Here is a 57,671-nt window from a genome sequence, read left to right on the forward strand (position 1 = left end):
TTGAAACGAATAAATCAGCCTGCATTTTACGTGCTTTCGCCACTCGGACTTTTAACGGAATAAAGACATCTTCATTACGAGTCATATAGGAACGCATTTTAGGGTCTTTATCTATCAAAGCTTTTAAGCGCCGTGCGATCTGTAAAACCACATCTTTTTCACGTGTCTTATATTTGCCTATCGCACCAGGGTCTTCACCACCATGCCCTGGGTCGATCATAATAATAATGGGGCGATCCGTTCCTGCTTTTCCAGGCTTCTTCGCTTGAGCAGGCATGCTTTCCTCAAGATCACCTTTATTATAATCCTCAAGTAATGCCAATAGAGGATCATCATTGGTGTCAACACCTTTACCTGGATAAAAATCAAGAACTAAGCGGTGCTTAAATTCCGCAACAGGGGCCATCGAGAAGAATTGAGGACTAACTTTATTTTTAACTTCAAATACCAAGCGAACCGTTTTCGGATCAAATTGCCCAACTCTAACCAGTTTAAGGTAAGGATCACGTGTTTGAATTTGGGTTCCCATATCCTTTAATACATTATTTAACTGCACCCCTTCAAGATCGACCACAATACGCTCAGGGTTATTAAGCACAAACTGGCGGTACTTCAATGGAGTACTAGATTCCAATGTTACCCGGGTATAGCTGGATGCAGGCCAAATGCGCACAGCCACCACGCTGCTACTCGCAGAAAAACCGAATGGGCTAATGCTCAGTAACATAACTGCAGCTGCGCCCTGAATAAAACGACGCTTCGATGGGTTGTGATCTTGGTGACTCATCAATAATTCCGAACCTAGAACTGAAAAATAAAGTGATTTTAGGATAATTGCTAATAATTAGACTTGAAATACGCACTCTAACTAATCATTTGCACTCTGTCATTAAGAATATATCAAAGCATCTATAGAGTTACATTAATGAGTATAACCTAATCATACCGAGAGAAAATATTTGTGAGTGACTTTCTGTGTCAATTTTATGCAATTTAATTTTCGTAGAGTATATCTAGTTAAATTTAGAGATATGTAAACGATAAAAATAAAAATGTTACTTTTTTTATCCCATCTTTTACTTGATATTTCCCAACAAAAAGAATAAAAATACATTATTAACGAATAAAAATTCAATTAAGAGGGTTGTTATGAAAGAGCGCAGCACCGAGTTGGTTGATGAGTTTCGCCATTCGGTCCCTTATATAAACGCCCACCGCGGCAAAACATTCATTATTATGCTTGGTGGTGAAGCGATTGCGCATGAAAATTTTCCTAGCATTGTCAATGACATAGGATTATTGCATAGTTTAGGCATCCGAATTATTGTCGTTTATGGTGCTAGGCCTCAAATTGAGGATATCTTAGCTGAACACAAATATGATGCGGTTTATCATAAACATACTCGTGTAACAGATGCGAATACACTTGAATATGTAAAACAAGCTTCTGGAGCTTTACAATTAGATATCACGGCTCGGTTATCTATGAGCTTAGGTAATACCCCGCTTCAAGGCGCACATATTAATGTGGTTAGTGGTAATTTCGTTATTGCTCAACCTCTAGGGGTTGATGATGGCATTGATTATTGCCACAGCGGAAGAATCCGCCGTATTAATGAAGAAGCCATTAATAATCAGTTAGATAATGGTTCCATTGTGTTGATTGGGCCGGTTGCAGTCTCTGTCACAGGAGAAAGTTTTAATCTGACCTCTGAAGAAATTGCAACTCAATTAGCAGTAAAAATGAAAGCGGAAAAACTGATCGGTTTTTGCTCCTCACAAGGTGTAGTAGATAAAGAAGGCAATATTTTGTCTGAATTATTCCCAAATGAAGCAGAAAACCGTATTCAAGAGCTGGAATCTGAGGGCGATTACTACTCAGGAACCGTGCGTTTTCTACGTGGAGCCGCAAAAGCTTGTCGCCGGGGTGTCCGCCGTAGCCACCTATTGAGCTACCAAGAAAATGGTTCTTTAATTCAAGAATTATTCTCTCGCGATGGTATTGGTACCCAAATAGTCATGGAAAGCGCGGAACAAATCCGCCGTGCAAACATTAATGATATAGGTGGAATATTAGAACTTATTCGCCCATTAGAGCAGCAAGGGATTTTAGTTAGACGTTCACGTGAGCAATTAGAAATGGAAATTGATAAATTTACCATTATTGAACGTGATAACTTAGTCATCGCTTGCGCGGCGCTTTACCCTTACCCAGAAGAAAAATTAGGTGAAATGGCATGTGTCGCTGTTCATCCTGATTACCGTAGTTCATCTAGGGGAGAGGAGTTACTGCACCGTATTGCCGTACAAGCAAAACAATTTGGTTTAGACAAGCTATTTGTACTAACAACTCGTAGCATCCATTGGTTTCAAGAGCGTGGTTTTACCCCCGCGGAGATTGAGATGTTACCAATGAAAAAACAGGCTTTATATAACTACCAGCGCCGCTCTAAGATATTGATTTTAGATTTAAAAAACCAAGCTGATAAGTAAATATTAGAATATTCAAAATGATTGCTATTTAGTCAATTACTTTAACCCCAAACTATACAAGGATGCATAGTTTGGGCTATGGCTTTAACACAAATGAATAGCCACTAAGCTATCTGAATAACCCTTGCTTTCTCACACAAAGGAATGGAGTCTAAATGCGGTTGTATTGCAGCTTTCATCTCAGCGAAAGAAGTACCATAAAAATAAAATGCCGTTTCTGTCGGGCCATCCCAGACCCCATGAATACTCCCAATATCTTCCACTGCTTCATCTAGAGTATCGAATACTTCATTGATATCCCCATTTTCATAAACGTCATCAGCGAGCTCTGTCCCGTTGAAATAAATAGCCATACCTTCATCTGAGCCAAAATCGATTCGAACATCTTCGCCATGAATGAATAAACGAGAGCCCTTTGGAGCTAACATTGAAGAAAAAAGTTGAATAATTAAACTGATATTTTCGTCACTAGCTTCTTCAAGTGCTATTTCTATATCGCATTCTTGCGCTTCGCCATTATCACTTAATAATGTTCCACCACCTGTAACATGGATATTTTTACCCATGCTTTTCATGACTTCATTAAATGCATCTTCTAAATCACCACGCCTAATCGGTTCAAGTCTTGCATTTAATGTTACTGTAATTGCCGTCATTGCTTGCTGGTTATCCATCTCATTACCTTTACTTTTGGGTTAAATATTCACGTAACTTACATATAAACTAGTCACATTAATTGGGTCGCTAAACCACTTCGCCGCTTGGTTGGTGTTTCAACTGCTCGACGTAATACCTTTGGGCTGCCATAAAGAGATAGCTCTTTTTTAGCTCGAGTTATCGCCGTATACACAAGCTCACGGGTCATTACGGGAGAATATACATTTGGTAAAACTAATGCGGTATGAGCAAACTCCGAACCTTGTGATTTATGAACGGTCATTGCATAAGCTGTTTCATGTTGTGGAAGTCGGTTAGGTTGTACCCCACGAATAGTCCCATCTGGAAATTGAAAATAGGCTCTCAGTGTATTTTCTTCATCCGGTAAAATGATGCCTATATCCCCATTAAAGAGTCCTAATGGGCTGTCATTACGGCTAATCATAATTGGCCGGCCTGCATAGTGTTTATTCAATAAATTATATGGACGGTTTATTATCCCTTGCCTATGAAATAATTTTTCCAATTTATCGTTAAGGCCAATGACGCCAAAAGGGCCTTCTCGCAGAGCTGTTAGTACCCGATATTGGTTAAATTTTTTCAAAACTTGCTCAGGATCTTCTTTATTTTTAACCGCTAGTAGATATTCCTTATAATTTTCAGCGGCATCTAATAAAATTTTCGCGTAATCATCTGCGGTTTCTTGAATATAACTATGTACATCTGGCCGCTGCTGATTTAGTAACTGTTGAACTCTAGAAACATTACCTTCATTTACAGCAAAAGCGAGTTGGCCAATCCCTGAATCTGCCGAAAAACGGTAGCTTTTACGTAGCAGACATAGGCTATCACGAATAATTGGGCCGCTTGGTGATGCATAAGATTCAACTGAATGCCCTGTTAACTCCGAAAGTTGGGACGCTCTTTCTGCACTATAACCGTTATCAGCAAACTGACAGATATCCCCTAATACTGCCCCTGCCTCGACTGAGGCTAATTGGTCTTTATCACCTAGAAATATTAACTTTGCATTTTCAGGTAATGACTCAAGTAATTTGCTCATCATGGGTAAATCTACCATTGAGGCTTCATCAATAATCAATACATCAAGAGATAAACGATTATCTCGGTTATAGCGAAACTGCTGGCTCTCAGGTTGAGCCCCTAGTAAACGGTGCAATGTTTTTGCATGATTAGGCAAAACAGCACGTTCTTCATCGGTTAAAGGCATTTTTTTCATCGCCTCTCCGAGGGACTCCGTCAACCTAGCTGCAGCCTTACCGGTTGGAGCCGCCAACTCTATTCTAATTTTATGGTGATACTTAGTTTCAAGTTTAATTAATGCAGCAAGGATACGTGCAACTGTTGTGGTTTTTCCTGTTCCTGGCCCCCCTGATATAATTGACACCTTACTCGTTACAGCAACTGCTGCTGCAACTTTTTGCCAATCTATATCATCAGTAATGGGAAATAAGCTGTCTAGTACATTCTTAATTTGAACATTATTTTGCTTATCTATTAATGTATTAGAGAAAAATTTCGCAACATACTGCTCATATTGCCACATCCGTTGAAAATATAAGTATTCCCCTGAAAGCACCAAAGGAGAGATTTTGTTTTCTGTTGATAATGACACTGCATTTGCTTGTCTGAGCGTTTGATAGAGCTCTTGCTCACTCGGCTCTCCCATTTTTTGCCAAAACGCAGTTGCTAACTCTGGGTGCCTTCCCGCAAACAATTTGTCGGGGTCAACATCCGCCAGTGCTAGGCAAACGTGCCCAGCCATAGTTTCTGCGCTAAGGAGTGCTGCAATCATAAGTACTATAGGATACTTATCATCAGAAATGCTGTAAGCAAATTGCACATCTAGAGGTGTAAAGATATGCTTCTCAATAGCTTGATTAAATAGGGATTTCATTAAGTTGCTTCCCCTTGCTGAACATTTTTAAATAAGCTATCTAACGCTTCAATAAAAGGCTCTATAGGGCGATAAAAGAAAATGCCGTTACTTGAGTGAATATTATCTATGCCTCGTAAAAATAAATAATAAACGCCACCAAAATGAGTTTCATAATCATAATTAGGCATTCTTTGCTTGAGGTAACGATGTAACGCTAACGAATATAGTTGATATTGCAAATCATAGCGGTGGTCTATCATCGCTTCAGCCATGGCTTCTTGGGTATAAAAACTGGCATCTTTCCCTAAATAATTTGATTTATAATCAAGAAGATAAAATTTGCCTTTCCAGTAAAAGGTGAGGTCAATAAACCCCTTTAAAATACCTTGAACTCTCTCAAAATTTAGCGGAGGACAACGTTGTGATAATGGGTCATATTGGTGCGTTATCTTATCTAAATGACTGGCACTCAATAGGGAATCAATAGGGAGATAAAACTGCATTTCATCCAATTGGTCTTGAGCCTGTAATGCAGATAAACATAACCCGTCTTCTGATAGTGGTGCCTGTACAATTGCATTCAGCCATTCTTGCAGCATCGGTGCCCACTGTATGTCAAACCCTGAGGATTCAAGTTTTTCAGACAACCATTCTTGAGAAATATGCCCACTAAAATCAATCTCCTCCATCAAGTTATGCAAAAATGTTCCCGGTGATGCACCTTTAGGAAATTGATGAGGAGTTAGGATAAGAGGCTCGTCTTCCTGTTGCTCCACATCAACACTAGCCTCAATATCCATATTAGGGGCTAATGAATTAGCAAATTGCAATGCTGAAACTGATTCTTCTGCTTCAGTATGGCTTGAACCATAACTTAACCCCGAATAGCTGGTAACACGCCAGTGGTCATTAAAATGACGAATCACTGCTCTTGCCGATAAGTTTACGCTATCATTTTGTTCTAATAGCACGCGTTCCGACTTAGGTTGATTAATCACTGCAACATCAATAACGTCATTGCTAATTTCAGCTAGCATGTCGTTCAATAGTAGGCTATCTCCTGCTTGCCCTTTTTGGATGACGTAACCCAGCGCAGATAAGTGTAAATCGGTTTCACCACTTTTTTTTCTGTTACCTTTAATTAATGGTGCAATACCGACACTACAGTGATAGATAGCCCTTGTGAGTGCTACATATAATAAGCGTAGGTCTTCTGCTAGACGCTCTTCATCAGCTAGAGCAACATTTTCTTCACTATCGTTTAAATCTAGCCGTACTGCATAATCCGTTCTATCGTGATATAAACCTTTAGATTGGGGTAGAAAATTGCTCGCAAAAGGCAACCAAACAATCTTATATTCAAGGCCCTTAGATTTATGTATGGTACTGATCTGCACCAAATGTTTATCACTTTCAAGACGCATTTGTTGTACGTCAGATTGATGATCAGGATGGGCAATTTGTTGCGCTAGCCAACGTGTTAGTGTGTGCTCACCTTCAAGCTGTAATGACATTTCTTGTAACAGCTCACCAATATGCATCACATCCATTAAGCGACGCTCTCCATCAGCACCTGATAACAACGTTTCTGCAATTTGCCTCTGCGCCATGACCATTCTAAGCATGGGGAGCACGCCTCGTTTTTGCCACACCATGCCATAACGAGCAAATTCATCTACAATTTTTTCCCACGATTTTTCATCATGGTTTAGGTCATCAATTTGTTTAGCGGTTAAACCCAATATTCCTGTCGCCAATGCACTGCGCAAAACACGTTCTTTTTCCGGTGTTAAAACTGCCTGTAGTAACCACAGTAAATCTCTCGCTTCCGGTGTTGAAAATACACTTTCCCGATTAGATTGAAACACAGAAGGGATATTTAACCGATTTAAAGCATCACGAATCAATACAGCTTCACGTCGGCTACGAACCAACACAGTAATATCAGAAGCTTCTACAGGAGTATGTGCTCCTTTATTGTCAAAATAGCTACTACCCTGAAACCCGCCTTGTAAATATTGTGCGATTTGCGCTGCACATTGTGAAGCTGTTGCTTGTTCATATTCAGCAACTGAGACACCTTCTGCTTCCACTTGCCAAAATGTAAGTGCTTTGACCACTTCGCCATCATGAATAAGTTTTTTACCGCTATTTTGCTTAGCGAAATTAACGGGTTGAAAAGGAATTTGCTCAAAAATAAATGGTGACTGACAGCGGCCAAATAAGTGATTAATAGCTTCAACCATATTTTGCGATGAACGATAGTTAGTCTCTAATGTGTAGTGAGCACTAACTTCATTTTTTGCTTCGATATAGGTGAAAATATCTGCGCCCCGAAAAGCATATATAGCTTGTTTAGGGTCGCCGATGAAAAGTAATGCGCTGTCATTAACTTCCCGATAAATTCTTTGAAAAATACGGTATTGCTGTGCATCTGTATCTTGAAACTCATCTATCATCGCAACAGGAAAGCGTTGACTAATAGCTTGAGCTAAAAATTTCCCACTTTCTTGAGCAAGAGCACCGTCTAAACGGGTCAATAAATCATCAAACCCCATTTCACCACGATTATGTTTTTCATTAGTAATCGCTCCCCTCACCTCTGAAATGGCCAGTGGAATAACCAGATCTTTTAGAGTTAATGATTGAGAAAGTAGCTCATCTATACTTTGGAAAACAATATGTTCTGGCCCTAAGCCACTTTTTGATTTTTTATGTAATACCGTTTGTGAGAAACGTTCAAGATCTTTAGGAAGCTGATAATCTTCTGTTTTTTCTTGAGCCCATTCGCCTATTTTTATCAGCCATGTAGGTAGAAAACGAGTACTATAACTTCGTTTATCCACATCTGAATCAGCGATAAGCTTCTCAAAATCCGCTGAGTTTTCTAACCAGGCCGTTTTAACTGACTCAATTAACAAGATTAGCCGCTGATGCCGTTCTTCTAGAGTTTCTACTTGTTTCGGTTGGTTAATAATTAAAGGAATGTCACCCTGCAAGAAAGGTTTAATCTCCGAAAGTAATGCTTCAGGACTAGTCCACAGTGACTGAATGACTTTCGTCATGGAGTAATTCAGAGGATAAAAATGGCGGCGCCAAAAGTCTGCACAAGCTTGTTTTTGAATCGGAAATTCATCTTGAATCATTGTTTGTTCGAACAATACTCCCGACTCAAATGCATTATGAACTAGCATTCTTTGGCAAAAACCATGGATAGTATATATCGCGGCTTCATCCATTTGCCTTTCCGCTGCCTGCAACCATTGCGCAGCGAATTTTCTTTGGGATTCCCCCGAAAGCTCAGCTAATAATTCAAGATACTCAGGCTGCGACTCGAAACCAACGCCATTTCTTAAGCAAACTAAGCGCATATCATGAATACGTTGACGAATACGTCCCCGTAACTCATTCGTCGCAGCCTCAGTAAATGTTACAACTAAAATTTCTTCAACACTTAACGGCCTAGGAAACGCATTAACGCCTCCCAGACCTAATAAAAGCCGCAGATAAAGTATACCAATTGTATATGTTTTACCCGTTCCTGCAGATGCTTCAATTAACCGCTGCCCACGCAGAGGTAAGGAAAAAACATTCAGTAATTGGGACTCTACCTGCACTTTATTCACTCAGCATCTTCCTTTATTGGTAAAATCTTTTGCAACTGAGAAGCTGTTGGGTAAAGCACCCAATCTTTCAGATGAGCATACCCCACTTTAGTATCAACTCCTTGGCCTATAACTTGGGAGCTAACTGCTAACCCCTTATGCTTTATAACTGCATTTTCATAATACTCAATGACTTGTTCTTTCGTTGCTGTCCCTAAAGTTGCAATAACTTTTTCACGAGTATCAAAACTGAAAATATTTCTCGAAAAATCAGATGAATAACGGCCTACTTCCTCATAGAACGTTTGAGGTGGTTGATTCATCTCCGTGATAATGGATTGTTTATATTGATTAAATTCATCTATCGGCAGCTTTTTCAGTTTCTCTAATGCTTGAAGATAGAATTGTTGGTAACGAGTATTCAAGTAACTCGGTGTTTTGGCATTACTTTGAATTAAAAAGCCCATTCCCCACTGATCCCCCAGCCCTGCTTTAAAAGCAAATACTGCGTAACCCAGTTGCTCATTGGTTCTTAATTGGTCATAAAACCAAGGCTGAATTACCTTAGAAAGAATACCTGATAATACTGCGCCATCAATGCGGCTATAACCGTCTGGAATAAAGATTTCAGCAAGTGCATTATCTGAGCTATTCCCCTGTTTATGAAAATCTGCTAGGTAATTTTTGTCGATAACTACAATATCACCACGCCACCAATTGGTACCTTCGCTCTTTAATAATTGCTGTGCATCTTTAATAGTTTTAATGCTTTGCGACTCAGTCATATTACCAAAGACCAGCGCTTGTAATGCTGCACTCTTAACTATCATTTCACGGTAATTAGTGATGTCTTGCAATGAAATTTTATCTAGCTCGGCTAAACGCTGTTCTTGCTCAAAATAAGGTACACTATTAATACGCTGAAGCGGCTGCATGGCTAGTTCATAAGCTTTCGCATTATTAGCAACTTCAATTTGCTCTTTATACCAAGATTTTGCTTGAGCTAATTCTTGTTCCGTTGGCTCAAAATTCAGGTATAGCTTCGTCATGGATAAAAAGAGTTCAGGTAAATGTTGGGTGTAACCACTGGCATTTAATTGCAGACCAATTCCCTGAGAAACAGAGACAGACATACCAGCTACAGATGCCTGATATTGCAGTTCATCCATTTTCAATGAAGCGATATATTGTAATAAAGAGCCCGTTACTTGTTGCTTAGCATCTTTATCACCTTGGTTAGAACGTAATGATAAAGTGATACTCGCCTTTGGCTCATCTGCAAAATATTGACTTGGCATATATAACACTCGTGTATTGCCATCTTGATAGATGAATTCGGGGTGTTTATAAGCCTTATCAGTTTTAATTAGTGATAAATTATCAGCAATATAAGGGTTTAAAGCAGGCAATTTAAAATTCATTTTAGATTCTAAACTTGCCCAGGTTTTAAATTGTTTTGCTGTGATTTTATTGACCTGATACGGTGCATCGACAAAATAGGCTTTTTTGTTATTCGGTTCATTTGGACTAATAAACCAAATCCTCGCCTCTTGCGCAGTGAGCTCTGATAAACGCTGTTTAATCGCTTCAGGGTCATACTTATCTGCAATGTAATCTGAATCAAGAACATGATTAACAGGAACATCAATCATTTGGTCTGATAACCATTCAATGTAGTTCATATCCCTGACAATTGAACCATAACGGAATGATAAATTAAGAACTTTTGCTATTTCATCAAAGTAACTTTTATTGACCCCATCATTTTTAATTAACTCAAGATAAGAAAAGATAGCTGCAATAATTTCGTCTCTTTCTTGTAACCCTTTATCAGTCAATGTCACATAAATAGAGAATGAACCATAGTTTCTATCTAAATTTGGAGTGGCAGAGGCACTGATACCTTCAGCAAGCCCTTGCGATATTAACCAATCAGCCAATGTTCCGGGGCTTCTATTACCAATTAAGTAACTAATATAGTTGTCACTTTTACTGCGAAAATCTGCCATATTATTTTTAATACTGAATTCAATTTGTATGGCTTTTTGCGGTTGCGCTGGCACATAATGAATAATAATGCCTTTTTCATTATCCGTTACTGCTGGGATATTAACAGCGGGAACACTTGCGTTAAAATTAGGTATACGCCCAAATGTTTCCTGTGCAATATTCGCTAATGATTCGATAGATTGGTCGCCGTAAAGCACTGCATTCATTAGGTTTGCAGAATAATACTGCTTATAAAAACCCACAAGCTCATCTTGTAGTTTGCTATTAGGTTTATCTTTCAGAGTCTCTAAATTTCCCCCCGAAAAACGTGAGTTCGGGTGTAATGGGTTCAATGTTTCAGAACGTACTTGCCATATACGCATCCCGTCACGAGAACGTGCCATTGTAAGTTCTGCATTAACTGCATTACGTTCTCTGTCTGCATTAATCGGGTCTAAAAGTGGCTCAGCTAATGCATCTGCAAGCCTATCCGTCGCTTCTTTTAATGCACCATTTTCAACTTCAAAGTAATAAGCAGTACGATGAGAAGCGGTACTTGCATTATGGCTACCACCGTGTTTTTGCAAAAATTCAGAGAAACTACTTGGCTCTGGGTACTTTTTGGAACCCATTAAAACCATATGCTCTAAATAATGAGCCAGCCCTAATTGGCTATTTGGGTTTTCAATACTACCAACAGGTATCGATACCGCAGCCAATGATTTTGTTGCTTTGGCATCTGATACCAATAAAACCGTCATATCATTACTAAGTTTGATGGCTTTATATTCCCTAGGGTCTCTTTCACTTTTATTTACTGTTTCAGGCAAAACTTGCCAAAGTGGTTGCGCTGCTATTGCTTGACCACCGAAAAAAATTATCAGTAATAAAAATAGATGAGCGATATTTTTGGATAAATATTGCATCCTTTGTTGCTCTCCTGTCATTTCAAGTATTTTGTCATCGGTAATAAAAACCGTTGAGTGTTTGATAACAAAGATTTAATCATCGCATCATCAATGCTTCTACAAGTTCTTGACACATAATCGTCTTCCATCTCACCTTTTTGCATCTGACTTCCTTGTAAGCTTTGGAGCAAAGCAGATAATGCTTTTTGTTGAATTTCTTCACTCGAAAAATCGTACTGTTTTGTCTTTTTATCAAAGCAAGCTTTAACCCAACTCCAACCACTTTGAGAAAGAAGAATTAACGGGGAATTAAACCCTTCACAATATCCTACGACTAAATCTTGTAGATAAACCAATGCATCTTCTTTGCTAATAGCAGCAAACTGCCAAATACTATTATCTCTTCCTAGTGCAAGGCTTTCCCCTTCACCAATTTGCGAGTTAAATAGCAAATGTTCCACCCATAGCTGTACCCCATCATTAGCAGTTAAGTAAGCCGGGCGATATCGTACCATTCCTGTTTCATGAATATTTTTCAGTAAACCAGTAATTTTTATCCCATTTAACTGAAAATCTAATGGATAATCAAATAGCTGCATATCATATTCTTTAACTTTTTCAGCTAATGGCGATATCTCGTTCAACTGCTGTTCCCAAAAAAGTTGACCAAATTGCCTAGCAGGCAGCTGACCCGATGCTTTTAAAGCAGAATAAAAAGGCTCAATGTTCTTATCTTTGACAAGTAAATCTAAAATTTGATCATTAATTTTATATCGTTGTAATCTACCTAAGTTAAATGGCTCTTCTTCTGGCAGTTCGGTTTCTTCAATAGAAAAATGGACTTTCAAACGCTGTTGAAAAAATGCCCTGATAGGGTGACGATAAAATCGTAATAATTGCTCTAAAGAAATTTCAGTAATGGGCTCTCGAGTTTCAAGTATTGAACAAAATGGTTCATCAACTTTATTTGTTGTTTTTGCGGCAGGTAACCACTCACTCGCAAAACTCTGATAAGGCGTTTCAGGCAAGAAATTTTCTTTTGCGAATGGGACTCTATTATGCTGGATGACCAGATGCTCACTTAATCGTTTAGCGCTTTCATCAATAGTCAAAGTTTCATCACCAACTAAACAAAAGCTTTGGCAAATATAATCAATTAATTCAGTAACTAATACCGATGGATTACAAGGCTGATTATCACGAATAGAAAGCCCAATATAACTAACATAAAGTTGTTTAGATGCTGAATTTAATGCTTCTAAAAATAGGTATCTATCATCGTCCCGGCGTTTTCGGTCTCCACGAACAGGTTTTTCCGCCATCAAGTCAAATCCTAATGGTGGTATATTTCGTGGATAAGCACCATCATTCATACCCAGTAAGCAGACAACTTTAAATGGTACTGAACGCATTGGCATCAGAGTGCAAAAATTAACGGCTCCAGCCAAGAAACGTTGACTAATTTTTTCATCATCAAAGCGAACTGAAAGTTCATCACGAATTAAACGCAATGGAACTTGTTCTTCATATCCTGAAATTATCGCATTATCAATGATTTGATGCCACTGTTCTGTTAATAGTGCGAGAACAAGTTCAGTTTCCCCATCAACCATAAAGTAGCTATCAAGTAGTTGCTGACAAAGTTCTTTCCACTCTTCAAGTAGGCGTTCTTGTGCTAATAAAGAGCGCCATTCTCTTAGTGTATTAATTAATAGCGCTAATTTCCCGGCAAGCTGGGCGGCTAAGCCACTGCACTCATCATAAGGTAAAATACCATTCCACGGGCCATTTCTGCTATCCATTGCATAGCCAAGCAACATTCTACTTAAGCCAAATTCCCATGTATTTTGCCCTATCACTGGTAAAGCAAAAGAACGTACATTATCGTCATCAAGCCCCCAGCGGATCCCTGATTCATTAACCCAGCGGCGTAATAAACTTAACTCGCTTTCATCAATACCAAAACGTTGAGAAAAAGCAGAAACTTCAAGTAGGCTAAGAACTTGCTCCGTTGAAAAACGACTCTGAGGTAAGTCGAGTAGCATAATAAATGCTTGTAAAATTGGGTGAGCTTGCAGTGCTTTTCTATCTGAAATTGAAAATGGGATATAACGAGTTGATGCCGTATTACCAAAAACAGCCTGAATATAGGGTGCATAGCTGTCAATATCGGCCACCATGACTATCACATCACGCGGTGTTAGCGATGAATCTTGCTCAAAGAGAGAAAGCAAATGATCTTGTAATACTTCAACTTCCCGCTGTGCACTATGACATAAATGGAATGTTATCGAATCATCTAGCTCATTGATTGGTCGTTTACCAATACTCGTTTCATAATTTTCTAATGTTGTCCCTAATTGAGCATAGTTTTCGAGATCTAAAATATCCTGCTGAACATTCTCTAATAAATTGGCTCGTTCAGTATCAACATAGGCCGAAATTTCATTCGCATTATCGATTTGAGAAATAAAGTATAGGTTGTCTCTACCTAACCTTCCCCACGAGGCGAGTAGTGGATTTGCGATATCCTGTTCGCCATTTTCATTAAATAAATTAGGAATATGCTCTTCGAGTTTAAAGCGTGAAATTTCATGTTTATCAAGATAATGACGAAGTTTCCTTTGCTGCAACCTAGCTAAAAACGACGCGCTTTGAATGTCCCCCCAATAATAGCGACATGGGTTAGTGAACATTAAATGAACATCTGTATGTTCTGCTATTGCATTGATAGCTTGTAGATAAACAGGTGGAAGAGATGAGATACCGCAAATAAAAATACGCTTTGGCAGCAATTTTCCTAAATCAGGGTTCAATGATAATGTATCAATAAAATGTTGATATAAATTAGCTCGATGCCAAGGTGGCTGTTTTAGTTCATTTGAATATTCAACAAGGCACTGCCATAGACGTTTTTGCCATAGTTGATTTTCACTTAGCCCCTCTATTAGTTCATTTTTTTGCCATACTCCAACCCATTGTGGGCGATAAACCAAATATTGGTCAAATAAATCAGCAATCCTACCAGCAAGCTGATGAAGTTTACGTTTATCTGTATCTTCTTGAAGATAATGCTTTAAAGGTTCAAATTCTTCCTCATTAATGACAGTTGGCAATATTGTCATTAGTTTCCATGTCATAGCTTGCTTGGTATAAGCGCTTTCTTTTGGAATATCCGGTAAGACTCGCCTAAACATGTCCCAAATGAACGTTGCAGGTAAGGGATAGTTAATATTTGCAGCAATACCAAACTGCTTAGCAAGTTCGATTTGCAGCCATTGTGACATTCCGGGGCTTTGTACTAAAATTATTTCTTGCTCAAAAGGGTGAGAAAGTGGTTCATTTTTCATTAAATGAGTCATTAGATCTTTTAATAAATCTAATTGATTAGAATGATACACTTGGAACATAGTACTCTCCTGTTGAGCAATACCAACGGCTTAATGAAAATGGCTGTTTTTTTATCGTTAGCGATACCATTAACTCAGTACAGTTATAGGCTCGCGGTAAGCGAGTTGTTTGTATTTTCCACTCAGGGTAACGTAAATTTGGATCTATGGAAGAATTTTTCTCCTCTGATATTGGTTCCCCTAACATTGAGCTTTTCTCTAATGTACTATGTAACACTCTAATGGCCGAAGAATTCATATACAATTTATTAAAATTCAATATGATATATTGCGAATAGTTTACCAAAGCTACCAGTGAAATAGCAAAAATAACCACGCCAATCATTGCCTCTACTAATGCAAATCCTTGCTGCTTTGTTTTCATTAGCAAAATCCTTTTTTTATCACTGGGCAATAATCTAACCACCCTTTTTTACGAGAGAAAAACTGTTGCTTATTTGCATCCCATACTACCCATCGATAAACTTTAATATCATTCCCTAAGCGATAATGACTTTGCCCCGACAGCACGAAATCCGCCCCTTTGTAATGTTTTAAGCAACTTTTCCATTGTTGATTTTCCTCTTTCTGGCAAACCCAACGCTTTAATCCTCTATATTGACTATCCCAATGTAATGTTCCCCCCCAAGCAAGAGCTGACTCTGCTTTATTAAAAGCATCGAAATATTTAATTTCCTTATGCAACTCATCCCGAGCTCGTTCTTGGAAAAAATGCACCGATTTAATCAATAATGTGCCTATTGTGATAAAAATAATAACCATAAGTAGAGAAACGTTTCCCTGTTGTTGCTCTATATTCTTCATAGATTTCTAACTAAGACCGCTATTCGGTAATTAAATGTTTGATTAGGTAATAACTCTGTTTTAAGGCTTATTTCCATTTCAAGTAATTGGGTATTTTCCCGCCAATCAAATGCTAATTTTTTAACTTTGATTAACTTCTCATCAAATAATGATTGCCAACGAGTCCCATCACAATTTCGGACATTTCGATTGGACTCTAATTTTTCATTATTTAACCGATAACCAAAATAATCAGAATCTTTAGATTTGGATTTAATATCTTCCCACTTACCCGATAAATCTTGGTCATAAGCAAAAATAATGCACGAGTTATTCCCTTTGCTTAAAAATTTTGATGTGATTTTTAAAGGTTCTTCACCACAATTTAGGCTACTACAGTAACCTATCCTTCTAAAATCTTTTTCCATATTTATCAATGTTTGCCTTATATCCTTATCTATTTGGTATTGAATGTAAGTTCGATAGGTTTGTTTAAATAATGTAGGAATAGCACTCATCGCTGATACACAAACAATGCTACTGATAGCCATTGCCATTAATATTTCAATAAGTGTAAATCCCTGCTGTTTTTTTAATTTATCGTTATTTAAGGGGTTCAACATTTAGGTACCCCTGTCATTTTTTTATGACTACAGCTTCTAATACGGCCTAATGAAGAAATATAAATTGTGATTTGCTGATTCTGATTTTTTAGCTCTATACTAAAAGCACGGATCGTTCCCTGCTTACCATATAGCTGAATTGAAGTACGGCTTGCTTTACTAAGTTCTATTCCTTGGTGCCTTTTTGCTGTTAACTTACCAACCTCTTGCTTGCTGTTCGCATCTTTAACATCAAGCTGCCAATCATTTCTACCAGCCTTAACGGATAATATTTGATACCTATTTAAATAGACACCTTCTGTCATTTGGCTATAAATAAACTCAGATACTTGCCTAGCCGCATCGATTAACCGCTGCCTTTCTACTTGCTGTTGCCATTGATATAAACCAGAAAAAATAACAAAAGAACAAATAAATAAAACAATCATAATCTCAATTAAGGTGAAACCACGCTGCGTTGTATTTAATTCAACTTTCATTTTGTTGTGACCCCACTTTTTATATGCAAGACAGAGATTGCCAAAAAAAATCTGTCTAGCGAGGTTTGTCATTACAAACTGCATAACGCTTCGCAACAAAATAAATAAATGCATAACAATACAAGTCAATTTGCGAGCTGCTTCGCAAAGAAATAGTTAATTCAAAATAAATGCAAGAAAGTAAATTAATTATGAACCAAGATAAAATTCATTAAGAAAGATGGGATAGATAAAGGAGGGAGGTTGATGAAATGTAAAAACACAATACTAAGATGGCTTTTCGATAAAACCATCTTAGTAAACAATTTATTCGCTAATCAAACAGTAAACGGATATTTGATAGCCTCATGGCACTGGTACCCTTCGAGAGTAAAATCATCCGAAGTCACCCATGTTTCGAGGTCTTCTAATGTCTGAATTTTGGGGTTAATAAACAATGAAGGGGAAGCAAACGGCTCACGTTTTAGTTGGACATCACGCATTAAAGTCAGTTGGTTTTCATAAATATGTGCATTCACAATTTTATGGTAAGCCTTACCTGCTTTATGCCCTGTAATACGAGCCATAAGAGCGAGCAAAACAAAACATTGTACTTGGTTGAAATTTAAACCGAGCGGTACATCACAGCTACGTTGGTAAGATGTTAAATGTAAGGTATCACCTAACAATGAAAAAGTATGAGTATGCATGCAGGGACGCAAGCAACCCATTTCAAATTCACCAGGGTTATAGAAAGTGATAATTTCTGCGCGGTCATCAATTCCATTTTTTAAGTTATTGACGACTTTTTTCAGCTGATCTAAATGTGTTCCATCTGGGCGTTGCCATGAGCGCCCTTGAACACCATATACGCGGCCCATATCATCCTCACCTTTGCGATAAGGGTTATTCAGCCATGCTTGGTTCTCATTTGCATTGGCATTCCATGTATTACAACCAATTTCACGAAATTGAGCCGCATTGTCGTAGCCACGTAGATAACCAAGAAGCTCAGCTATCGCCGCTTTATAAAAGCTTTTACGAGTCGTAATCAAGGGGAATTGATTATTGCCCACATCATATTCAAGGTCAGCGTTAATAACGGTTAAACAACGAACGCCAGTTCGTTTATTTTCAACCCATTGCCCTTCATCAATAATACGTTGGCATAAATCAAGATACGGCTTCATAGTGACTCTCTTTTAAAAAAATAACTTAAGTGGCTAACCTTTGTCTCGTTGTACTTCATTGCTTTATTTACAAAATAGTTATATTCAACAGACTAAGTTAGCCCCAATAATTGTATTTATTAACTCTTTGTAGGCTCTTTTAGTGGCTTATGGGCTGGCACATTTTTGCCATATTTGTAAGCCCAAACAATCATCAGAACGCCAATAATAATCATCGGAATTGATAGAATTTGTCCCATACTAATACCACCAAATAAACCAAGCTGTGCGTCTGGTTGCCTAAAGAATTCAACAATAATCCTAAATGCACCATAACCAATCAAGAATAACCCAGAAACACTCCCCATTGGACGAGGTTTACGCACAAATAAGTTCAAAATAAGGAACAGAACAATTCCCTCTAAGAACATTTCATAAAGCTGTGATGGGTGTCTTGGTAGCACACCATACTGCTCTAATATGGGTAATAACGAAGGGTCCTGTGCGGCAAGTTGAATATCTTCACTGCGTGAATGTGGGAATAAAAATGCCCATGGCGTATCGAGTGTTACTCGTCCCCATAGCTCCCCATTAATAAAGTTCCCAATACGGCCCATGCCTAAGCCAAATGGGATCAATGGTGCAACAAAGTCAGATACTTGCAGGAAACGACGGCGAGTACGGTGAGCAAACCACATCATGGCACATATCACACCGATTAGGCCGCCATGGAAGGACATGCCACCATCCCAAACCTTAAATAGATATAAAGGATCATCAAGAAAAACAGGGAGATTATAAAAGAAAACGTAACCTAACCGACCACCGACAAATACGCCAACAAAGCCAACATACAGCAAGTTTTCTACTTCGTTTTTTGTCCAGCCACTATTGGGTTTTGCAGCGCGACGCCCTGCTAGCCAAAGGGCAAAAACAAAGCCAACAAGGTACATAAAGCCATACCAGTGTAACGATACTGGCCCAATCGAGAACATAACAGGATCTATTTCCGGAAATGCTAAGTAGTTGTTACTCATTGTTCCCCACTTTTTAATCATTAAGCCAACTACTCGTCGACTATTACGTATTCAACAGGCTTCAATTTGTGAAGCCCCTGAAGCATACAACAAAAAGTATAGTCATTTATACTTGATATTTTTCAAACTAAACCAAATTAAATACTTACATCTTGTTGTAAGTTAAATCCCACCACGTACAAAACCGCCTAAATGGTGTTGCTCCATAAATTCACTCGCCTCTAGCCTGACACTATCACTCGTTTCCGCAGACAATAACTTCGGTACTAACTGCGACATCAAGGCTGGGTCAAGCTGGCGGATTAAATATTTCATGCGAGGAACACTACGCCCACTCATACTTAAGGAGCGATATCCTAGAGCAATTAATACCATTGCGCTGAGTGGCTGCCCTGCCATTTCCCCACAAACACTTACAGGGAGCTGAAGGCGTTGGCACTCTTCACTTACTTTTGCTAAAAAGCGCACAATTGAGGGATGAAGATTATCATATAGCGCCGCTACATGGGTGTTATTACGGTCAACAGCAAGTAAATATTGTGTAAAGTCATTAGTCCCGATAGAGATAAAATCAACGCGTTTTTTTATTTCCGGTAATAGAAATAGCAAAGAAGGAACTTCAAGCATAATACCAATTTGGGGCATCTCAACTGGCATTTTTAATAAAAAACTCACTTCGTCCCTTGCTCTTTTTATCAGCAAAATTGCTTCGTCTATCTCATTAACACTGGTCACCATCGGTAATAAAATACGTAAATTACCTGAAAACATATTCGCCCGTAACATAGCCCTTAGCTGGATTAAAAAAATCTCGGGCTGGTCCAGCATGATGCGAATACCGCGCCAGCCTAAGCTTGGGTTTTCTTCGCTAATTGGCATGTATGGCAACTGTTTGTCCGCCCCTATATCAAGGGTTCTTAACACTACAGGCTTGGTAGGGAAAAGTTGTAAAACTTCTTTATAGAGTTGTTTTTGCTCATCTTCCGAGGGAAAACCATTGTGCAACATAAAAGGCAGTTCAGTACGATACAGGCCAACGCCATCAACCCCTGTGTTAATCTGTTGCTCGTAGCGCGGACTTAAACCTGCATTAAGGTAAATATGAACTTGTTCGCCGCCTTTAAGTGTTGCATCTTGTTCAAGAGTTCCTTCCGCTAAGCGACTAATAACATTTTCTTCTTCAATGATTTGCTGGTATTCCTGAACAATTAAATTTTCAGGTTCAATAAAGAGCTCACCACGGTAACCATCCAATATTAAATGGCGGTTATGTAATAACGAAGGCTCAATATCCGCCCCCATAATTGCAGGAATTCCCATAGCTCTGATTAAAATAGCTGAATGAGAATGCGTTGCTCCGTCACGCACAACCACACCGGCAAGTTGCTCAATAGGTAACTCCGCCAATACACTAGCACTTAATTCATCAGCAACTAAAATAAAACGTTCTGGCCATTGCTCATTTGCGGTAAGTGAATCATCAAGATGAAATAATAAGCGTTGACCTAATGCTTTTAAATCTGCCCCTCTTTCCCTTAAATAAAGGTCACGCAGGCGAGAAAACTGCTCTACATAATTTTCAATAACTGTTTTAACTGCCCATTCAGCAGTTGCGTTATCATTGATGGAGGCAAACAGATGTTTTTTTAGCTGCGGGTCACTCAGTAAATGATTATAGAGATCAAATATCGCCGCACTTTCTTTTGCCGAGCTCGCCATAAAACGTTTACTAATACGACGACATTCCGCTGTAGCACTTTCGAGGGCGGCGACAAGGCGTTGTTTTTCTTTGTCGATATCAATAGCGCTTGCTTGAAAAATACTATCTAAAGAAGGTTGGGAACTATCTTGCCATCCATAAGCCATTGCAATTCCTTGTGATACAGGAATCGCTTTAATTCTATTTTGCCGATATTGCCCAAAAATACCTTTTGCTTGTGCTTGCGACAAAATCACGGCGAGTTGCATCGACAACGTTACCATGAAAGATTCTTCGGTTTCATTAAACAGCCGTTTTTCCCGTTGCTGTACGACCAGCACGCCTAATAATTGGCGACGGTATACCACGGGAACACCTAAGAAAGCTTTTAATTGTTCTTCTTTAAGCTGAGGCAGGAATTTATATTGAGGATGTTCACGAATATCGGCTAGATTGAGCATCTCAGACTGGCGCCCTACGGCCCCTACGACACCTTCATCAAAACCTAGACGAATAGCAATCCCGCTAGGTTTTTTTAACCCGCGGGTTGCCATTAAGTAATAGCATTGGCGAGGGTGATCAGCTAAATAAATGGAACAAACGTCTGTTCTCATTGCTTTGCAGGTCTCATTCACCAACACTTCTAGCGCATCAGTCAAACTTGTCGCCATTGCAACTTTTTCGACAATTTCACGTAAACGCGTCAACATAGGCTACTTTGCTCCACGCCTACGGTTATTAAAAGAGGGCCGTTGTGGTAATTTTTGTTCCTGTAAAGGCATAACTACGGGAGCGAATTCTTTCATGACACGCCGATAAACCTCACGTTTAAAAGAAACCACCTGCCTAACAGGATACCAATAACTGACCCATCGCCAGCCATCAAATTCTGGCGACTTACTGCGCTGCACGTTTATATCGGCATCATTGCATTGAAGTTGAAGTAAAAACCAACGCTGTTTCTGCCCAATACAAACAGGTTTTGTATCCCAACGCACCAAACGCTTGGGTAATTTGTAACGTAACCAATTACGGGTAGATGCCAATAACCTGACATCCTTACGCTGTAGCCCGACTTCTTCGTATAGCTCACGATACATCGCCTGTTCCGGCGATTCCCCAGGATTGATGCCTCCTTGAGGAAACTGCCATGAGTGTTGACCATAGCGGCGGGCCCATAAAACTTGCCCTTGCCGATTACAAATTACAATTCCTACATTCGGGCGGTAGCCATCATCATCAATCACAGACTACCTCAATAACCAAATTTGAAAGATGCCTAATTGTTTCACACATACCTAAACTGGTAAACCTATATCAATACAGTTTGCAGATATGTCTGAAGTCACTACAATAGTGAACATCTCAACGGGGTGCCGAAGTTATTTCGGCTGAGAAATAACCCGTAGAACCTGATCCGGTTAATACCGGCGTAGGGATTTGAGCCTCCGTCTGCATATCTGCACCGGTTTCTCCTCAAATCCTGTGTCACTATCTTTTAGCGCAGGAAAAAGCATGTTTAAAAACAAAATTATAGCATCGTTCTTTACCTTTGGTGCACTCAGTTTAAGTCAATTAGCATGGGCGGATAAACCAACGCTTACTGTTTATACCTACGATTCCTTTGCCGCAGAGTGGGGTCCAGGACCACAAATTAAAAAAAATTTCGAAGCGCAGTGCGATTGTGAATTAAAAATAGTGGCGCTGGGGGATGGTGTAGCCCTGCTAAACAGACTCAGAATGGAAGGAAAAAATAGCAAAGCAGATGTGATTTTAGGGTTAGATAATAATTTATTAGATTCTGCTGAAAAAACAGGCCTGTTTGCTCCTGCCGACATTAATACCAGTGCATTGAAGCTGCCTATTTCGTGGGATAGCTCAACCTTCATTCCTTATGACTATGGCTATTTCGCATTCATATATGACACTAATAAAATTAAACAACCACCAACAAGTATGGATGCATTATTAAATAGTGAAAATAATTGGAAAATTATTTACCAAGATCCTCGAACCAGTACGCCCGGACTTGGCTTAATGCTGTGGATTGAAAAACTGTATGGCGACAAGTCTGCGGATGCATGGCAAAAAATGGCAGGCAAAACACTTACCGTAACTAAAGGTTGGAGTGAAGCTTATGGCCTGTTCTTAAAAGGGGAAGGTGATTTTGTACTCAGTTATACCTCATCGCCGGGTTATCAAATGCTTAATGACCAAAAAGATAACTATGCTGCGGCATTATTTAATGAGGGTCACTATATGCAAGTTGAGGTGGCAGCAAGGCTGAAAAATAGCCCACAGCCGGAGCTTGCCAAGCAGTTCTTGCAGTTTGTCTTAACACCTGAATTCCAAAATACCCTGCCAACAACAAACTGGATGTATCCGGTCATTGATATTCCCTTACCTGAGGTATACAACCAGTTACCTCTACCTGAAAAAGCCTTACAATTTAGTTCTCAAGAAGTGGCCAAAGAACGCCAAAATTGGACTCGTTTATGGCAAACCGCCGTCAGTCGCTAATTAATTTGTCTCTACTACCGGGGGCATTGGCCTCCGGATTACTGATTACGGTTGCACTCATTAGTTTTGGTGCACTGTGGTTTTTTGCACCTGAAATTTCAATGGCTGACATTATTAGCGATAGCTATTTGTGGCATGTGATTGGGTTTACCTTTTGGCAGGCTTTTTTATCCGCCATTTTTTCTGTAATCCCTGCTATTTTTCTTGCAAGAGCACTGCACCGCCGTCGTTTTTTTGGACGAACCCTATTTTTACGCCTATGTGCAATGACATTGGTTCTTCCGGTATTAGTTGCCGTGTTTGGTATTTTATCAGTTTACGGGCAAACGGGTTGGCTGGCTAAACTTTGTCAATTACTGGGATTTAATTACACCTTTTCACCTTATGGCCTAAAAGGCATTTTGCTAGCACATGTTTTCTTTAATATGCCACTAGCGACTCGTATGCTATTACAGTCTTTAGAAAATATCGCTATTGAGCAGAGACAAATTGCAGCACAACTGAGGTTCAATGAGTGGCAGCAATTTACTATTTTAGAATGGCCTTATTTACGGCGGCAAATATTACCTACTGCTGCGTTAATTTTTATGCTGTGCTTTGCCAGCTTTGCGACTGTGCTCGCTCTGGGCGGAGGTCCTGCAGCAACCACTATCGAATTGGCTATTTACCAAGCTCTTAACTATGATTTTGATTTAGGGCGAGCCACTATTTTGGCATTAATTCAGCTGTTCTTCTGTGTCGGTTTAATGTTTATCTGCCACAAAGTAAATAGTGTATTTTCAGTAGGTTTTAGCCACCAAGCACAATGGGTTGACCCTGCTGATAACGCATTTCGTCGCATTCGAGATTTGTTGCTCATTGTCGCTGCCATGTTATTGCTACTTCCCCCACTATTCGCGGTTATTTTCGATGGGTTAAATGGGCAACTTTGGGCGGTATTGCAGCAACCCGCCTTATGGCAAGCCACGGCAACCTCTGTGTTTATTGCACTGTGTGCTGGTGCTGTCTGCGTGGTACTTACTTTAATGTTGTTATGGAGCAGCCGTGAATTGCGCTTACGCCAAGCGGCTCGTCTAGGGCAAGCCTTAGAACTTAGTGGGTTAATTATTTTAGCCATGCCCGGTATCGTGCTCGCGACAGGTTTTTTTATCTTTTTTAATGAAACGGTAGGCTTACCTGAATCCCCTTACCCATTAATTATCATGACTAATGCTTTGTTAGCCATTCCCTATGCGTTAAAAGTATTAGAAAACCCTATGCGAGACAGCGCTGAACGCTATAACCCATTGTGCCAATCACTTGGCATTTCTGGTTTTAATCGTTTCCGAATTATTGAACTTAAAGCATTACGCAAACCTATTTCCCAAGCTCTCGCATTTGCTTGTGTTATCTCAATTGGTGATTTTGGTGTTGTCGCGTTATTTGGCAATGATAACTTCCGCACACTCCCTTATTATCTTTATCAGCAAATAGGGGCTTACCGGTCAAACGATGGGGCTGTTACTGCCATGCTATTGCTATTGCTTTGCTTTTGCTTATTTAGCTTGATTGAACGTATATCAGGAAAACACCATGATTAAATTGACTCAGCTAGATTACCAATACGACAACCTGACAATGTCATTTGATTTTTCTGTTCAGTTCGGTGAGTCTGTGGCAGTTATGGGGCCAAGTGGTGCAGGGAAAAGTACGCTATTAAGCTTGATTAGCGGCTTTCAATTTCCCAAAAGCGGTACAATTGCGCTCAATGGCGAAGACCATACTTTTAGCCCTCCGGCTAAGCGCCCTGTTTCTATGTTATTTCAAGAAAATAATTTATTTTCACACCTGACAATCCGGCAAAACATTGGTCTTGGACTGCAACCCAATTTACGCCTGAATAAAACGCAAATTCAGCGAGTTGAGCAAATGGCGAGCCGTGTCAGCCTGAGTGAATGTTTAGATAGGTTACCAGCACAACTGTCGGGGGGGCAACGTCAACGCGCGGCATTAGCACGCTGCATGATCCGCAATCAACCAATTTTATTACTTGATGAGCCTTTTTCAGCTCTCGACCCTGCATTACGCCGAGAAATGCTGCTATTACTCAGGGAAATTTGTGCAGAAAAATCAATCACATTGTTAATGGTTTCTCATAATGTTGATGATGCTTTACAAATTGCCCCGCGGACACTGGTTATTGCAGAAGGTAATATTGCCTACGATGGTGATACTCAATACCTATTACAGGGACAAAGCGCTGCGTCTGCTTTACTGAGTATCATAAGCGTTTCCAATAATTAGCACTGTATAAATTCACACTATTCGCGTATATTTATCGTAACTATTTTTTATGCAAGTTTTATGCGAGTAGCCTAATGACCCAACTTATCGCTCCAGCAGAAAGAGGCTTTATTCTTAGCCGTCACTGGAAAGACACCCGCCACGGTGTTGAGGTCTCTTATTGGCTACTCACTAATAACCAACCTCAAAAGGTCACTGTTCCCTATCAAAAAGCCATTGGTTTTTTAGCTGAATCTCAATTCCCTCAAGTAAAACATCTATTAGATGAACAACCCAATATTACCTACCGGCTCCTTGGATTAATTGATTTTAAACGCGAAAAAGTCTATGCGATTTATTGCCACCAATATCGACAATTACAGAATCTTGAAAAAAGCTGCAACGAATTGGGTGTCGAATTATTAGAAACAGATATTCGCCCGAGTGAACGGTATCTAATGGAACGCTTTATCGCGGCCTCTGTCTGGTTTTCTCAAAATCAGCAAGGGGAGTTTCAACTAAAACCTTGCGAAGGCTACCGCCCCTTAATCAAAGCTGTTTCCCTTGATATCGAAACCAGCCAACATGGTGAACTCTATTCTATAGGGCTGTCTGGCTGTGGTGACAATGTGGTATTTATGTTAGGGCCAGAACAAGGGCCTGCATTGAGCTCTGAACATCGCTTAATCTATGTGAATAGCCGCCCGCAATTACTTCATAAGCTCAATGAATGGCTTCACCAATACGACCCTGATGCCATCATTGGTTGGAACCTAATCCAATTCGACTTACAAGTATTACAAAAGCATGCTGAGCGTTATGGCATCCCATTGTTGTTTGGTCGACAAAACAAAAAATTGGAGTGGCGAGAGCATGGCTTTAAGCAAGGGGTATTTTTTGCCGCTGCTGAAGGCCGGTTAATTATTGATGGTATTGATGCATTAAAAGCAGCAACATGGAGTTTTTCATCATTTAGTTTAGAGTTTGTCGCTCAAGAACTCCTTGGCGAAGGTAAAGCGATTGATACCCCTTATGACCGAATGGATGAAATCAACCGCCGCTTTGCTCACGATAAACCCGCTCTAGCACACTACAATATTCAAGATTGTATTTTAGTCCATCGGATCTTTGAAAAAACCGATTTAATGGCTTTCTTGCAAGAACGTTCAACAGTAACTGGCCTTGCTGTTGATAAAATGGGCGGATCTGTTGCAGCATTCTCACACCTTTATATTCCCCGTCTACACCGCCTTGGCTTTGTCGCTCCCAACCTGACGGAACATAAAATGCAACTGAACCCCGGGGGCTTTGTCATGGACTCCCAACCTGGGCTATATGACTCCGTATTAGTTTTGGATTATAAAAGCCTATATCCTTCAATTATTAGAACTTTTCTCATCGACCCTGCGGGTATGATTGAAGGATTAGCGCATCCAGACCTTGAATATTCTGTTCCCGGTTTTCGCCAAGCTTGGTTTTCTCGTACAACCCACTGTTTACCCGATATTGTCAGCCATATCTGGCAAGAACGGGATAAAGCTAAAAAAGAGCATAATGCCCCACTATCCCAAGCGTTGAAAATTATTATGAACGCATTTGCTGGGGTACTAGGCGCTGAAGGGTGCCGTTTTTTTGACCCAAGACTGACTGCATCAATCACCATGCGTGGCCATGAAATTATGCGTACAACCAAACGTTTGATTGAGTCACAGGGTTACCAAGTTATTTATGGGGATACCGACTCCACATTTGTATGGTTACGAGACGCCCACAATGAAGAGCAAGCGCAAAAAATTGGCTTTGCTTTACGTGATTACGTGAATAGCTGGTGGAAAAAACATTTAGCTGAAGAATGGCAATTAGAGGGGGTTTTAGAGCTTGAATATGAAACCCATTACCGCCGATTTTTGATGCCAACGGTACGTGGTGCTGAAATGGGGAGTAAAAAACGCTATGCAGGGCTGAGTAAAGACACCATGGTATTTAGAGGGCTGGAAACCATTCGCTCGGACTGGACTCCCTTAGCACAAATATTCCAAAAAGAGCTCTATACCCGTATTTTTTATCGCCAACCTTACCGTGAATATATTCGTGAATATGTGCAAAATATTCGTTCAGGCCAATATGATGACCGTTTAGTGTACCGTAAACGCCTGCGCCGAAAATTGACTGATTACCAAAAAAATGTTCCTCCGCATGTTCGAGCGGCTCGTACCGCTGATGACTATAATTTAAAATTACAGCGCCCTTTACAATATCAAAATGGTGGTTGGATAAACTATATTATCACTCAGGCAGGGCCTGAACCGCTGGAAATCATCACGGCAAAACCGGATTACGAACATTATATTTCCAAGCAAATCAAACCAATAGCAGATGCTATCTTGCCTTTCTTACAAGATGACTTTGATACCCTGCTAACTGGGCAAATTACCCTGTTGTTTTAAAATTTATTCTACCTTTGATGTTTTTTTAACAGGTGACGATAGCCTTCGGTTGAATTAATATATCGCCCCTTTGGTGTCTCGCACGTCTGGCTACACAAATTATGCGTGATAATCAACAATACTCATTATAATTCAAATAGACTGATTCATTGTCTCGGCCACAAGCCCAGCAAACGCCTTAGTGCTCACTTTGCTGCAATTTGAATAATTAAATGTGTATAATTAATCATCAGGTAACGACTATTTTTAAAATAATTCGAACTCTTCCTTGTGTAACTATTAATGAGCTACACCAACACTGGGCGAAGACACTGATAAAAATTGTCTTAAAAAATCTAAAAAATAAACTCTCAATTTTATGGAATTAAGTTAAATCTATGCCATTTACTCTTGGTCAACGCTGGATCAGCGATACAGAAAGCGAACTTGGATTAGGTGCCGTCGTGGCAATTGATGCCCGAATGGTAACGTTGCTTTTTCCTGCTAGTGGCGAAAACCGCCTTTACTCTAGCAGTGATGCCCCTATTACCCGAGTGATGTTTAATGAAGGTGATACCATTACCAGCCACGAAGGCTGGCAACTTCAAGTTGAAAGCATTGAAGAAGATAAAGGATTATTGACTTACATCGGCACACGTTTAGATACGCAAGAAACCGGTGTGAGCCTTAGAGAAGTGTTCCTCGACAGCAAGCTCACATTCAATAAGCCGCAAGATCGTCTATTTGCTGGGCAAATTGACCGTATGGACCGTTTCGCTTTACGCTTTCGAGCGCGCAAATTCCAAAGCGAGCAAGTCAAACACCAAGCAACAGGCTTACGCGGTATTCGTGCAAGCCTGATCCCACACCAATTACATATTGCCAATGAAGTGGGAAAACGCCACCATCCGCGCGTATTACTCGCTGACGAAGTCGGCTTAGGTAAAACCATTGAAGCGGGGATGATTATCCACCAGCAATTAATGGCAGGCCGTGCAGAGCGCGTCTTAGTTATTGTTCCTGATAGCTTACAGCACCAATGGCTGGTTGAGATGCTACGCCGCTTTAATCTGCGTTTTTCTTTGTTTGATGATAGCCGTTACAGTGAAGCACAGCATGATAGTGATAACCCATTTGAAACAGAACAACTCGTTCTGTGTTCACTGGATTTCGTCCGTCGTAACAAGCAGCGTTTTGACCAATTAGTTGAAGCAGGCTGGGATATGATGGTCGTCGACGAAGCTCACCACTTACAGTGGAGTGAGACCGCCCCGAGCCGCGAATATCAAGTTATTGAAACATTAGCTGAAAATATTCCTTCTATTTTGCTATTAACCGCAACACCAGAGCAACTTGGCCAAGAAAGCCACTTCGCTCGCCTGCGTTTACTTGACCCTAGCCGTTTTCATGATTACCAAGACTTTATTGCTGAGCAAGAAAACTACCGTCCTGTTGCTGATGCGGTTTCACTGTTGCTGTCGGGTGACAAACTGACTAATGACCAGCAAAATTTACTTAACGAATTAATCAAAGAACAAGATATCGAACCACTGCTAAAGGCTGCAAATCTTGAAGGTGAAGATGGCAATGCTGCGCGCCAAGAGCTGATCAACATGTTAATGGACCGCCATGGTACTAGCCGCCTGTTGTTCAGAAATACCCGAAATGGCGTCAAAGGCTTCCCTCGTCGTGAATTACATTCGTTAAAAATGCCATTGCCCACCCAATACCAAACCGCAATTAAAGTGGCTGGTATCATGGGCAGTAAAAAAGACGTTGAAACACGTGCAAAAGAAATGCTCTACCCTGAGCAAATTTACCAAGAGTTCGAAGGTGAAAACGCCACGTGGTGGAACTTTGACCCGCGGGTTGAGTGGTTAATGGGCTTTTTGACCGCAAACCGCCATGAAAAAGTGTTAGTGATCTGCGCGAAAGCCGCAACTGCACTACAATTGGAGCAAGTGTTACGTGAACGCGAAGCGATTCGTGCTGCCGTGTTCCACGAAGGGTTATCGTTATTAGAACGTGACCGAGCTGCTGCCTATTTTGCATCTCAAGAAGAAGGCGCGCAGGTTCTATTATGTTCTGAAATCGGTTCTGAAGGGCGTAACTTCCAATTTGCTAACCAGTTGGTGATGTTCGACCTGCCGTTTAATCCAGACTTACTCGAGCAACGTATCGGCCGTTTAGACCGTATTGGACAAAGCCGTGATATCAGCATTCATGTGCCTTATTTAGAAAATACCGCACAATCTGTGTTGATCCGCTGGTATCACGAAGGCTTAGATGCCTTTGAACATACCTGCCCAACAGGCCGAGCTATCTACGATAAATACTACCAACCATTACTGCAATTTATGGCTGAACCGACAGTCACAGAAGGTTTTGATGATTTTATTAAAACCTGCCGTGCAGAGCATGACAGCTTGAAATTACAATTGGAACAAGGCCGTGACCGTTTGCTTGAAATGCATTCAAACGGTGGCGAGTCTGGCAATCTGTTGGCTGAAGAAATTGGTGAAGGTGATAACGATACCGAATTGGTTAACTTTGCACTCAATCTTTTTGATATTGTCGGTATTAATCAAGAAGATAAAAGTGATAACCTGATTATCCTCACACCTTCAGACCATATGTTAGTACCTGATTTCCCAGGACTTCCTCAAGATGGTTGCACCATCACGTTTGATAGAGAGCAAGCACTTTCTCGTGAAGATACGCAATTTATCAGCTGGGAGCACCCTATTATTCGTAATGGTTTAGATTTAGTGCTATCTGGCGATACCGGCAGCTGTGCGGTTTCTTTATTGAAAAACAAAGCGCTGCCTGTTGGCACCTTATTGACTGAACTGATTTACGTTGTGGAAGCTCAAGCACCTAAGCACCTGCAAATTAGCCGTTTCTTACCCGCAACTCCGGTACGCTTATTAATTGATTTAAAAGGTAATAACTTATCATCTCAAGTTGAGTTTGAAAGTTTTAACCGCCAATTAAATGCCATTAACCGCCATATGGCAAGCAAACTGGTCAATGCAGTACAAAATGAGGTTCATTCGGTATTACGCTTATCTGAGCCAATGATCGAAAAAGAAGCCAAGGCATTGATAGAAAATGCAAAAGAAGCGGCTGATAAGGCGCTAACGTTGGAGCTTTCTCGTTTAGAAGCACTAAAAGCGGTCAACCCAAATATCCGTGATGAAGAACTTGATATTATTGAGGAAGAACGCCAACAACTGATGACTAATATCGACCAAGCTACATGGCGACTAGATGCGATTCGTTTAGTTGTGGTAACTCATCAGTAGCCGACTTGCTGTGAGTACGCTGTCGCTCATTCAAATAGCTTATTATTAGTAATTTGAATTATAGTAAGCGTAAACTAAAATAGTCACTTATTTCTCCCTCATCTGAGGGAGAAATTATTTAAAAGCTTCGGAGTTACACACGTTATGATGGAACCCTACCAACCTGCTGTTGAACCTTGGTTGCATATACTTTACCAAGATGATCACATCATTGTGGTGAATAAACCTAGCGGGTTACTCTCTGTTCCCGGAAAAGCGCCAGAGCACCATGACAGCATTATGAGCCGTGTTCAGCGTGATTTTCCCGCCGCTGAATCCGTACATCGGTTAGATATGGCGACAAGTGGCGTCATGGTTGTGGCACTGCACAAAAAAGCTGAACGCGAACTTAAACGCCAATTTAGAGAGCGTGAGCCGAAAAAATTCTATATTGCTCGTGTTTGGGGTCATTTAGAAAAAGAAGAAGGCTTGGTTGATTTGCCGCTAATTTGTGATTGGCCAAACCGCCCTAAGCAAAAAGTGTGTTTCGAAACAGGGAAATCAGCACAAACCGAGTACCAAGTTTTACAATATGAAGAACAAGCCACTCGCGTAAAGCTTTCCCCTATTACGGGTCGTTCGCACCAACTTAGAGTCCATATGTTAGCGTTAGGTCACCCTATCCTTGGTGATCGCTTCTATGCTCACGATGAAGCCAAAGCGCTAGCTACTCGCTTACAATTACATGCTCAGGAATTATACATCACCCACCCTGAATACGGCACGCCAATGCATTTTACCTGCCCACCGGATTTTTAACGGTCTCTAATCGATTGATTAGATTTCAATATTACCAGTGCAGAAATTAACTCACTCTGTTTTTGCGCTGATTATTTTTCCGTTTGTTTTTACCCTAAGAACATACATAACTATGTAACTAGGGTGCGCGAGCGCAGCCAACAAAAAACGGGAGCGAAATAATCCATTTTAATTATTCCCCTGATTTCCCCTAAATAGTTCGTGTTGCAGCTAGGCGGCAAGAGAGCAAATCCTTAGGAGCGTAGATAACTACGTGACTAGGGTTCATGAATGAAGACAACAAAGCGAGATTTTTTGGTTTTTCTTCGTTAGCCTGATTTCCCCTAAATAGTTCGTGATGCAGCTAGGCGGCAAGAGAGCGAATTCCTAGGAGCATACAGTAGTATGTGACTAGGGTTCGCGAGCGCAGCCAACAACGCTGCGGCGCGAAATATGACGGGGAAATTTATTTGAAGCCGAGCTCCTTCTTGACTAAGTCATAAGCTGCTTGGATTGATTGCGCTTTCTGCTTCGCTATTTCCATCATTTCTGGCGGCAAACCTTTCGCAACCAATTTATCTGGGTGATGTTCGCTCATTAATTTACGATAGGCACGCTTAATTTTTGTTGGGTCATCACTCGGGGACACACCAAGGACTTTACAAGCATCTTCAAGGGTTGGGCCATTCGATTGCTGATAATACCCTCCTGATTGCTGCTGAGAGTACCCTTGGCCAAATTGGCGACCACTTTGGATCATATCCAAGAACTGTTCAAACTGAACCTTAGAAATCCCTAATTCTTCGGCAATAATAAACAATACTTTTCGTTCGTTCGGATGTAGCTGCCCATCTGCAAAAGCTGCCTGTAATTGAATTTCCAGAAACATCTGAATCAAGTCAAAACGGCCATAACAGGCCATACGTAATTGTTTTAATACATCACGTAATGGAAAGTTAGGGGATTTGCCTTCTCTAAATGCTTGTTGAGCCGCTTTTCGTGTTTCTCCGTGTAATTGCATTCTGTCCATTAAATTGGTTGCAAGCTGAATATCTGTCTCGGTTACACGGCCTTTGGACTTCGTTAAATGCCCCAAAATTTGGAAAGTGCTAGCAAAGAAAATAATTTGGCGATCACGCTTATTCATTCTCCCTGCAAATTTACGTTGAATCGATGCTTTATCAAAACCATGCCCAATAATTAACCCAATTAGCGCCCCCCAAAAACCCAATCCAGAGACGATTGCGAGTATAACGCCAATAATTTTGCCCCAATAGTGCATATATCCCTCAATTCTTCAATGCTCAAAATGCAATTTTGCATTATCATACTATTCATTCAGCTCTATGCATAACTACCCGCGCGTAAAGTTTCTTACATTATACTGGCGCAAAGTGGTTGGCTAAGTTAGTCTTTGAGCGTTTGCTGGCGATGCCAATGATGACGGAACCCCATATTTAATGATGAAAAAAAGCTATCCAACACTACTCGCCACCATGGTATGGGCGGCAATTTATAGTCAGCAAGCGCATGCTGACCTTGCACAGCAGTGTATGCTGGGTGTCCCTGTTTACACAAAACCGATTGTAAAAGGTGACCCTAACGACCTGCCGATTCACATTACCGCTGAAGATGTCCGTGGTGAATACCCGAATTTTGTTGAATATGAAGGTAATGTCGATATTCAACAAGGGAACCAAACATTAACCGCTGATAAGGTTAAACTCACGCAAACAGAAACTGCGGGTGAGCTGCCTGTCCGTGAAGTAACCGCCACCGGTAATGTTCACTACGATGACCCACAAATTATCTTAAAAGGCCCTTCTGCGTGGTCTAACTTAGATAATAAAAACACTGATGTGAATGATGGTAACTACATGATGGTAGGCCGTCAGGGACGTGGTGACGCGACGAAAATGAAAATGCGTGGTGAAAACCGTTACTCTATTATGGAAAACGGCACATTCACGACCTGTTTGCCCGGCAATAATAGCTGGAGCGTTGCGGGCTCTGAAGTGATTATCGACCGCGAAGAAGAAGTGGCTGAAATTTGGCATGCACGTTTTAAAGTGGGTGACGTGCCTATTTTCTATAGCCCATATATGCAATTGCCGATTGGTAATAAACGCCGTTCCGGTTTTTTAATTCCGACGGGAAGCTATTCAAGTAACGATGGGCTAGAGTTCTCATTACCTTATTATTGGAATATTGCGCCAAACTACGATGCCACGATTACCCCACAGTTTATGACCCACCGTGGTGTAAAATTAAACAATGAATTCCGTTACCTCATTGCTCCCGGTACAGGCACCGTGGCCTTTGATTTTCTAAATCATGACCGAGCTTATATCAAGGACAAAGAACGTGGTAAGCGTGAAGACCGTGATAGTGATGACCGTTGGTTATTCTATTGGCGCCATTCTGGGACTTACGCGGAACACTGGAACTTCAGCTCTGACTATACCAAAGTGAGCGACCCTAGCTATTTTACAGACTTTAGTTCCCAGTATGGCAACACCACTGATGGCTATGCCACTCAAAAATTCAGTGCAGGTTATTCAGATACAAATTGGAATACAAAAGTTACTCACAAACAATTCCAAATTTTTGCTGATAACCCCAACAAACGAGCTTATAAAGCAGAGCCACAAGTGGACTTCAATTATTATAAAAATAATTTAGGTGCCTTTGATGTGCATACTTACGCACAAGCCGCGCGTTTTACGAGTGTGGGGAAAAATAACCCTGATGCAACGCGCTTACACATCGAGCCAGAAGTAAACCTGCCATTATCTAATGGCTGGGCGAATATGAATAACAGCATCAAATTGTATGCGACTCATTACGACCAAGATATCCCACGCTCGAATACAGATAAAAGCTTAGAAAAAAATGTGACACGTGTTCTACCAATGTTTAAAAGCGATGCAAAAGTTGTCTTCGAACGAGACCTTTTCCAAGGTAGTGATTTCGTTCAAACATTAGAACCACGTGTCCAATATTTATATATTCCGTATAAAGATCAAGATAATATCAATAACTTTGACTCTTCATTGTTGCAGTCAGACTATAGTGGTTTATTCCGTGACCGAATTTACAGTGGCCTTGACCGTATCGCCTCTGCAAACCAGTTCACCACAGGTGTTACAACCCGCGTGTATGATGATGCTTTAGCTGAGCGGTTTAATTTCTCAGTAGGTCAAATTTATTATTTCGAACGCCCACGTGCGGGTGATTCAAATCGCCCAATTGATGATAAAAGTAACACTGGCTCATTATTGTGGGCCACTGACTCTATGTGGCGAATTGATGATAATTGGGGCTTGCGTGGTGGTTTACAATATGACCGCCGCCTCGGTAATGTCACCATGGGGAATGCGGTTGCAGAATACCGTTTAGATGCCGATCGTTTAGTTCAGTTGAACTACCGTTTCGTTGACCGCGATTATATTCAAGCAACCTTCCGTCGTGAAGATACTGCGAATGGCGGCTATACCTATACACTGCCTGAATACCAACGTGGTATTTCACAGGTGGGTACTGTAGTTAGTTGGCCATTAAGCGAGCGCTGGGGTTTTGTGGGCTCATATTATTATGATACCAAACAACAGCAACCTGCGAGCCAACTTGTTGGTTTGCAATACAATACTTGCTGCTGGGCGGTCAATCTTGGCTATGAACGTAAGATAGTTGGTTGGCAAAAAGAGAAGTTCAGCAGTGAATATGATAATAAATGGTCAATCAATGTGGAACTTAGAGGCCTAAATAACAATCATAGTTTAGGTAGTCAGAAGATGTTAGAAAGTGGCATTATGCCTTATCAACGTGCTTTCTGATAAAAATAACATAGAGTTACTGTCAATAACTCAGGGGCAGTTAGGCGACAAGTGATTGAGTCGCTAGGAGCATACACAAGTATGTGACTAGTGCGAATGAGCGCAGTCAACAACACTGCAACTTGAAGTATGACGAGTAAAAAGAGATTAGCCCGCTTTTGCGGAATCAAAGTCAATATTTATAGGACCATTATGAAGAATTGGAGAACGCTTATTCTGGGACTGATGTTCGCAAGCTCCACTGCTTTGGCTGCGCCTCAGCAAATGGATAAAGTGGCTGCGGTCGTCAATAACGGTGTTGTGCTGGAAAGTGACGTCCAGAATATGATCAACACAGTAAAACTGAATGCTCAGAACGCACGTCAACAGGTGCCTGATGATCAAACTCTGCGTCATCAGATCCTTGAGCGTCTCGTTATGGATAACATCATTTTGCAAATGGCTAGCCAAATGCAAATCAATATTCCAGATGAAGCCGTGGATGCAACTATTACTGATATCGCTCGTCAAAACGGTTTAACACTACAGCAAATGCAACAACGTTTAACCGCTGATGGCATCAATATGAATCAGTATCGTAGCGAAATTCGTAAAGAGATGCTGATTGCTGAAGTGCGTAACAATGAAGTTCGCCGTCGAGTGACTATTTTACCTCAAGAGGTTGATTCTCTTGCTGAACAAATGAGCTCACAAGCAAATTATGAGATGGGCGTTAATTTAAGCCATATCTTGATTCCGTTAGCAGAAAACCCAACACAGGAACAACTAAAAACCGCTGAAGCATTAGTGGATAAAATTTTAGCTGAACTGAAAAAAGGCGGAGATTTCGGTAAGTTAGCTATCGCTTATTCAGCAGATCCTCAAGCACTGAAAGGCGGTAATATGGGTTGGTCACGCCTGCAAGAATTACCCGTTGTGTTTGCTGAACAACTGAAAAATGCGAAAAAAGGTGATGTTGTCGGCCCTATTCGCTCTGGTGTCGGCTACCATATTTTACGTGTTAACGATGTCAGTGGTGGCAGCCAACCTATTTCTGTCACAGAAGTGAAAGCACGCCACATCTTGATTAAGTCATCACCAATTATGGATGATGCACAGGCAAGACAAAAATTAACCAAAATTGCTCAGGAAATTCGTTCAGGCAAAATCTCATTTGAAGATGCAGCAAAAGAAAACTCTGAAGACCCAGGTAGTGCGTTAAAAGGCGGTGAATTAGGTTGGAATATGCCTGATATCTATGACCCAGCTTTCCGCGATGCGCTAATGAGACTGAATAAAGGCGAATTAAGCCAACCTGTTCAATCAAACTTTGGATGGCACCTAATTCAATTAGAAGACACACGCAACGTTGATAAAACAGACGCGGCGCAAAAAGATCAAGCTTACCGTTTACTGTTTAATCGTAAATTTAACGAAGAAGCACAAAGCTGGATGCAAGAACAACGCGCTTCTGCTTACGTGAAAATAGTTGATGGTCGTGACAGCCAATCTACAGATGAAAAAACAAATTAAGCCTGTTGTTATCACCCCCGGCGAGCCAGCCGGGGTTGGTCCAGACCTACTTATTCAGCTAGCTCAACAGCAATGGCCTGTTGAGTTGGTTGCTTGTGCCGATCCTGATTTATTACGCCAGCGTGCCAAAGCGCTAAATTTGCCTCTGACATTAACTGAATATTCCCCCAATTCAATTAATGAAGAACAGCCTGCAGGTCACTTATCCGTTCTACCTGTTCATTTAGTAACGCCTGCAAAGGCAGGTGTACTTAATGTTGATAATGGCCAATATGTTGTGGAGAGCTTAGCAAAAGCATGTGACGGCTGTTTAAATGGCGAATTTTCAGCGCTTGTAACAGGTCCCGTACATAAAGGGATTATTAATGATGCAGGCATGTCATTTAGTGGTCACACGGAATTCTTTGCACAACGAAGTGGCTGTGAACGCGTTGTTATGATGCTAGCTACCGAAGAACTGCGTGTTGCATTAGCCACAACGCATCTGCCACTCAAGGACGTGTCGGCCGCTATTACCCAACAAAGCCTTCATGAAGTCATCACCATTTTACACCATGATTTACAAACCAAATTTGGTATTGAAAAACCGGCCATCTATGTTTGTGGTTTAAATCCACATGCAGGAGAAGGCGGCCATATGGGTACCGAAGAAATTGATACTATAGAGCCTGCACTTGAAAGCCTACGTACAAAAGGGATTAATTTGATTGGGCCATTGCCTGCAGATACCCTATTTCAAGCTAAGTATTTAGACCATGCAGACGCAGTGTTAGCAATGTATCACGATCAGGGCCTTCCTGTGTTAAAATACCAAGGTTTTGGCAGAGCAGTAAATATCACTCTCGGCCTGCCTTTTATCCGTACCTCTGTCGACCATGGGACAGCCCTTGAGCTCGCGGGGACGGGTCATGCTGATGCGGGAAGTTTTATCACCGCATTAAAGTTAGCTATCCAAATGACATCTAAGAATACATGAATAATCGAGTCCATCAGGGGCACTTTGCCCGCAAACGTTTCGGGCAGAACTTTTTAACTGACCAATTTATTATCGACAGCATCGTGGATGCCATGAACCCGCTGCCAGGTCAGTCCATTGTAGAAATTGGTCCCGGCTTAGGTGCCTTAACCGAACCTGTCGGTAGCCGAATCGATAAAATGACCGTAGTTGAACTTGACCGTGACCTTGCTGCACGTTTACACGTTCATCCTCAACTAAAAGATAAATTGACTATCATTCAGCAAGATGCAATGACAGTAGATTTTGGTGAATTAGCCAAACAAGCGGGCCAGCCCCTGCGCGTTTTTGGTAACTTGCCTTACAACATCTCCACACCGTTAATGTTTCACTTATTCACATTCACCAATTCTATTTCTGACATGAATTTCATGTTACAAAAAGAAGTGGTGAATCGTCTGGTTGCAGGACCAGGTAGCAAAGCCTTTGGGCGCTTGAGTGTTATGGCGCAATATTATTGCAACGTGGTGCCTGTGTTGGAAGTACCACCAACCGCATTTACACCAGCGCCAAAAGTAGATTCAGCCATTGTTAGGTTGATTCCTCATCGTGAAAACCCGTATCCGGTAAAAGATATTAAATTTTTAAGCCGTATTACCACACAAGCTTTCAACCAACGCCGTAAAACGATTCGTAATAGTTTAGGGGATTTATTCAGCGTTGAAGAGTTAACAGAACTGGGTATTGATTTAAGCACCCGAGCAGAAAATATTTCTGTTGAACAATATTGTAAAATGGCAAACTATCTCTCTAACCGTTCAGAATAGTCTGTTGAAGGAGGCACTATGCTTAATGAGCCGAATGTAAGCATCCAAGTTCAGAGTGTCTATATAGAAAGCCAATCTCAACCCGATATTGCGAGATATGTGTTTGCTTACACTATCTGCATTCGTAATTTAGGACGAGAGCCTATTCAATTAATGAGCCGTTATTGGCTCATTACTAACAGTGATGGCCATAAGACCGAAGTTCAAGGTGAAGGCGTGGTTGGTGAACAACCGCTTATCCCACCAGGAAAAGAATACCGTTATACCAGTGGCGCAATCCTTGAAACACCAATGGGTACAATGGAAGGTTATTATGTGATGATAAGCACACAAGGGGACAGTTTCCACGTTGATATCCCTGCTTTTCGTCTTGCTATCCCAACACTGATTAATTAATTATGTCGACATATTTAGTAGGTGATATTCACGGTTGTTATCGTGAGCTCCGTGACTTGATGGAAAGCGTCCATTTTGATCCAACCAAAGACACACTGTGGTTAACAGGCGATCTCATTGCCCGCGGAACTGAATCACTGCAAGTTTTACGCTATGTAAAAAGCCTTGGTTCTGCCGCACGTTTAGTGCTTGGCAACCACGATCTCCATCTGTTAGGAATTTACTGTAAAATTAGTCGTAACAAGCCGAAAGATCACCTCGATGAGTTATTACATGCACCTGATCTTGACGAACTGATCAATTGGTTACGTCGCCAACCTTTATTACAAATTGATGAAGAAAAAAAGATCTTGATGACTCATGCAGGTATAACACCACAATGGGATATCGAAACAGCACGAATGTGTGCAAGGGAAGTTGAAGCCGTGCTGTCTAGTGATGCATATCCATTATTCATCGACTCCATGTATGGTGACATGCCAAATAACTGGTCTGAAAGCTTAATGGGGCTAGCTCGTTTGCGTTTTAGTACCAATGCCTTAACACGCCTGCGCTACTGTTTTCCAAACGGACAGCTAGATATGATTTGCAAGGAAAACCCTAAAAAAGCGCCCGCTCCGCTAAAACCCTGGTTCGATCTACCCAGTAAAATTCCTGAGGATTACTCAGTGTTTTTTGGTCACTGGGCATCCCTTGAAGGGAAATGCACTCCTGATAACGTTTATGCTTTAGATACGGGTTGCTGCTGGGGAGGGGAATTAACGCTATTCCATTGGGAAACTAAGCAGTACCACCAGCAAAAGTCATATCAAAAAAGCCGTAAAGAGTAATTTTTTGCCTAGTTAATTGCAAGTTATAGCAAAATGGCGCAATTAAGCGCCATTTTTGCATTCTAACTAAAAATTAGTCTCTTTTAGTTAAGATCTCAAAACAATAACCATGGGTATTGTTTTCGTCAGCTTCATGGTATTCGGTAAAAATAGAATCCCATTCATCAGGCTCATAAGCCGGAAAATGAGTATCTCCGATAACTTCAGCATCAACGTGAGTCAAATATAATTTATTCGCTAGCGGTAAAAATTGTTGATAAACTTTACCACCGCCAATTACCATCACCTCTTCAACATTTTCAATTGCTTGCGCTGCAGCCAATGCTTCTTCAATTGACGTTACCCAAATAACATCAGAATCAGTACCAGGAGCACTACTTAATACAATATTCACACGTTGTGGCAATGGGCGCCCAATTGATTCATAGGTAACACGGCCCATGATAACCGGTTTGTTTAACGTATTTCGTTTGAACCACGCTAGATCCCCCGGCAAATTCCAAGGCATCGCTTTTTCCATGCCGATAACCTGATCGATCGCCATTGCTGCGATTAAGCTAATATTCATCTACTCACCTTAGAAACAAGATATAAAAATTGAGCACACTATACGGAAAGAGAATTGCTTCGTCGACTAAATTTAAACTTCCTTAAACAGGTTTGAATCACTTATACTCGAATTGATAAACTTATGACTAAAAATAACATTTAAAAACAAAATGAACCCTCTAAGACCAGTCTAAATGTGAGTGTCATTAGCAGGTCATTTTTATTTACCAACATTGAACGGGAAAAGAGATTATAACATGTACGAAACGAGTATTATGGTTGCGACCATCGCTGCACTCGGTATGCTTTCTCCAGGGCCAGATTTCTTTTTGATTGTTAAAAATTCAGCACGCTATCAACGCTCTGCCGCATTAATGTCTGCATGTGGTGTGATAGTCGCTATCGCTTTGCATATGTCTTACTGTGTTGCAGGCCTCGCTGTCTTGATTACAACTACGCCTTGGCTGTTTAATATCTTAAAATACGCGGGTGCAGCCTATTTAATTTGGATCGGTGTCAAAAGCTTACTTCCGCAATCCGGCCATAGCGTTGATCTAACAACCAGTAAACACGAAATTGTTTCATTCAAAAAAGCCTTTATGCAAGGTTTTCTCTGTAATGTATTAAACCCAAAAGCCACGCTGTTCTTTTTAGCGGTTTTTACCCAAGTGCTAGATATTAATTCCACTGTTGGCGAAAAGCTGTGGTTTGCCTTTATTATTTGGGGTTTAGCCGTCATCTACTGGCCTATTTTAGTATTTTTAATCCAAAGTGCCCCTGTAAGAAAAGGCCTGGCAAAGGTGCAAAAATACGTTGATAAGGTTCTCGGCGTTGTATTAATCGCCTTTGGTATTCGAGTGGCGCTAAGCTAGCTTTGTCAACAACCTAAAGCAGGCTAAATGCCTGCTTATTGGATATTCAATATTGTTGTAATACGAATTATTGCATGGTGTCTTGCGGTGCAACAACCAACTGCCCTACAGACCCTAAATCCGCCTTCTCTAAATTGTGGCTATAAAATAAGAACGGGAAATGGTTATAGGACGGTTGCATCATTTGAACTAATAATTCAACTCGGCTATCAACCCACACAGTATCTTTCCAGCCATAATCTTCTGGCGGTGTTGGTTTACCATTACGGTTTAAGACCTTAAAGCGCACACCTTCAATGTGAAATGCTTGCGGTTCATTCGTCGTCACAACCCAACGTTCCCAATTGCCTTGGCGGCTTGAGAAATCAACCCTGTTTGTATCAATAGTCGCATTATTAATACCAAAACCATCATTAAGGTGAATATTACGTTGTGTAATACTGGATGTGACTTGCGTTTTATCTTCAACTAATTGTGCCGGTAAACCATCCGTTACCAATGACATTAATCCAGTTGCCTTGATAGTTAATACATTGGTTGAAATTAAGCTATTCGATGGTTCAAATAGCCCTTTTAAACGGTCCATAAAGGTAGCCGACTCGCCCGCAGTAATGGTTAACTCTTGCGTTTTCGCCATATCAATCAAGACTTCACGCCGTTCCCCCGGTGCTAATGGGAGTTCCTGAACACTAACAGGTACAGTTAATAACCCTTGATCAGATGCAATCAATGAAAATGGACGACCATCACTGATTTTCATTACATAATAACGGGAGTTCGACGCATTTAATAATCGTAGACGTACCCACCCTCGAGAAACTTCAATGTATGGATTTTGTACGCCATTAACCAGTAATGAATCGCCTAAAAACCCGTTTTCATCGGCTTTGTATTCAGGGACGCCAAAATTATCTAAACGCTTATCTTGAATAATGACAGGAAAATCATCAACACCATAGTGTTTAGGTAAACGCAGGTTTTTCGTCACATCATCTTCGATGATCCACATCCCCAATAAACCATTGTAGACTTGCTCGCCCATTTTCCCTTGAGTATTTGCATGATACCAAAGCGTTGCTGCATTTTGACGTATCGGGATCACTGGAGACCAGTCCGCATTAGGTGAAATTAACCTTGCCGCTCCACCAATTTGTGTTCCTGGTATTTGCAACCCGCTGATTGTCATCGAAACGGCTTCAGGTAAGCGATTACTATAAATAAGCTTAATGTCATCGCCATTTTTTACTTTGACTGTCGGCCCAGGGGAAGAACCATTTACTCCCCAAATATCGGCTGAATATTTTCCATCATAAGACCAATGAATTTTTTGTAATGTTAAAAATAATGGCTGTCCAGACCGTGATTCTAATAATGGTGGCACAGGTAAAGCTGTCGCCCCCTCTGCATTTGCATAAATTGGCACATAGGACAAACATAGAGCCACCCCCGCCGCTATCAGGGCTTGGCATCGATTGAATGACATAAATTCTCCGCTAAACAAAAATTCCAGCGCATTTTATTATTTAGTATTGTAGATTTTCAGCCTATAAAATGGCTAATTTATGATTGGACCCAGCAATATAACAACTTAGATACAACAATTTAAGGTCGCAATAATTTGTAAGCCATGATATCGCGAAAAAAGGCTAAATTCTAAAAATATCTAGCAAATGTGTAAAAATATAATTAATAAGATTATAAATAGTAATGGTAAGTAATTAAAAAAGGAAATAAGACAGGTAGGAAACAATAAAGTCAATTTATGCTGTATTCCACCTAAAAGAATGGGCAATATACAAATATTGCCCATTTTTAAATAAATTCAATGAATTAGGTTATTTGCCTTGTTTTGCCATTTCTTCGACTTCGAGATCGAGTTCTTTTATTTTGGCTTTCATTAAAGCATGGCAATGCTCAGATAATTCCCTCACTTGCTCTCGGCTATAAAGCGATGTATCGATAGGGTCTAGCATTTCAATAATGACAGTACCGTTATTCCAACGGTTTAACTTAATTTTACCTTGTGTACTAGAAACGCAAACAGGCACAATCGGTACCCCTGCTGCAATCGCTGCATGAAATGCCCCCGTTTTAAATGGCAGTAAACCACGACCACGGCTGCGAGTACCTTCAGGAAACATCCACACAGAAATTTTACGTTTTTTAATCTGGTCAGCAACTTGCGTGATTGTGTTATGGGCTTTAGAGCGATTAGCGCGGTCAATTAAAATATTACCCGTTATCCAATATAAAAAGCCAAAAAAAGGTATATAAACCAAGCTTTTTTTACCAACAGTTACCGTTCTTGGTAATACCCCATTTGACATAGTCACCATATCGTAATTGTTTTGGTGATTACCAATATAAATACTCGGGCCATAGCTCTTAGCTTTCTCGGGTACACGATTTATAATGTTAATCCCAAAAACGACTGATAACCGCCCGAACATGTGACCAAATGTCATTACGTGTTTTGGGTTACGAGGGCTAAATAGACAGTAAATCCCGCCCCCTACACACACCGCAATCGTATAAATAATAACAATGATCGCTCTAATAAGCGCTAACATACTAACCCCAAATTGTAAGAAGCTTTTCAGCTCCATGATGAATATTATCTACTTATAAACCTTGTGAAGTTCATACTAAAAAAGGTTTATAAGGTTTGTTCTTTGTTAATTATTCAGACTCTACTGGCTCAATATCAATACGCTCAATATTGTGCATTCCACGCGGTAACGACGTCCCTTTACGACCTCGTTCTGAACGATATTTTTGTAAGTCTTCTGCTTTAAACTTCAGCTTCCGCTTACCGAAATGCAAGGTCATTGATGCCCCCACAGGCAAAATCATCAACCAAGTCAATAAATCATCGCCAGTTGCCGCTTGCGCACCTGCAATATTGATAATTTTATTCCCTTTACCTTTTGAAAGTTGGGGTAAATCCGCCACAGGGAATATTAACATACGCCCTGCCTTGGTAATTGCCAACAGCAAATCTTCCTGTTCATTATGCAGTTCAATTGGTGCCAATACTTTTGCATTTTCAGGCAAAGAAATTAAGGCCTTACCAGTTTTATTTTTAGTGACTAAGTCATTGAAGGTACAAATAAAACCGTAACCTGCATCAGAAGCCATTAAATATTTCTGCTCATCAGGCGCCATCAATACATGTTCAATGGATGCACCTGGAGGCAGAGTTAATTTCCCCGTTAGAGGCTCACCTTGACTACGCGCTGAAGGCAATTCAAGCGGATCCACAGAATAACTTCGCCCTGTTGTGTCAAGGAATACCGCCGCCTGATTTGACTTACCTCGCGCAGCCCCTTTAAAACCATCTCCCGCTTTATAATTTAGGTTAGTCGGCTCGATATCATGCCCTTTAGCACTTCGCACCCACCCCATATCAGAAAGCACAACGGTAATCGGTTCTGACGGTAAAATTTCATGTTCGCTCATTGCTTTCGCTTCTTCGCGCTCATGCAATGGGGAGCGACGGTCATCACCGTAATCTTTGGCGTCAGCTTGAATCTCTTTTTTAATCAGCGTATTTAAACGTCTTTCAGACCCAAGAATCGCTTGTAAATCATCGCGCTCTTTGGCTAATTCATCTTGCTCGCCACGAATTTTCATTTCTTCGAGCTTGGCTAAATGGCGTAATTTTAACTCTAAAATAGCTTCAGCTTGGGTATCACTGATATTAAAACGTGACATTAAAACCGCTTTGGGTTCATCTTCTGTACGAATAATTTCAATGACTTCATCAATATTCAGATAAGCAATCAATAAACCATCTAAAATATGTAAACGTCTTAATACTTTTTCTAACCTGTGATTTAAGCGATTACGTACAGTTTGTCGACGGTAAGCGATCCACTCATTTAAGATCTCAACAAGCCCTTTTACCGCAGGTCGGTTATCTAAACCAATCATATTAAGGTTAACGCGGTAGCTACGCTCTAAATCCGTTGTCGCAAATAAGTGCGTCATAACCTGTTCAAGGTCAACACGATTACTACGTGGAACTATCACCAAACGTGTTGGGTTTTCATGGTTAGATTCATCGCGTAAATCTTCAACCATCGGCAATTTTTTCGCGCGCATTTGGCTGGCGATTTGTTCTAAAACTTTCGCCCCAGAAACTTGATGAGGGAGAGCCGTGATAACAGCATTACCATCTTCTTTTTCCCACACCGCACGCATGCGTACAGAGCCGCGCCCATTTTGATAAATCTTACGAATATCATCACGGGAAGAAATAATTTCTGCTTCCGTAGGGAAATCGGGTCCCGGCACAAATGCCATGATGTCATCAAGATTTAGTGTAGGTTTATCTAGTAAAGCAACCAAAGCTTGAGCCACTTCTCGGGCGTTATGTGGTGGAATATCTGTCGCCATCCCAACCGCAATGCCTGTTGTACCGTTTAACAAAATATTCGGTAAACGTGCAGGCAACATTTTGGGCTCGTTTAGCGTACCATCAAAGTTTGGTACCCAATCGACGGTGCCATGACCAAGTTCACTGAGTAAAACTTCAGCGTATTTGGATAGTCGTGATTCGGTATAACGCATTGCTGCGAATGATTTAGGGTCATCTGGTGCCCCCCAGTTTCCTTGACCATCCACCAGCGGATAACGGTAAGAAAACGGCTGCGCCATCAAGACCATCGCTTCATAACAAGCGCTATCACCGTGTGGATGATATTTACCGAGAACATCACCCACAGTTCTGGCGGATTTTTTATATTTTGCCGTGTTGCTTAAGCCAAGTTCTGACATTGCATACACAATACGGCGCTGAACAGGTTTAAGCCCATCGCCAATAAACGGTAATGCCCTATCCATGATGACGTACATCGAATAGTTCAGATAGGCATTTTCAGTGAAAGCATGAAGCGGTAAGCGCTCTACGCCATCATGAGTAATTTCACTCATTCAATTCGTTCCTTTCTCATCGCAATTCGGATATTAGACATCAATTTCAGCCATATCGCCTTTTTCTTGCAGCCAATTACGGCGATCTTCAGAGCGTTTTTTCGCAAGAAGCATATCCATGACCGCAAGTGTTTCTTGGTAGTTTTCATCATCGATAATTAGCTGTACAAGACGACGAGTATTTGGATCTAATGTCGTTTCACGTAATTGCAGTGGGTTCATTTCCCCCAGCCCTTTAAATCGCTGAACATTGGGTTTACCTCGCTTGCGGCTAAGGCGTTCAAGTACAGCATTTTTTTCGCTTTCATCAAGGGCGTAAAACGTTTCTTTGCCTAAATCGATACGATATAACGGCGGCATTGCCATATAGACATGCCCTGCTTTTACTAATGTTGGGAAATGACGGACAAATAACGCACATAGCAATGTAGCAATGTGCAAACCATCGGAGTCCGCATCCGCAAGGATGCAAATTTTCCCATAGCGTAATTGACTAAGGTCTTCGCTATCAGGGTCTATTCCAATAGCAACAGAGATATCATGTACCTCTTGGGAAGCTAAAACCTCATCAGAAGACACTTCCCATGTATTGAGAATTTTACCGCGTAGCGGCATGATAGCTTGGTATTCGCGGTCACGCGCTTGTTTTGCAGAGCCCCCTGCGGAGTCCCCTTCTACAAGGAACAATTCCGTCATACTCAGGTCTTGCGAGCTACAATCGGCTAATTTACCCGGTAAAGCAGGGCCACTGGTGAGTTTTTTACGCACCACTTTTTTCGCTGCACGCATTCGACGCTGCGCGCTAGAAATTGCCATTTCTGCAAGCTGTTCAGCCACTTGCACGTTTTGGTTAAGCCATAAACTGAAGGCATCTTTTACCACGCCCGAAACAAACGCAGCGCATTGACGAGAAGACAGACGCTCTTTGGTTTGCCCCGCAAATTGTGGATCTTGCATTTTAACGGAAAGCACATAAGTACAGCGCTCCCAAATATCATCAGCTGAGAGCTTAACACCACGAGGCAATATATTGCGGAATTCGCAAAATTCACGCATCGCATCGAGCAACCCTTGGCGTAAACCATTAACATGGGTTCCACCTAGTGCTGTTGGGATAAGGTTAACGTAGCTTTCCGTCAGTAATTCACCACCTTCAGGCAACCAGAGCAACGCCCATTGTGCGGCTTCTGTTTCCCCTGAAAATTCACCTGTAAATGGCTTTGGGGGTAACGCTTCAAGGCCGTCAATTGACTCCATTAGGTAATCGGTCAACCCGTCACTGTAGCACCAACTTTGCTCTGTATCGTTGAGCTTATCCTTAAACGTGATTTTCACGCCAGGGCATAAAACAGCTTTGGCTTTTAAATTATGAGTTAAACGAGTTACTGAAAATTTTGGACTATCAAAATAGCTGCCATCTGGCCAAAAATGCACGCTAGTCCCTGTGTTGCGTTTTCCACAAGTCCCTATTACATGTAAATCTTCAACCTTATCGCCGTTTTCAAAGGCAATTTGATACACTTGGCTATCACGACGAACAGTAACTTCAATACGTTTTGATAACGCATTGACGACAGAAATCCCGACACCATGCAAACCACCTGAGAATTGGTAGTTTTTATTGGAGAATTTCCCCCCCGCATGTAATTGCCCCAGGATCAGCTCAACCGCTGACACTTTCATTTCTGGGTGAATATCGACAGGCATACCGCGCCCATCATCAATTACTTCAAGGGATTGATCGGCATGTAAAATAACCTCAATATGGCTCGCGTGCCCCGCAAGCGCTTCATCGACGCTATTATCAATTACTTCTTGAGCCAAATGGTTCGGTCGACTGGTATCGGTATACATCCCCGGACGACGGCGAACAGGCTCTAAACCACTGAGGACTTCAATGGCCTCTGCGTTATAACTAGATTGAGTCATGTTGTCATTCTGCGGTAATAGGTGATTAATTGAACTATTCAATCAGTGAGTTACTGTTGATAATAACAGTGTTCATACGTTTTGACACTATTTCTCTGCCAATTGTAGGAAATCAACAATTTGAGAAAAGTAAGCGTCAAAACCAATAAAGGCATGATTACCGTCAGGTTCCACAGTTTGTTTGCACTTTGAAAGATAGGCAACAGCCTCTCGATAATCAAGTACTTCATCGCCCATTTGTTGTAACAACCAGATAAGCTGAGGGGATGTTAATCTTTCAATGTATAAGGATTTTAGCTCATTAATGTGCTTTTCTTCCAACACATATTGTTCATGAGTATATGGGTTTGTATTGTCGCCTAAGTAATCTTGCAGTAAATCAAAAGGACGTACCGCAGGGTTTACGACGACAGCAGGAAGCTGATAACGCTCTGAAAACCAAATTGAAAAATAACCGCCGAGCGAAGAGCCGACTAACCCCATTTTCTCATGCTGATGCTGTTGGACAATATCATCCAACATAGCTTGAGCTTGCTGAGGGTAATTCGGTAACTGCGGTACAATCATATTAACTTGTGGATAATTCACCTCAATCCATTGCTTTAAGTTATTGGCTTTAGCTGATTGAGGGGAACTATTAAAACCATGAATATAAAGTAGAGTTGACATAAGCGAATTAATAACCGTCTGAGTCAAGGTCAGGGCTAAATTCCCTTGTATCTAAGCGATGAACGCGGGTTGTAATATGCCTTTGCCCTTGTTCATTAATACTTAATTCTAAATATCGCCAGCCTGGCGCGACGGTATCAAGCGCAAAATTAGTACAGTGAGGCTTAAATTGCACACAGGTAGAAGGCGTTGCCAACAACCGAATACCGTGCCAGTTTTCATCCATTTCTTGGTGAATATGGCCACATAGCATCGCTTTAACATTTGAGTAGCTTTTTAAATAATCAGCTAAAATATGTGAATTTCTCAAACTGTGCTGATCAAGCCAAGTACAACCCGAGGCTAGAGGATGGTGATGCAGCATAATCAATGTAGTACGTTCAGGTTCAGCATCTAAGCTGGCTTTCATCCACTCTAACTGTTGCTCAGAAAGCTCGCCATGAGGTACATCTTGAAGTTGGCTATCAAGCATCAAGATTTGCCACTCATCACCAATTAAAACTTGTTTAGCGCTTGAAATCCCAGCAATTCTGAGTGTTTTGACCATAGCCGGTGGATAGTCATGATTACCAGGAAGCCATACGCAAGGAGCAGGAATACGCGCAATACCATCCGCAAAATGCTGATAAGCTTGTGGTGATTGGTCTTGAACTAAATCCCCTGTCGCCACAATTAAGTCGATTGGGAGATTTTCCTCTGAGATAGCATCAAGTACCGCCTGATAGCTACGGTAAGTATTTACCCCTAAAAGCGTATTTTCTGTATTAGCAAAAAGATGCGTATCAGTAACCTGTAAAATTCTCACAACTTTAGAGTTCTTTGCAGTCACTTCAAGCTGGCTGTCCAAAAGTATTCCTTTTCTTAAATATTATTTAGTACCTAATCTATTCATTACAACTATATAAAAGCTCAACATACTTACAACTATCTTAAAGCTTTACTTTCTAACTTTCTGATAATCAGCACACACTTCATCAGATTAATCGTTATTTAACACAGTTTCATCCACTTTTCATGAAGTTTTTGATAGTGAAGTTGTAACCATTGAATCGCTATCACTGTTGCTGCATTATCAATTGTGCCGTCTTCAACCCATTGAAAAGCTTGCTCTCGACTAACCACATGTACGCAAATATCTTCATTTTCTGACGCTAGCCCATGAACACCTTTCGCTTGGCTGCTATCAACTTCACCGATAAATACATGCATACGTTCAGTCGTACCGCCAGGGCTAGAAAGATAACTTACCGCTTTTTCAGTGCGACCAATAATAAGCCCAGCTTCCTCAACGGCCTCACGACGAATAACCTCTTCCGGTGATTCGTTTTGCTCTATCATTCCAGCTACTGCTTCAAGTAACCAGGGTGTTTCACTAGTCTCAATCGCTGGCAACCGAATTTGTTCAATTAAAACAACACTATCTGCTTTCGGGTCATAGGGTAAAACCACGCCAGCATGGCCGCGTTCAAAAACTTCACGGCGAATTTCTTTACTCCATCCCCCCGCGAAAAGGCGATGACGAAATTGATATTCAACCATTTGAAAAAAACCGTTAAATAATTTACGCTTGGATATAATTTCAACATCATTTTTGCCGTATTTAATTGGCTGCTCTATTTGTTTTGTCATTTCATTCTCCAAACCCAATTATTCCATCTTAAGGAAATAATTGTGGATTAAAACAGTTTTTAAGGTTTTTTAACCTTAGATGAGGTAATGTTTAATAAATTGAGACAAAATGGCACAAAAGGCTACCGTTAATAGAAGTGATACTCTGTTACAATAAGCGCCATTATTCAAATCAAAGAGCAACGTAGTGTCTGTTTTTAATAACTGTCTCTAAAACGGATAATTTAATATCTATCGCCTAGTTAGGCATGGTACGTTTTAGGCAACAGACTCAACTTAATTTGCTGTTTAATCAAGGAATCAAAATGAAGAAACTGCTTCCCCTTTTAATTTCGATGAGTTTTGTGGGTCTCAGTACCAATAGCTATGCAGAAGATTTACTACAGGTTTACCAAAAATCCAAAGAAAGTAACCCTGAATTAAGAAAATCATTAGCTGAACGTAATCAAGCTTTTGAAAAAATTAATGAATCTCGCAGCCCATTATTGCCACAATTAGGTTTAGGTGCAGGAGCTAGCTACGGCAGTGGTTACCGTGACGCAAGAAATACTGAAAGCACAGGTTTAAATGCTTCACTGAAACTCACTCAAGTTGTGTTTGATATGTCGAAATGGCGTCAATTGACTATCCAAGAAAAAACCGCGGGTATTTCTGATGTCACATACCAAACAAGTCAACAGCAATTAATTTTAGATACTGCAACTGCGTATTTTAATGTGTTAAAAGCGATTGACGCGTTATCTTATATTGAAGCAAATAAAGAAGCCGTTTATCGCCAATTAGACCAAGTTACACAACGCTTTAACGTTGGCCTTGTTGCCATTACCGACGTGCAAAACGCCCGTGCAAACTATGATAGCGTTATTGCACAAGAAGTCGCTGGCCGCAATGATTTAGAAAATGCGATTGAAAAACTGCGTCAAGTCAGTGGCGTGTACTACAGCCAACTTGCTTCTTTAAATATCGACCGCTTTAAAACCAATGAGTTGGGCGATATCAACGCTATCCTAAAAGAAGCAGAAGAGCGTAACCTCAGCCTATTAAGCGCACGTTTAGCACAAGATGTTTCTCGTGAAAATATTCGCTTAGCAGAAACAGGCCACATGCCAACAGTTAACTTAGATGCATCAACATCAGTCACAAATAGTTACCAACACGGCAGCGGTTATAATACTCCATATGGTGGTGGTGCGACCAACAGCTATAATGGTCAAAATAGCATTGGCTTAAATTTAAGCATTCCACTGTATACTGGTGGCGCAGTCAGTTCTCAGGTTGAACAAGCACAATATGGTTTCCAAGGTGCTAGTGAACAACTAGAAAGCGTTTACCGCAATGTGATTCAGTTAGTTCGTTCATCATTTAATAACGTATCATCGTCAATCAGTAGCATTAATGCCTACAAACAAGTCGTTGTTTCCGCACAAAGCTCATTAGATGCGATGGAAGCCGGCTATCAAGTAGGAACTCGTACCATTGTTGACGTGTTGACAGCAACAACTGCGCTATACCAAGCGAAACAAAACCTGTCTAATGCACGTTATGACTACATGATTAACCAACTGAATATCGAATTTGCTCGTGGCACATTGAACGAAGACGATATTGCCCGCCTAAATGCGAATTTAGGTAAAGAGATTTCAACCTCTGCAAGTAGTATTATTCGTAATACCAACGCGCCAAAAATGAATTAAAACTCTTAGTTTATTTGAAAATGATATAATGGCCCGCTTATATAGCGGGTTATTTTTTGAAGGAAGCCAAGTAAATCGTTTAGAATTGCTAATTTGCACTAATTGAACCGCTTACAACCCCTTTTCATTAGCCTCTGGCACAAATTCAGTTAATTCTCACTCTTATTACTGCGCGCTAGAGCAAAAAACAACCAATAGTTAACACATTGATATAAAATAAAAATATTATTTTTCCCTTTAACTAATACCATGCTAAATAGGAAAAAATAGCAAAAAGTTATCAAAATGATAAATTCAGCTCATTTCTCCTATATTTCTGCTTTAATTTTCAGCGTTTATCCCCTATCCTAGAGCTAACATCTAAAAACATCTTACTTAATTAAATTCAGGGTAATTACCATGACCATGAAGCGTACCAAAGATATTAATCAGAGCGCCTTCCGTAAGTCTTGGCGTTCATACCGTTTAGCGCCTGTGGCTGTTGCGGTCAGTGCCGTATTTATGCTTTCCGCTTGTGAAGAAAGTGATGAAACCGTCTCATTGTACACAAACGCACAAGACTGTAGCCAAGCGAACCCATCACAAGCAGAACAGTGCACTATCGCCTACAATAATGCGCTACAAGAAGCCGCTAAAACTGCACCTAAATATGAAACTCAAGCTGACTGTATTGCTGAGTTTGGTGAAGCTATGTGTACTCAAGCTCCGGCTCAAGCAGGTATTGCAGGCACTAGCTCAACAAATGGTGAACAAACGGCTCAAGCACAAAGCAGCGGCGGTAGCATGTGGATGCCATTAATGATGGGTTATATGATGGGCCGTATGATGGGCGGTAGCGCTGCATCACAACCATTATTCAGCTCAAAAAACCCAGCTAGCCCTGCCAATGGTAAGTTTGTTGACGCTTCAGGTAAAAGCTATGGCCCTGCTGTTGCAGGTGGCCGTTCCATGAGCGTACCAAAAACAGCCATGGCACCTAAACCACCAACAACTTCAACAGTTACCCGTGGCGGTTTTGGTGACACCGTAAATAAACAAGCGATGGCACAGCGTTCATCTTCTTCTGCAAAATCAACCTCTTCTTCCCGTTCGATGGGTGGTTGATAAGTAATGAAACGAGTTCCTATAGTAGAGCGCCCAAACTGGCGCGAAAAAGCTTCTGAGTTTGGCTTTGAATTTCATACTATGTATGGTGAGCCCTACTGGTCAGAAGATGCGTATTACCAATTTACTATGGCACAAATTGAAGAAATAGAAGATGCAACCGAGCAGTTGCATCAAATGTGCCTAAAAGTGGTTGAACGTGTTGTTGAAAGCGATGAGTTAATGGCACGTTTTCAGATCCCTAAGCATTGTTGGGAATTTGTTCGCAGCTCATGGAAAAGCGAACAACCTTCGTTATATTCTAGGCTTGACCTCGCTTACGATGGTATTAACCCTCCTAAGCTTTTAGAAAATAACGCGGATACTCCAACCTCATTATACGAGTCTGCATTTTTCCAATGGATCTGGTTAGAAGATCAAATTGAAGCAGGGAAATTACCTGAAAATGCCGATCAGTTTAATAGTATTCAAGAGCAATTGATCGAACGCTTTACGCAATTAAAAGATCAGTATGGTTTTCGCTTGTTGCATATGTCTTGTTGCCGTGACACTGAAGAAGATCGCGGTACCGTTCAATATCTACAAGACTGTGCAAATGAAGCGGGTATTGCCACTGAATTCTTATATATCGATGAAATTGGCCTAGGTGAAAAAGGTGAGTTTTCGGATACCCAAGATCAGGTGATTAGCAACCTGTTCAAGTTATATCCATGGGAATTTATGCTAAGAGAAATTTTCTCGACTAAATTGCAAGACGCTGGCGTACGCTGGTTAGAACCTGCATGGAAGAGCATCATTTCTAACAAAGCCTTATTGCCTATGTTATGGGAAATGTTCCCAGATCACCCAAATTTACTGCCTGCCTATTTTGCGGATGGCAAAACCCAGCCAGAACTCGAAAAATACGTTATTAAGCCATTATTTTCTCGTGAAGGCGCTAATATCCGTATTATCGAAAATGGTAAGGAAATTGCAGCCGCAGACGGCCCATACGGCGAAGAAGGTATGATTATTCAACAGTTCCATCCACTTCCACAATTTGAAGGTAACTACACCTTAGTCGGAAGCTGGTTGGTGAATGATCAACCTGCGGGGATCTGTATTCGTGAAGATAAAGAACTGATCACTCAAGACTTATCACGCTTTTATCCACATACGATCATCGACTAATCGTATTTAACGTTAAAAGGAAAGCCCAAATATAGCAATATGATTTGGGCTTTTTTGTTAGTCAATTCTATAGCAGAAAACTTACCCTACCTGAATAGACAACATACTTAACGATGCTGACACAATTCCCTCAATCGGTGTACTGATCTCTTCTTGCCCATCCCAAGTTCCTAAAATAGGTAAAATAGGCAAGTAATGTTCTGGTGATGGGTTCGATAATTTGCCATCCTCCCGTTCTAATCCTTTAGTCAGTGGGTGAGGCGTTTCATGACTTTGCAGATTGTCATATACAAATTTTTCAAAAGATATTGCCCACGGGTACGGCTCAGCATGAGAGTTCTGCCAATTCATCGCCCGTAAATTGTGGACAACATTGCCACTGCCCATAATCAGCACGCCTTTCTCCCTTAAAACACTCAATTTTTTACCGAGTTCATAGTGCCAAGTGGCGGGCTTGCTACCATCGATACTCAGTTGGATCACGGGGATATCCGCTTCTGGATACATACGCAGCAAAATTTCCCATGTACCGTGGTCTAATCCCCACTCTTGTTCATCAAGGTAAATTGGCTCAGGGGCGAGTAATGAAACAACTTGCTGAGCTAATTCAGGAGAACCAGGAGCTGGATATTCGATTTGATACAAGGCTTCGGGGAACCCGCCAAAATCATGAATCGTTTTTGGTTTTAACATCGAAGTCACAGCAGTACCGCGCGTATACCAATGGGCTGAAATCACCAAAATTGCGCGTGGCCGAGATAAGGCTTTACCGAGATTTTCCCACGCTTGAGTGTAAGGGTTATCCTCAATCGCATTCATAGGGCTACCATGACCAATAAAAATGGCAGGGATCTTATTTTTTACCATCGAAGTATTTACTGACATGATGATTTCAACTCCAACTCAATTAGTTTCTCCCTACAGCATACGCTTTCCAGCAAAAAACACAGTGGGCTAATTATGAGTATGATCATCAAAAAAATTGAAAAGGCCACGAGGTGTGCAACTCAGTGGCCTTTATAACATTCTATATGCTTAACAGACTATTTATTACCTAAATAACTAAAACCATTACATTAGATAATATTCAAGATATGACGAGAAAAAAGATTAGCTCGCTTTCTTTTCCTGCAACTGACGATACTGAACTAAGTCTTCAATCGTCACCACAGTCAAACCATGTTGCTGACCAAACGCAGCCACTTCTGGGGTACGAGCCATAGAACCATCATCATTGGTTAACTCACACAGCACACCGGCTGGCTTGAAACCTGCTAATATTGCTAAATCGATAGACGCTTCAGTATGACCACGACGCGTTAATACCCCGCCTTCACGGCCACGCAGAGGGAAAACATGTCCTGGATGATTAAGGTCTGAAGGAACGGCGTTATCTGCAATTGCGGCGCGAATAGTAGTGATACGGTCTGCGGCAGAAACTCCTGTCGTCACACCTTGCGCGGCTTCAATGGTCACAGTAAAACCTGTTTGATTTTGGCTCGTATTGTTATCTACCATCATAGGTAGTTCGAGTTGCTTGCGGCGCTCTTCAGTAATACAAAGGCACACGATCCCACTGCTATAACGAATGGTAAATGCCATTTGCTCGGCGGTCATAGTTTCTGCTGCAAAAACTAAATCGCCTTCGTTCTCACGATCTTCATCATCAAGAACAAGAACACCTTTACCTTGGCGTAATGCCTCGATAGCATTTTCAACACGTTCGATAGGATTGCCAAATACAGAAAGTAGCGAATGATCCATGGTAAAAAACCTCTTAAATAGTTATTAACTAGTTACCAGAATCAAGGCAGTCTTAGGAATACGAGAAATGGTGAATATATAAATAGCCAATAAAAGGCATTTACCTATTCAGGTATGCAGAACACTATTGTGCGTAATCGCACAAACATGCAGATACTGTTAATTCTCTCCCATCCGGACTATAACCGTCGGCCCCAGATTCACACTGGGTCTGCTGACCTTTACCATAAAAATGATAAAGCGCTCGCGGGCTTCATGCGTGATGCATGTTTACCGCCGGTGGGGACTTTCACCCCGCCCTGAGATATACGCAATTAATATAACGCCAATAATTCAAGTTCGCAACGATGATAATCAAAATTGGCGAATGACTCACACTTTTAGCCAAAAAATATGAATAAAAACTTAGAGTTATCAAGGTTAATTTCACTACCGGCTCTAAACCTCTCTCTAAATAATTCAAGCTAGCGCAAGGCAGCAAGAGGTATTAAACTAGTCCCAACAATTCACAACAATATTTTGATAAACTTAAGGACCCGCGAAATGCTCGATCCGAAAAAAATTGAACAAGTTGCCCGCCAAATTCAAGGCGCTTTACCACAAGGCGTACGCGATTTAGGTGAAGATTTTGATAAAAAACTGCGTTCACTGTTACAATCACAACTCGGCAAATTAGACTTAGTCAGTCGTGAAGAATTTGATATTCAAACTCAAGTCTTATTACGCACCCGTGAAAAATTAGCGAAGATGGAACAACGCGTTAGCGCACTCGAAGCCCATTTAAATGTAGAAGAAAAAACGGCTGAGTAATTAAATTGAAAAAGTGACACCGATTAAGGCGTCACTTTTGTTATTTGATATTCAGTTCACGCTCAAGCAGCTGAACAATATACTGATTTTTAGAAACATTATGCTCAGTTGTTACCGCATTTAAATAAGCCTCTAAGCGGCTTGGGTAACGCAGCGTAAATGACTTTAC

Annotated in this window: 44 protein-coding genes and 2 riboswitches (2 of these 46 only partly in view); of the genes, 18 read left to right on the forward strand and 26 right to left on the reverse strand. The window is 40.9% G+C overall.

Annotated elements, in window-relative coordinates; genetic code table 11:
- Positions 1 to 787: the 5' portion of an N-acetylmuramoyl-L-alanine amidase AmiC gene (gene amiC / locus PZ638_RS16030; RefSeq protein WP_004257585.1), read on the reverse strand. Its footprint begins 464 nt before the window's first position; 787 of the gene's 1,251 nt are visible here — the first part of the coding sequence; the start codon lies at positions 785 to 787; its stop codon lies off the left edge, out of view.
- Positions 788 to 1,149: 362 nt separating this feature from the next.
- On the opposite strand from amiC, the gene argA reads away from it, so the two are divergent.
- Positions 1,150 to 2,493, forward strand: a complete 1,344-nt coding sequence (gene argA / locus PZ638_RS16035; RefSeq protein WP_036957996.1) for an amino-acid N-acetyltransferase — start codon at positions 1,150 to 1,152, stop codon at positions 2,491 to 2,493.
- A 104-nt stretch (positions 2,494 to 2,597) separates the two neighbouring features.
- On the opposite strand, the gene PZ638_RS16040 is transcribed toward argA, so the two are convergent.
- The 13 genes from PZ638_RS16040 to rppH form a co-directional block, all read right to left on the reverse strand.
- Positions 2,598 to 3,167: a hypothetical protein gene (locus tag PZ638_RS16040; protein ID WP_094961122.1), complete on the reverse strand. Its 570-nt coding sequence runs from the start codon at positions 3,165 to 3,167 to the stop codon at positions 2,598 to 2,600.
- A gap of 53 nt (positions 3,168 to 3,220) precedes the next feature.
- Positions 3,221 to 5,068, reverse strand: coding sequence for an exodeoxyribonuclease V subunit alpha (recD, locus tag PZ638_RS16045; RefSeq protein ID WP_206277731.1), 1,848 nt, complete (start codon positions 5,066 to 5,068; stop codon positions 3,221 to 3,223).
- Positions 5,068 to 8,676 carry an exodeoxyribonuclease V subunit beta gene (recB, locus tag PZ638_RS16050; RefSeq protein ID WP_275612185.1) on the reverse strand — a complete coding sequence of 1,203 codons (3,609 nt, stop codon included), beginning with the start codon at positions 8,674 to 8,676 and terminating at the stop codon, positions 5,068 to 5,070. Before recB ends, recD begins: the two co-directional genes overlap by 1 nt.
- A complete protein-coding gene (gene ptrA, locus PZ638_RS16055; protein WP_272674635.1) occupies positions 8,673 to 11,570 on the reverse strand; it encodes a pitrilysin in 2,898 nt (965 codons plus the stop codon). The genes recB and ptrA overlap by 4 nt, the downstream gene beginning before the upstream one ends.
- A gap of 17 nt (positions 11,571 to 11,587) precedes the next feature.
- Entirely contained in the window at positions 11,588 to 14,962 is a 3,375-nt protein-coding gene (gene recC / locus PZ638_RS16060) for an exodeoxyribonuclease V subunit gamma (RefSeq protein ID WP_094961118.1), read from the reverse strand.
- Complete coding sequence (locus tag PZ638_RS16065; protein ID WP_094961117.1) at positions 14,940 to 15,326, reverse strand: type IV pilus modification PilV family protein; 387 nt, start codon at positions 15,324 to 15,326, stop codon at positions 14,940 to 14,942. Before PZ638_RS16065 ends, recC begins: the two co-directional genes overlap by 23 nt.
- A complete protein-coding gene (locus tag PZ638_RS16070; RefSeq protein WP_094961116.1) occupies positions 15,326 to 15,766 on the reverse strand; it encodes a DUF2509 family protein in 441 nt (146 codons plus the stop codon). The genes PZ638_RS16065 and PZ638_RS16070 overlap by 1 nt, the downstream gene beginning before the upstream one ends.
- Positions 15,763 to 16,368 carry a prepilin peptidase-dependent protein gene (locus PZ638_RS16075; protein WP_094961115.1) on the reverse strand — a complete coding sequence of 202 codons (606 nt, stop codon included), beginning with the start codon at positions 16,366 to 16,368 and terminating at the stop codon, positions 15,763 to 15,765. The genes PZ638_RS16070 and PZ638_RS16075 overlap by 4 nt, the downstream gene beginning before the upstream one ends.
- Entirely contained in the window at positions 16,362 to 16,847 is a 486-nt protein-coding gene (locus PZ638_RS16080) for a prepilin-type N-terminal cleavage/methylation domain-containing protein (protein ID WP_164455929.1), read from the reverse strand. Before PZ638_RS16080 ends, PZ638_RS16075 begins: the two co-directional genes overlap by 7 nt.
- Before the next feature lie 317 nt (positions 16,848 to 17,164).
- Positions 17,165 to 18,016, reverse strand: coding sequence for a thymidylate synthase (locus PZ638_RS16085; protein WP_164455932.1), 852 nt, complete (start codon positions 18,014 to 18,016; stop codon positions 17,165 to 17,167).
- Positions 18,017 to 18,135: 119 nt separating this feature from the next.
- Complete coding sequence (lgt, locus tag PZ638_RS16090) at positions 18,136 to 19,032, reverse strand: prolipoprotein diacylglyceryl transferase (protein WP_094961113.1); 897 nt, start codon at positions 19,030 to 19,032, stop codon at positions 18,136 to 18,138.
- A gap of 162 nt (positions 19,033 to 19,194) precedes the next feature.
- Complete coding sequence (ptsP, locus tag PZ638_RS16095; protein WP_206277537.1) at positions 19,195 to 21,441, reverse strand: phosphoenolpyruvate--protein phosphotransferase; 2,247 nt, start codon at positions 21,439 to 21,441, stop codon at positions 19,195 to 19,197.
- A gap of 3 nt (positions 21,442 to 21,444) precedes the next feature.
- Positions 21,445 to 21,978, reverse strand: coding sequence for an RNA pyrophosphohydrolase (gene rppH, locus PZ638_RS16100; protein ID WP_004257639.1), 534 nt, complete (start codon positions 21,976 to 21,978; stop codon positions 21,445 to 21,447).
- A gap of 112 nt (positions 21,979 to 22,090) precedes the next feature.
- Positions 22,091 to 22,188: riboswitch (TPP riboswitch) on the forward strand.
- A 58-nt stretch (positions 22,189 to 22,246) separates the two neighbouring features.
- Here rppH and thiB point away from each other — a divergent pair.
- From thiB to rluA, 6 genes are all read left to right on the forward strand, one after another.
- Positions 22,247 to 23,251, forward strand: coding sequence for a thiamine ABC transporter substrate binding subunit (gene thiB, locus PZ638_RS16105; RefSeq protein WP_096864076.1), 1,005 nt, complete (start codon positions 22,247 to 22,249; stop codon positions 23,249 to 23,251).
- Positions 23,227 to 24,831: a thiamine/thiamine pyrophosphate ABC transporter permease ThiP gene (gene thiP, locus PZ638_RS16110; protein ID WP_206277536.1), complete on the forward strand. Its 1,605-nt coding sequence runs from the start codon at positions 23,227 to 23,229 to the stop codon at positions 24,829 to 24,831. The genes thiB and thiP overlap by 25 nt, the downstream gene beginning before the upstream one ends.
- Positions 24,824 to 25,534: a thiamine ABC transporter ATP-binding protein ThiQ gene (gene thiQ, locus PZ638_RS16115; protein ID WP_206277535.1), complete on the forward strand. Its 711-nt coding sequence runs from the start codon at positions 24,824 to 24,826 to the stop codon at positions 25,532 to 25,534. The genes thiP and thiQ overlap by 8 nt, the downstream gene beginning before the upstream one ends.
- A gap of 74 nt (positions 25,535 to 25,608) precedes the next feature.
- Positions 25,609 to 27,960: a DNA polymerase II gene (locus PZ638_RS16120; RefSeq protein ID WP_206277534.1), complete on the forward strand. Its 2,352-nt coding sequence runs from the start codon at positions 25,609 to 25,611 to the stop codon at positions 27,958 to 27,960.
- Between the two features lie 377 nt (positions 27,961 to 28,337).
- The gene (rapA, locus tag PZ638_RS16125) at positions 28,338 to 31,244 is read left to right on the forward strand and encodes an RNA polymerase-associated protein RapA (RefSeq protein ID WP_004257655.1); all 2,907 of its coding nucleotides are present in this window, start codon (positions 28,338 to 28,340) and stop codon (positions 31,242 to 31,244) included.
- A gap of 144 nt (positions 31,245 to 31,388) precedes the next feature.
- Complete coding sequence (rluA, locus tag PZ638_RS16130) at positions 31,389 to 32,042, forward strand: bifunctional tRNA pseudouridine(32) synthase/23S rRNA pseudouridine(746) synthase RluA (protein ID WP_110591266.1); 654 nt, start codon at positions 31,389 to 31,391, stop codon at positions 32,040 to 32,042.
- A 445-nt stretch (positions 32,043 to 32,487) separates the two neighbouring features.
- Here rluA and djlA read toward each other — a convergent pair whose 3' ends face one another.
- Complete coding sequence (djlA, locus tag PZ638_RS16135) at positions 32,488 to 33,303, reverse strand: co-chaperone DjlA (RefSeq protein WP_004257658.1); 816 nt, start codon at positions 33,301 to 33,303, stop codon at positions 32,488 to 32,490.
- 178 nt (positions 33,304 to 33,481) lie between these two features.
- On the opposite strand from djlA, the gene lptD reads away from it, so the two are divergent.
- The 6 genes from lptD to apaH all read left to right on the forward strand — a co-directional run bounded on the left by lptD (position 33,482) and on the right by apaH (position 40,377).
- Entirely contained in the window at positions 33,482 to 35,857 is a 2,376-nt protein-coding gene (lptD, locus tag PZ638_RS16140; RefSeq protein WP_094961105.1) for an LPS assembly protein LptD, read from the forward strand.
- Between the two features lie 192 nt (positions 35,858 to 36,049).
- On the forward strand, positions 36,050 to 37,369 hold the full coding sequence (gene surA / locus PZ638_RS16145; protein WP_036958000.1) for a peptidylprolyl isomerase SurA: 1,320 nt from the start codon (positions 36,050 to 36,052) through the stop codon (positions 37,367 to 37,369).
- The gene (pdxA, locus tag PZ638_RS16150; protein ID WP_144139821.1) at positions 37,353 to 38,345 is read left to right on the forward strand and encodes a 4-hydroxythreonine-4-phosphate dehydrogenase PdxA; all 993 of its coding nucleotides are present in this window, start codon (positions 37,353 to 37,355) and stop codon (positions 38,343 to 38,345) included. The genes surA and pdxA overlap by 17 nt, the downstream gene beginning before the upstream one ends.
- Positions 38,342 to 39,151, forward strand: a complete 810-nt coding sequence (gene rsmA, locus PZ638_RS16155; protein WP_004257672.1) for a 16S rRNA (adenine(1518)-N(6)/adenine(1519)-N(6))-dimethyltransferase RsmA — start codon at positions 38,342 to 38,344, stop codon at positions 39,149 to 39,151. Before pdxA ends, rsmA begins: the two co-directional genes overlap by 4 nt.
- Before the next feature lie 18 nt (positions 39,152 to 39,169).
- Positions 39,170 to 39,547 (forward strand): Co2+/Mg2+ efflux protein ApaG, encoded by a 378-nt coding sequence (apaG, locus tag PZ638_RS16160; RefSeq protein WP_004257676.1) that lies wholly within the window; start codon positions 39,170 to 39,172, stop codon positions 39,545 to 39,547.
- A 2-nt stretch (positions 39,548 to 39,549) separates the two neighbouring features.
- Positions 39,550 to 40,377: a bis(5'-nucleosyl)-tetraphosphatase (symmetrical) ApaH gene (gene apaH / locus PZ638_RS16165; RefSeq protein ID WP_036958002.1), complete on the forward strand. Its 828-nt coding sequence runs from the start codon at positions 39,550 to 39,552 to the stop codon at positions 40,375 to 40,377.
- A gap of 73 nt (positions 40,378 to 40,450) precedes the next feature.
- On the opposite strand, the gene folA is transcribed toward apaH, so the two are convergent.
- A complete protein-coding gene (gene folA / locus PZ638_RS16170; RefSeq protein ID WP_004257684.1) occupies positions 40,451 to 40,945 on the reverse strand; it encodes a type 3 dihydrofolate reductase in 495 nt (164 codons plus the stop codon).
- A gap of 238 nt (positions 40,946 to 41,183) precedes the next feature.
- Between folA and PZ638_RS16175 the strand changes: the two genes are divergently transcribed.
- Positions 41,184 to 41,798, forward strand: a complete 615-nt coding sequence (locus PZ638_RS16175) for a LysE family transporter (protein WP_004257687.1) — start codon at positions 41,184 to 41,186, stop codon at positions 41,796 to 41,798.
- Between the two features lie 67 nt (positions 41,799 to 41,865).
- Here the strand turns inward: PZ638_RS16175 and ftsP are convergent, their stop codons facing one another.
- The 7 genes from ftsP to nudF all read right to left on the reverse strand — a co-directional run bounded on the left by ftsP (position 41,866) and on the right by nudF (position 50,960).
- On the reverse strand, positions 41,866 to 43,281 hold the full coding sequence (gene ftsP, locus PZ638_RS16180; RefSeq protein ID WP_004257690.1) for a cell division protein FtsP: 1,416 nt from the start codon (positions 43,279 to 43,281) through the stop codon (positions 41,866 to 41,868).
- A 352-nt stretch (positions 43,282 to 43,633) separates the two neighbouring features.
- Positions 43,634 to 44,368: a 1-acylglycerol-3-phosphate O-acyltransferase gene (locus PZ638_RS16185; RefSeq protein ID WP_136134329.1), complete on the reverse strand. Its 735-nt coding sequence runs from the start codon at positions 44,366 to 44,368 to the stop codon at positions 43,634 to 43,636.
- Positions 44,369 to 44,477: 109 nt separating this feature from the next.
- Entirely contained in the window at positions 44,478 to 46,733 is a 2,256-nt protein-coding gene (gene parC / locus PZ638_RS16190; protein ID WP_206277515.1) for a DNA topoisomerase IV subunit A, read from the reverse strand.
- A 33-nt stretch (positions 46,734 to 46,766) separates the two neighbouring features.
- On the reverse strand, positions 46,767 to 48,662 hold the full coding sequence (gene parE / locus PZ638_RS16195; RefSeq protein WP_094961099.1) for a DNA topoisomerase IV subunit B: 1,896 nt from the start codon (positions 48,660 to 48,662) through the stop codon (positions 46,767 to 46,769).
- A gap of 87 nt (positions 48,663 to 48,749) precedes the next feature.
- Complete coding sequence (yqiA, locus tag PZ638_RS16200; RefSeq protein WP_096864098.1) at positions 48,750 to 49,331, reverse strand: esterase YqiA; 582 nt, start codon at positions 49,329 to 49,331, stop codon at positions 48,750 to 48,752.
- 7 nt (positions 49,332 to 49,338) lie between these two features.
- Complete coding sequence (gene cpdA / locus PZ638_RS16205) at positions 49,339 to 50,178, reverse strand: 3',5'-cyclic-AMP phosphodiesterase (RefSeq protein WP_004257710.1); 840 nt, start codon at positions 50,176 to 50,178, stop codon at positions 49,339 to 49,341.
- A gap of 143 nt (positions 50,179 to 50,321) precedes the next feature.
- On the reverse strand, positions 50,322 to 50,960 hold the full coding sequence (gene nudF / locus PZ638_RS16210) for an ADP-ribose diphosphatase (RefSeq protein WP_004257715.1): 639 nt from the start codon (positions 50,958 to 50,960) through the stop codon (positions 50,322 to 50,324).
- Between the two features lie 305 nt (positions 50,961 to 51,265).
- Here nudF and tolC point away from each other — a divergent pair, with 305 nt between their 5' ends.
- From tolC to PZ638_RS16225, 3 genes are all read left to right on the forward strand, one after another.
- Positions 51,266 to 52,654, forward strand: a complete 1,389-nt coding sequence (gene tolC / locus PZ638_RS16215) for an outer membrane channel protein TolC (RefSeq protein ID WP_036958003.1) — start codon at positions 51,266 to 51,268, stop codon at positions 52,652 to 52,654.
- 399 nt (positions 52,655 to 53,053) lie between these two features.
- Positions 53,054 to 53,758, forward strand: coding sequence for a DUF1190 family protein (locus PZ638_RS16220; RefSeq protein ID WP_004257725.1), 705 nt, complete (start codon positions 53,054 to 53,056; stop codon positions 53,756 to 53,758).
- 6 nt (positions 53,759 to 53,764) lie between these two features.
- Entirely contained in the window at positions 53,765 to 54,928 is a 1,164-nt protein-coding gene (locus PZ638_RS16225; protein ID WP_004908587.1) for a glutathionylspermidine synthase family protein, read from the forward strand.
- An 81-nt stretch (positions 54,929 to 55,009) separates the two neighbouring features.
- On the opposite strand, the gene ygiD is transcribed toward PZ638_RS16225, so the two are convergent.
- Positions 55,010 to 55,813 (reverse strand): 4,5-DOPA-extradiol-dioxygenase, encoded by an 804-nt coding sequence (gene ygiD / locus PZ638_RS16230; protein ID WP_242439585.1) that lies wholly within the window; start codon positions 55,811 to 55,813, stop codon positions 55,010 to 55,012.
- Positions 55,814 to 56,038: 225 nt separating this feature from the next.
- Positions 56,039 to 56,692 carry a 3,4-dihydroxy-2-butanone-4-phosphate synthase gene (gene ribB, locus PZ638_RS16235; RefSeq protein WP_004257733.1) on the reverse strand — a complete coding sequence of 218 codons (654 nt, stop codon included), beginning with the start codon at positions 56,690 to 56,692 and terminating at the stop codon, positions 56,039 to 56,041.
- A gap of 158 nt (positions 56,693 to 56,850) precedes the next feature.
- A riboswitch (FMN riboswitch) is annotated at positions 56,851 to 57,003 on the reverse strand.
- Between the two features lie 232 nt (positions 57,004 to 57,235).
- On the opposite strand from ribB, the gene ubiK reads away from it, so the two are divergent.
- Positions 57,236 to 57,502: a ubiquinone biosynthesis accessory factor UbiK gene (gene ubiK, locus PZ638_RS16240; protein ID WP_004257742.1), complete on the forward strand. Its 267-nt coding sequence runs from the start codon at positions 57,236 to 57,238 to the stop codon at positions 57,500 to 57,502.
- Positions 57,503 to 57,542: 40 nt separating this feature from the next.
- Here ubiK and PZ638_RS16245 read toward each other — a convergent pair whose 3' ends face one another.
- Positions 57,543 to 57,671 carry the end of a type II toxin-antitoxin system HicB family antitoxin gene (locus tag PZ638_RS16245; protein WP_004257748.1) on the reverse strand. It continues 225 nt past the right edge of the window, so the window shows 129 of its 354 coding nt (coding positions 226–354); the start codon falls outside the window, past its right edge; it ends in the stop codon at positions 57,543 to 57,545.

It is taken from the genome of Providencia hangzhouensis, assembly GCF_029193595.2.
Lineage (GTDB): Bacteria > Pseudomonadota > Gammaproteobacteria > Enterobacterales > Enterobacteriaceae > Providencia > Providencia hangzhouensis.

What these genes read in the sequence shown, in the direction of transcription:
- PZ638_RS16040 (WP_094961122.1), bottom strand. Translation starts at nt 3,167, where the DNA reads ATGGATAACCAGCAAGCAATGACGGCAATTACAGTAACATTAAATGCA.
- PZ638_RS16075 (WP_094961115.1), bottom strand. Translation starts at nt 16,368, where the DNA reads ATGTTGAACCCCTTAAATAACGATAAATTAAAAAAACAGCAGGGATTT.
- PZ638_RS16175 (WP_004257687.1), top strand. Translation starts at nt 41,184, where the DNA reads ATGTACGAAACGAGTATTATGGTTGCGACCATCGCTGCACTCGGTATG.
- PZ638_RS16220 (WP_004257725.1), top strand. Translation starts at nt 53,054, where the DNA reads ATGACCATGAAGCGTACCAAAGATATTAATCAGAGCGCCTTCCGTAAG.
- yqiA (WP_096864098.1), bottom strand. Translation starts at nt 49,331, where the DNA reads ATGTCAACTCTACTTTATATTCATGGTTTTAATAGTTCCCCTCAATCA.
- ptrA (WP_272674635.1), bottom strand. Translation starts at nt 11,570, where the DNA reads ATGCAATATTTATCCAAAAATATCGCTCATCTATTTTTATTACTGATA.
- recC (WP_094961118.1), bottom strand. Translation starts at nt 14,962, where the DNA reads ATGTTCCAAGTGTATCATTCTAATCAATTAGATTTATTAAAAGATCTA.
- tolC (WP_036958003.1), top strand. Translation starts at nt 51,266, where the DNA reads ATGAAGAAACTGCTTCCCCTTTTAATTTCGATGAGTTTTGTGGGTCTC.
- ptsP (WP_206277537.1), bottom strand. Translation starts at nt 21,441, where the DNA reads ATGTTGACGCGTTTACGTGAAATTGTCGAAAAAGTTGCAATGGCGACA.
- PZ638_RS16225 (WP_004908587.1), top strand. Translation starts at nt 53,765, where the DNA reads ATGAAACGAGTTCCTATAGTAGAGCGCCCAAACTGGCGCGAAAAAGCT.
- apaH (WP_036958002.1), top strand. Translation starts at nt 39,550, where the DNA reads ATGTCGACATATTTAGTAGGTGATATTCACGGTTGTTATCGTGAGCTC.
- thiB (WP_096864076.1), top strand. Translation starts at nt 22,247, where the DNA reads ATGTTTAAAAACAAAATTATAGCATCGTTCTTTACCTTTGGTGCACTC.
- PZ638_RS16120 (WP_206277534.1), top strand. Translation starts at nt 25,609, where the DNA reads ATGACCCAACTTATCGCTCCAGCAGAAAGAGGCTTTATTCTTAGCCGT.
- thiQ (WP_206277535.1), top strand. Translation starts at nt 24,824, where the DNA reads ATGATTAAATTGACTCAGCTAGATTACCAATACGACAACCTGACAATG.
- ribB (WP_004257733.1), bottom strand. Translation starts at nt 56,692, where the DNA reads ATGGATCATTCGCTACTTTCTGTATTTGGCAATCCTATCGAACGTGTT.
- lptD (WP_094961105.1), top strand. Translation starts at nt 33,482, where the DNA reads ATGATGAAAAAAAGCTATCCAACACTACTCGCCACCATGGTATGGGCG.
- thiP (WP_206277536.1), top strand. Translation starts at nt 23,227, where the DNA reads ATGGCAAACCGCCGTCAGTCGCTAATTAATTTGTCTCTACTACCGGGG.
- lgt (WP_094961113.1), bottom strand. Translation starts at nt 19,032, where the DNA reads ATGAGTAACAACTACTTAGCATTTCCGGAAATAGATCCTGTTATGTTC.
- surA (WP_036958000.1), top strand. Translation starts at nt 36,050, where the DNA reads ATGAAGAATTGGAGAACGCTTATTCTGGGACTGATGTTCGCAAGCTCC.
- pdxA (WP_144139821.1), top strand. Translation starts at nt 37,353, where the DNA reads ATGAAAAAACAAATTAAGCCTGTTGTTATCACCCCCGGCGAGCCAGCC.
- rapA (WP_004257655.1), top strand. Translation starts at nt 28,338, where the DNA reads ATGCCATTTACTCTTGGTCAACGCTGGATCAGCGATACAGAAAGCGAA.
- apaG (WP_004257676.1), top strand. Translation starts at nt 39,170, where the DNA reads ATGCTTAATGAGCCGAATGTAAGCATCCAAGTTCAGAGTGTCTATATA.
- rsmA (WP_004257672.1), top strand. Translation starts at nt 38,342, where the DNA reads ATGAATAATCGAGTCCATCAGGGGCACTTTGCCCGCAAACGTTTCGGG.
- PZ638_RS16085 (WP_164455932.1), bottom strand. Translation starts at nt 18,016, where the DNA reads ATGAAGCCGTATCTTGATTTATGCCAACGTATTATTGATGAAGGGCAA.
- parC (WP_206277515.1), bottom strand. Translation starts at nt 46,733, where the DNA reads ATGAGTGAAATTACTCATGATGGCGTAGAGCGCTTACCGCTTCATGCT.
- PZ638_RS16080 (WP_164455929.1), bottom strand. Translation starts at nt 16,847, where the DNA reads ATGAAAGTTGAATTAAATACAACGCAGCGTGGTTTCACCTTAATTGAG.
- recD (WP_206277731.1), bottom strand. Translation starts at nt 5,068, where the DNA reads ATGAAATCCCTATTTAATCAAGCTATTGAGAAGCATATCTTTACACCT.
- PZ638_RS16070 (WP_094961116.1), bottom strand. Translation starts at nt 15,766, where the DNA reads ATGAAGAATATAGAGCAACAACAGGGAAACGTTTCTCTACTTATGGTT.
- PZ638_RS16065 (WP_094961117.1), bottom strand. Translation starts at nt 15,326, where the DNA reads ATGAAAACAAAGCAGCAAGGATTTGCATTAGTAGAGGCAATGATTGGC.
- nudF (WP_004257715.1), bottom strand. Translation starts at nt 50,960, where the DNA reads ATGACAAAACAAATAGAGCAGCCAATTAAATACGGCAAAAATGATGTT.
- djlA (WP_004257658.1), bottom strand. Translation starts at nt 33,303, where the DNA reads ATGCACTATTGGGGCAAAATTATTGGCGTTATACTCGCAATCGTCTCT.
- parE (WP_094961099.1), bottom strand. Translation starts at nt 48,662, where the DNA reads ATGACTCAATCTAGTTATAACGCAGAGGCCATTGAAGTCCTCAGTGGT.
- folA (WP_004257684.1), bottom strand. Translation starts at nt 40,945, where the DNA reads ATGAATATTAGCTTAATCGCAGCAATGGCGATCGATCAGGTTATCGGC.
- ygiD (WP_242439585.1), bottom strand. Translation starts at nt 55,813, where the DNA reads ATGTCAGTAAATACTTCGATGGTAAAAAATAAGATCCCTGCCATTTTT.
- ubiK (WP_004257742.1), top strand. Translation starts at nt 57,236, where the DNA reads ATGCTCGATCCGAAAAAAATTGAACAAGTTGCCCGCCAAATTCAAGGC.
- ftsP (WP_004257690.1), bottom strand. Translation starts at nt 43,281, where the DNA reads ATGTCATTCAATCGATGCCAAGCCCTGATAGCGGCGGGGGTGGCTCTA.
- PZ638_RS16185 (WP_136134329.1), bottom strand. Translation starts at nt 44,368, where the DNA reads ATGTTAGCGCTTATTAGAGCGATCATTGTTATTATTTATACGATTGCG.
- rluA (WP_110591266.1), top strand. Translation starts at nt 31,389, where the DNA reads ATGATGGAACCCTACCAACCTGCTGTTGAACCTTGGTTGCATATACTT.
- argA (WP_036957996.1), top strand. Translation starts at nt 1,150, where the DNA reads ATGAAAGAGCGCAGCACCGAGTTGGTTGATGAGTTTCGCCATTCGGTC.